Here is a 57671-nt window from a genome sequence, read left to right as displayed (position 1 = left end):
ATACCACTTTCCGTGGGGTTACTTTTGGCCCAATAAAAATTTTAACCAAATCACATGAATCGCTGCTCTAGCAACCCTACCAGGGGGTGAATTATTGGAGAATCCTAGGCAGCCCTTGCAATTTGTGTGGATTAACGATAGAATGATACCCGATTGTTATTTTAATTAAGCGAGGGTTTTTACAATGAGAAAAGCACATCCAAATGGCGTTCAAGGTCGTCGGAAGGTTAACCGTAAAAAGGACCGGAAGCGACGCGACGAAATTTCAGACTTACAACGTTGGTTAAAGAACAAAAAGTAAATCTGACGCCTTACCGTAAAACGCACTGACATTTATTGTCAGTGCGTTTTATTTTTGTCCAGTCTTTTTTAAGTGCCTCCGGGCTGGTGAAAATGGGCTGTGGCGCTGAGGGCGGACGCCTAAAGCCAAAGAACGGTCTTTAGGCTTGGGAGTAAGCCGCTTAAAACCGCGTCTTCCCCCCACCCAATTATCTAACCGGCATGACCCTCGCCGCTAAGATAATTCCCACAGCTGAGCCCATTTTCACCAGCCCTGCGGCTTTACATAGTGTTAGGGCAAACGCACTTGACAATTATGACACTACCCCTCTGCCCTTTACGAATACACGCCAACCTCCCTTCCCATCTAAAATTCCCACAAAATAAAAAGGACCTGACAGTCGCCAGATCCCTAAAACGTTATTAATTTACGACTAATACACTTGTCTTAGAATTGTGAACCACGTAGCTCGTGGTGGATCCCATGATGGCCCGCCCTAAACCGTGTGAGCCGGAACGGCCAATAACCGTCAAGTTCGTGTTGAGCTCTTCTGGCAAGGTTACGGCAATCGTTGGCTTGGGGAGTCCCGTCTTGAACCGTGTTTCAACGGGCACACCCGCCTGCTTCACTTCTTCAACAGCGGTATCCAAGAACTTGGAAGCTGCTTCCTTGAAGTGGGTCACAATTTCACTGCCGAATTCCGCGCCGTAGTGGGCATAGGTCTGATCACTAGCGACGGAAACGATGAACAACTTCGATCCAAGCTTTTGCGCCAATTTGGTCGCCTCCACCAGTGCTTTGTGGGCATTCTTGCTCCCATCCATTGGTACTAAGATCCGTTCATACATGATATCCCGTCCTTTCCATATTAAACCATCAATGTGGTATCGCTTTCAACACCTTTATCATAGCAATAATTACGCCTCGTGAAAAGGTAAATGCACAAATTTTCACGAGAATTTTAGGGTTCTGGGTAAATGTTTAGCTGATTCTCATTCTGGCATTCCTTACGGTTTGTGGTAAGATTAATCAAACGACTCAATAATAGAAGGATGGTTTCCAAAATAATGAAGAAGTTTTTGTTGGGTGCCCTGGGGTTGCTTGCCTTAACCCTAGCCGGCTGCTCGAATAATAAAGTCACCACGAAGAAGAACACTTACCGCCCAACTGCACTGACTGCCGTTGTTAAGGGGACGGCTGGTGCCAAACAGGTGAGCTATCAAATTGACAATGGCAAGAAACAAACGGTCAAGACCAGCGGTAGCGCTTATTTCTTTCAAGTCCCCGCTGCCACTAAGGATCAAACTGTGAAGATTACCGCCGGCAGCGCCAAGAAGACAATTACCGTCAAAAAGGTTAAGGATTTAGGTAATTACAAGAAGCTTGCCGCCAAGTACAACCAGATGGTTATCGGCACCTACTTACCAACCAAGGTGCAAAAACAACTCCAATCCGCCCAAAAGAATCAGGCCGCAACCAAGAAAAAAATGACAGCCTTAGCTAAGACCGACCCAATGGCCGCCGCGGCTGCCGCTCAAAAGCAACAAGCCGCCGCTAAGCAGTTACAAGCCGAAATGGCCACGGCCAAGAAGAAGGCCAAGGATAGCCTCCTGCCAACGACGACCAAAGACGGCGTGAAGAACCTCGTCAACACCAAGTACACCACGGTGCGGGCCAACGTTCAAGATGGCAAGCTGATGGGCTTAGCCATGATTACGCCAACCAAGCAGATGAAGACCAAGACGGGCCAAAAGAAATTCGGGACCACCTTCGCTCTGCTGGGAAGCACACTGAACGCCAAGCCAAAGTACGTCATCAATAAGTTTGAAAAAGTCTTGAAGGACGCTAAGAAGAACAGCTCTTCCACGACGACCAAGACTATCAAGTCCAATGGTATCCGCTTCAATACCGGCTTTTCAACGGATCACCTCTACATCTACATGACAAAATAACAATCAACGAAGCTCAGTGGATATTACCGCTGAGCTTTTTTTCATACGGTCGGTCGCCTGCAGCTGTCGAGGTTCCGCCTGCCATGGGGACCGCCTACAGCCAAAAAACGGGCTTTCGGCTTGGTTTGAAGCCTTGCAAAAGTCATGCAAGTCTTCAAACACATCCCACGGTGTAAGGCCGGGAAGAACCACCCGGTCTAACACCGCCGTCACGGCTGGCTACACCCCGACATCCTCCGGCGACGCTACCCTCAAATATATCGCAACCTCTACAACGACATCATTAGCTAATCTTCAACGACTAATTCATCGCATAATTGTCAGACAAACGCCAGCCACCTACATTCCAGTGACCGCCCGATGATTCATGTGAACGACGCGTTTAGCCGGAGGTAACTAAGGAGGTAACCAGCCATATCGATGGCGTTAGGACGGGCGCTCGCTTCTTCCCGCTCTTACGCCATGGGACGAGCTTGGAAACTCGTGGTCTTGATGAGGTTTCAAGTCGAGGTTCAAGATCGCCCTTTGGCTTGGACCGGTCCCACATCAGGTGGAATTCTTGGCTACCGCAGGCGACAGTTGCCCACAAGTCTCACGAACAATAGCTACTGGGATAAAGTTAGTTAGCGTATACCCTGAACCAGATAACAAACTGAATTGTCCTAACCCTTCCTCCCTAAGCGCAATCATTTTTATCCCTAGCAATCAGGCGGCATAATAACGGTATGCTGAGGTAGTGAATAGGTGCGGTTATTTTGCGCGTCAAAATTTACTAAACCGGCTAGATTCGTTTTCAAGGGGGAGTTATTATGCAAAACGAAGAAAGAGTATTTGAAAATTTTCTACGGCAGTATCGGGAAATTTTTCGGGTGTTGATCAATGCGGCGGAACAAATTACCGGTCAGTACTCGGTTAGTTTTGAACAGTATCTGTTGCTGAAACAAATTCATGAGCAACGTAATATTACGCTCAGTGAATTGGCAGATTCCACTCGCACCACCCGTTCGGCTGCGGCTCGCAAGTTACGGGCCCTGCTATTGGACGGATTCGTTGAACAGGAAGCCAAGATGGACGATCGCCGCGTGAAGTACCTGCGGTTGACCGACAAGGGGACCACCGTAGAGCATGACATTCGCCAGGCTTTCCTGCAAAGTGCCGAAACTTGGAATCAGATTCCAACCAGTCTGACTTCGGCAGATATCACCGACTTCTTCACCCAGTACCAACAAAACATTGCGGTTTGGGATCGAACTCGACCAAAGTTTCAACGGCCGATCCTGCACGCAAAGCGGAAGGCCCTCGGTGGTGAATAGATTCATCACCACCATCGTCTGCCAGTTAACGTGACAACCACCAACGCCCGATGGGGAAAGCGGCCCGTCACGTTAAGATCCACACAGTCTTTGAGCTACCACAAGCATACAGTTTCCGTCATCGGAATAGGGGATAACGGGGTCAGAACTATGCGTTCCGGCCCCGTTATTATTGTCTTTGTTGGGTTTATGAGAGATTCATGATAAAATCAATTCCCTTTTATCTGCAAATGGGTTAACCTGTCACTAATGACTATTTTTAAGGAGGATTTCCTATGCGTATTAATCGTTTTGCTTCTGATGCACCTTCCGCTGATGACTTTCCAGTGGACGAATCCTTATTGACCAAGGACTTCTACGACGCCGTTAACGGCAAGTGGGCCGCTCAGGCTACCATCCCCGGCGACCATGCGTTGACTGGGGGCTTCATGGACCTGGCTGACAACATCGAACACACTCTGATGCACGACTTCAGTGACCTCTTAGCGGGCAAATTAACGCCGGCAAATCCCGAAATGGCGGAGTTCAAGAAACTCTACGGCATGACCAGCGACTTTGCCCAACGTGAAGCCACCGGCACTGCCCCACTCAAGCCCTGGTTGGCTAAAATTGAAGCGCTCAAGGACTTCGATGACCTCAGCGCTCATTTAGCTGAATGGCATCGTTTGGGCTTACCCGTGCCAATTGGCGTGGGTGTGGAACCCGACATGAAGGACACCAGCCAGTACGCCCTGTACGTGGACGCACCGGACCTCTTCTTGCCCGACAAAACCTACTATAGTAAGGACAATCCAGCTGCTAAGCAGTTGATGCCAATCTTCACGCAAACGGCGACGAAGTTACTGGAAATGCTCGGCTATGACAGCGCTAAAGCTGCCGAAATTGTCGAACAAGCCAAGGCCTTCGATGCCCAAATCGCGCCACACGTGAAGTCCTCTGAAGAAGCTGCCGACTACGTGAAGATCTACAATCCACGTAAGTTAGCCGATGTTGATGCCAAGGTCAACGCGCTTGACCTGACTGCGGCCATTACTGACCTGCTGCACGACACCCCAGAAACGGTTATCTTGCCACAACCAAAGTTCTTCGATGCCGTTAACGATATCTTGACACCAGCGAACTTCGACGCCGTTAAGAGTTGGATGTTGGTCAACACCGCCTTTGACGCAACTGGTCTTCTGACCGAAGAGTATCGTCAAGTCGGTGGCACATACAGCCGCGCTCTTTCCGGGAAGAAGGAAGCCCGTTCTCAAGAAAAGGCTGCCTATTACCTGGCCATGGGAAGCTTCTCCCAAGTTGTTGGGGACTACTATGGTCGTAAATACTTTGGTGAAGCGGCGAAGCAAGACGTCCACGATATGGTCGTTAAGATGGCTGGCGTTTACCAGAACCGTCTGAAGACCAACGACTGGCTCAGCCAATCAACGCGTGAAAAAGCCGTGGTTAAGCTACAAAAGTTAACGATTAAGGTCGGCTATCCCGATAAGGTTGACCCACTCTACGCCAAATTCAAGGTCGACACCAGCAAGTCCCTCTTCGATAATTTACAAGGATTCAGCGAAATTGTCCTCGCCGACCACTTTGCTCACTGGGGCAAGCCTGTCGACCGTGACAAGTGGGAAATGAGTGCCAACACGGTCAACGCTTACTACTCCCCTACCAATAACGAAATCGTCTTCCCCGCTGCCATCCTGCAGAAACCATTCTACAGTCTGGAACAATCCAGCAGCGCTAATTATGGGGGAATCGGCGCCGTAATCGCTCACGAAATCTCCCACGCCTTTGATAACAACGGTGCCCAATTCGATGAATTCGGGAACCTGAACAACTGGTGGACGGATGCCGACCTCAGTCACTTCCAAGACTTGGCTAAATCTATGATCAACGAATTTGACGGGATCGACTTCGCTGGCCAGAAGGTCAACGGGAAGCTAACTGTTTCCGAAAACATTGCCGATGCTGGCGGCCTGAGTTGTGCGCTTGAAGCCGCTAAGTCCGAAGATGACGTTGACCTGCGGGCCTTCTTCATCAACTGGGGTAACGTTTGGCGGATGAAAGCCACGACCGAATACATGCAATTACTGTTATCGATTGACGTGCATGCGCCAGCCAAGTTGCGAGCCAACGTGCAACTCAAGAACCTCGCTGATTTCTACAGCACCTTCAACGTTCAACCAGGTGACGACATGTACTTGGCACCAGCCGACCGGGTAAAGATCTGGTAAGCTTTGAAATTAAATCAATTATTTGGTCTGTACCAATCACTATAGCATAGCTAGCGATAGCCGTGTGTAAAGTCTCTGTAAAGGTGACAGATACGCCAGCAAAATAGGGCTACGACAACCGTCGTGGCCCTATTTTGTTGCTCTGAAATTGTTTGACAGCTGAAGCTCCGCAACGACTCCCCTAAACCAGGGTTCAACTACCGCCCCACAATTTGCATTCGCTAGCATCATGCTTCTAGCCATCTAAGCCGGTCAAACACTGTCATATCAAGGATGCTTAGAATCTTTGCTAGGCAATTCCACCAAATTTTGCTATGCTAAAGTCACTTATCGGAGGGGGCACCACCATGAAATTCGGGGAACGTTTGAAACAAACACGGCAACAAGAACAACTGACTCAGGCAACAGTCGCAGACACACTCCACGTCTCGCGCCAGACGATTTCCAGCTGGGAGACCGGCCACAGCTATCCAGACATCGATAGCCTAATTGCACTCAGCGACCTGTACCAATTATCACTGGATACGCTACTCAAAGAGGATCACGGGATGGCGGACACCCTGCGCAAACCAGAGGTCTTTGAAGCCATTCGACAACCTCTGCGCAACTTAACCATCGTCAACGTTATTTCCATGACCGCTTTACTCTTTGCGGATCAACTTGCTTCCACTAATTTTCTATTTTTTATCGTCGCCATGTTCAACCTATTCGCCTTGAGACAATTGCGCGAGTTTTCCGACACCTTGAACCAGGAGAACGACAACTCTCGTCGGCTACGACGCCGCCCCTGGATTATCGTATTCGCCATTGTTGGAACGATTGGTGCGATTTGGGCCTGGTTGACCAACAATTCCAATCTCACTACCGACTTCATCGCCTTTGCAGTCACGTGTTGGTTTGCCCTTTTCTTTACGGTAGTTGACCATCATCAGGCCTCGGGATCAGCACAGCTCCACTAAGTTTCAGCTCACACCTAACCTATAAACGACTAAAATCCGCAAGAATGGCTAACTAGTCAATCTTACGGATTCTTTTAGTATTACACGATATCTTTTGACAATTTGATTGTTTTCGAAACACTCTACTACGAAGCGTTGCCAACTATCCCTGCTTAGGCGTGCCGTGGGTGCGCGCCATAATCCGTCGAACTGCCGGCATGATGAAGAGTTCCCGGATAAAGTAAGCTGAGGTCAGCGTCTCAAAGAAGCTGAGAATGAACTGCACCGCCGTCATGTGACCCAGCGTGCCATTCATGATCAAGGCGCGCGTGCTCATGGTAAAACACATTACCAATAGCATCGTCCAACTACGAATCGTCCCGGCTTTAAGGTGAATCGCGTCTGCGTTAGCCATCCCCCGTGTCCACCATTTAATCAGCAACGTACTCAGGGTACTGGCAATCAAGAGATTGAAGACAAAGGCAAAGATAATTGTAGGAACGATCGACAGCAAGTACACCCGCCACATCGTGAGATTAATGCCCGCGTTAGCTGCCATTCCTAACCAGCTCATACTGCCCGCCATACCGGTACATAATAATAAAGTAAAAAGCAATCGCTGTTTAAAAGTCATGTTAGATCCTCCATATAGTTGATAAAGCAACTATTACAGAATAGTCGCATTTAGTTTATTTGTCAACCATATTCTATGCTATACTGAATAAAAAAGGAGGCCGTTGTCTTGGACATCGTTAGAATTGGGAAATTTATTGGAGCACTCCACCGTCGCTTTCAGACAGCCATGAACCGCGAGATTACGCTGCCCGACATCAACGGTACTAATGCGAACTTTCTACTCTTCATCAGCGAACACGACCGGGTTACGGCCAAGCAGATTACGACCGAACTCGCCATCAATAAGGGACTGGTCAGTCGTGAAATGACCCGACTCGAAAAGGCCGGCTACACCACTAGAACCCCTGACGACACCGACCACCGCACGACTTGGGTCAGTATCACTCCCCAAGGCTTAGCTGCCTGCAAGACGATTCGTCAGGTCAAACAGTCTCTCTGGGATCAAGTCCTCGAGGACACTCCAGACGCTGACATTGAAACGGTCTTCACCGAACTGGAAGCCTGGAGCAACCGGGCCAAGAAATTCGATCAGTCGAAATAGAAGAACACCAACCTAAAACGCCTCGAATCTTAACGGATTCGGGGCGTCACTTATTTCATAATCAATTCAGTTTGAGAACAAGAGCTGACAGCAAAGTTTCCCTCGCAGGTATCTATGGGGTCAACTGCTAAGTAGCTAACTTGATTATAGAATTCGCAAAAAATAAATTTCAAAAAAAGATATAAAGATAATTGTAACCAAGCTTATGAATATCGTTTGACTTTTAGTCATAGTCAAATTCACTAAGATTATCAAGCCGGCATATACCATTAATCAGAAAGTCTGGTTTTAACTTTTTAAAGCAAACCCAAAATACACATATACCAGGGAGATTGTAAAATATAACCGAACACTTGTAGACAAAAAAGCCCATAGAGGCCTTTAATAGAATTACCACAACACTATCAAAGGAGAACCTCTATGAGTAAGTCTACTTTATCATTTCAAGAACGAGCTGTCATCCAAGATTGGCATGATTCCGCAAAATCACTGCGATCAATTGCGCGACACCTTAATCGGAGCGTCTCGACCATCTCTTATGAACTACATCGTTTACGGGACCAGCCATACTCTGCTACGGCGGCTCAGAATCAAACAACTTCGCGTCGCACTCAGCGGGGAAGAAAAACCAACTTGACCGCAAATCTCAATGATTTTATTACTGAGGGGATTCGTGTACGGCATCTCTCTTTTGCACAAATTGCACAATTAACCGGTGAGGCTAAGCGAAACTTCTATAATTGGTTAGCTCAGGGCCGCTTAGAAATCACCTCTGAGGAGTTGCCTGATAGAGCTATTCGTTACCAGCGTAGCCATGAAACTCGCGGTAAGGCTGCTTGTGGTCGATCAATTGAAGAGCGAACTAACAACGGTCGCAAGACGATTGGTCAGTTCGAGGCGGACACTGTTCTATCCGGGAAAAAGAAAGGTCAAGCTTTGGCCACAGTGGTTGACCGCGCCTCACGTTTAACCATCACTCGCCGTTTATCTGGACGCGATAGTGGTGCGATGAAAGCTGTATTAGTGGATATTGCTAGCTTGTTGGGAGATAACTTTAAAACCGTTACGGTCGATCATGGTAAGGAATTCGCCAAATATCAAGAATTCGAAGACGAAACGGGCAAGCTTATGTACTTTGCGCATGCCTATTCTCCTCATGAACGTGGAACTAATGAGCAACGAAACAAAATATTACGGCGTTTTGTTCCTAAAGGGCGGCCCATCGAAGATATTACTGATGAAGAACTGGTCGATATCAATTGGAAAATGAACACCATGCCATTAGAATGCTTGAATTGGCGTACACCATTAGAGGTCTTCTGGGAACAGATGAGGTTCTAATAAGTGTTCGGATAATTCTTGCAATCTCCCACCAATAAAAAAGTGTAAAAATAGATCAATGTTGCAGCATCCTATAAGTATACACTTTCTATATAAGTATACTTATAGGGCCCTCGGATTCAGTCGTTATGCCCTTTGCATGTCTAAATAACTTCTGTATAGTACGAGGTGCAGATGGTGTCCGGAATTCAGACAATGCTCACCAGATATAAATAATAGTCCTTGTCCCCGCACTATACATATAAACGCAAATCAATAATTAGATTGGAGGACGTCAGTTGTTAACCTTATGGCATCGGCTAAATAAGCGAACATTATCTTCTATATTTATTATCGCGCTACTTCTTCCAAGTATTCAAGCTTATCAAATACTGCAGCAATTTACCCAACAATCTAACCCGTTTCACTCTTCCCCATACACCTTATGGATGGGGATCGATAACTTTAACTTTTCCCCAATTGCTTATTACCTGCTCTTACCACTAATTGCTGCAATGCCGGCAGCCACTTTGCTAAAAAAAGACCTAACTAGTGGCTTTTTCATGCAGGTAAAGTTGAAAAACACGTTGAAGCAAGTGCTTCGAAATTACTACGTTTTATCTTTTCTACTAGGTGGATTAATCGTCACATTACCCCTACTATTCAACTTTACAGCAATTGCATTAAAGGTACCTAGCACTTTCCCAGATAATCTATTAAACCAAAAGAGTGTTTAAATAATTATGTGTAAATAGAAAAATAAGCAATTGAAAAGGGAAAGCCTCTCCCTTATGATAGTTAGCAACCACACTCACTTCATAGGACATAGGAGGCTTTCCCCATGACTCAGTTTAACAAAGAAATTATGGCAGCACTAGCACAAAAGCAAGATTTGGACGAAGTTTTTCGGCAACATTTGGAAACGGCCATCAATGATTTAATGCACGAGGAACTTTCATCGTTCCTCGGTTATGAACCCTACGACCGCCAAGGCTTTAACAGCGGCAATTCACGCAATGGGCATTATCTGCGAACCTTTAAAACTAAGTATGGGGAACTAAACTTGGAGGTTCCACGCGACCGAAATGGCGCCTTTAATACGCAAACTATTCCAAGCTATCAACGCCAAACGGATGGTTTAGAAGCGACGGTTGTCCAGCTCTACGAAAAAGGGATTACCACTAGTGAGATCGCGGATTTGATTGAGAAAATGTATGGTGCTCATTACACACCACAAACGGTTTCAAACCTCACGAAGGTCGTTGACCAACAGGTCAACGCCTTCAAGACGCGCCCTCTAGCGAGTCGTTACGCAGTCATTTATGTGGACGCAACATACTTACCTCTGCGCCGGGACTCAGTGGCTAAAGAAGCCGTGCATATCGCCATTGGCATTCGACCAAATGGTATGAAAGAGGTCCTAGCATACCAAGTCGCTCCAACTGAATCCAGTACCGTTTGGGAAGAGCTTCTCGTGGACATTCAGCAGCGTGGTGTAAAAGAAGTCCTCTTATTCGTGGCCGATGGCTTAGTCGGCCTTACCAACACAATTGGTGACCACTTCCCTAAGGCTAAGCTCCAGCAGTGCCTGATCCACGTCAGTCGGAACATTGAAGCTCACGTTCGAACTAAGGACCGACAAGAGGTCCTTAACGACTTCAAACTGATCCATCAAGCAGCTACCATGGACGACGCAAAACAGGCCTTAGCTGACTTCATAGACAAGTGGCAAAAGGCGTATCCAAAAGTAACGGGCAAGCTAGAAAATAATCCTCATCTCTTGACCTGTTTCACTTTTCCAGCTGCGATACGCAGTAGCATCTACAGCACAAATCTCATTGAATCATTCAACAAGAAGCTAAAACGGCAGACAAAGAAGAAAGAACAATTTCCAAATGAACCAGCACTAGAACGCGTTCTGGTCACAGTTATTCGTGACTACAACGGCCAAAATTTTGAGCGAACGCATCGAGGTTTCAAGCAAATTCAAGATACGTTAGAATCCATGTATTAGAAGCTAGCTAATGGGAGAGGACTTCCATTTACACAAAAAATTTGACACTCCCAACCAAAATATTTTAGTCATTAATCGAAATACCTTACTAGTATCACTGTATTACAACCATCCCTTTATTCACTACTTGCTGAACGTAACAATGGTCTTCCTTTGGGGAGGACTATACGCTCTGTTTACGACCGCTATATCATTAATACTGCGTAATCGTTTTTTCTCCCTCAGCATTGGACTGTTGCTACAAATGGCCTTACTGCTATTCCAAGGCTTGCAAGTTACAGCGTATAGCCTATCTCCTGCGGATTTTCTTAAACAAACCGCGATGTCAGACGTCAGTCTTGGTACAACCTTAGCCACAACAACTGTAACCATTGGGATCACAGCAGTGCTTCTGAAGTTAGGAAGGAAAAAACTCAGTGATTTATAACGTCTTTAAACAACAAGTACAATATATGCCCCTCTACTTCAAGGCATTTGGAATCGCCAATATCATAGTTCTCTTGATCGTAACGTCTAAATTTATAACCATTATTAGCGAGCCAACTGTATTCACCAGCGGTTCAATGATGTTTGCCACTGTATATACACAAATGTTTGGTAAGTTTGCAATCGGTCTTATCTATTTACTGGTTACCTCTTTGATTGCTGTATCACACATTAGCTATCGGTTCACTGACTATTTAACCATTGGAACACGACAAATATTATTTTATCAGATACTAGTTCAATCTCTTCTAGCACAGTTCCTCTTATGGGCGCCGTGGGCGATGTTAACAGCCACAAGCTTCGTAGGTCTAGGAACGATTACAAATCCTCAAACTTTAGCTATTCTCCTACTAGGCCTGGTCCAAGTCTACTTTACCCAACTTTTTCTGGTACTTATCGCCCTAATTGGACTCATGTTAACTGAAAAAAAAGCAATTGGCATCTTCGTTGCCATATCGCTCAACCTATTGCTCTTCAGTCTACATCAAATAGGAATTAGTATGCCATTGGGGAGATTCACGGAATTCGAGACACCATTAGCAAAATTGATTAATTGTCTTAGTTTGTTACCAATGCTATACATTATTTCTGCGATTCTAAACGCTATTGTAAAAGGTAGGGATTATTAAAGTGGCCAGATTGATGTACGTGCAATTCGAATACTTAGCGTCACATGTCCTTCAACGTTTTTTATGGCTTATTGGAATTTATGTCGCTACAATTATCATCTTAAAAATACGGTTTCATTCTGATACTTCCATTTTAGAAGCTACTACGAATGGTCCAAGTTTTGAAATGATTAAGGCAGGTCAACTCTACCTACCGATTTTCTGGATACTATTATTAGTGTTGCCCACATTTATTATAGGTGATAGTTTTAATCAGATTCACCAAAGGCTATTTTCACAAATTAAAAGTCAGAGATTCACCAAAAATCAGGTAGGATTAATTAACTTATCATTCTTAGTCTTATTAGTCTTAGGTTATATGGGGGTAGTCCAAATAACCATGATTTTAGTTGATCTCACTTCTCTAGGATTCACTGGCTTTTTAAAACATAATTTGATTGAATACTATTTGACCTTTAATTTTATATTGTTCATGTCACTATTATCTCTTCTCATACTTCAGCAACTGTGCGGCTGGATTGCTAAAATTCTTCTGCTACTTGTGCCAACACTTCTCGTTGTATATACAGTATTTTCAATAAACACACTAAATCCCTTGAATCTGACAATGGCTTCAAGAAGAATGGTAATGCCTCATACCTCAATTATTGAACTACTGATTGGCTCCCTACTGTTGAGCATTGCATATGTGTCAATCTATGGAAAATTAGAAATGAAATGAGAGAAAATAATGAACTTAATTGAATTGACTAATGTCAGTAAAGTCGTAAAGGGTAGAACCTTGCTGGACAATGTCTCCCTAACTGTTAAAAAAGGTAGCATTACAACCTTAGAAGGAATCAATGGTTCTGGAAAAACCTTGATTCTAAAATCCATCTTAGGGCTAATCAAAACAACTGGTGAAGTTAAGGTCAACGGTGAATTGGTGTCAGTAAGTAGTCGATTCCCAATTAGAGCCGGTGCATTGATTGAATCTCCCAGCATTATAGAAGAATTTTCAGCATTTAAGAATCTTGAGCTCATTGCTAGATTACAAGGGGCCGTCAATGAAGACAGTATTTTAAATTTGCTGAATAAATTCGACTTACCTACTGATAAAAAGAATCGGGTTAGAAAATTTTCGCTAGGCATGAAACAAAAGCTGGGTATCGCCCAGGCGATGTTAGGAAGCTGTGAATTAATTGTCTTAGATGAACCCACTAATGCGCTGGATGAAGAAAGCATCCAGAAATTAACAATCTATATTCGTGAAATGAATTTGACGGGATCAACATTTCTAATTACATCTCATGATCGTGAATTTTTAGAAAGCATAACCTCACAGCGAATAAAGGTAAAGGCTGGCAAAATAGATGAAGAAGCATAATTTAACACTATATGGCCTCGTAATCCTCGTATTTTTGAGCTTAATCGGTGCAGGCGTCTGGCAATACACAAGAATAAACAGTGGGTCTAAGCATCCCGTGAGTGAAAAAATATTTTCCCAGAACAAGTGGGTAAATGCCCCCCAAGTTAGATTCAAGGTTTTAAAGGTCGTGACGTCAACCGGTGCAGATAAAAAACGTGCCGCTGTCACAATGCGAATTAAGCAGCTAGCACCTGGAAATTATGGTGCCATTAAAGGAAACTCCAATATTCTCAACAGCATTTGGATTAATATTCCTTATGGTTTTAGTAATATGAGTCAGTGGATGAAAAATGCCAACGGAACTCGCTACACGATGAAAGAACTGAATGATGGAAAAAGTAAAATCGCAAAATTCTATTTTACGACGCCCTCTTTTAACTATAAATACAGAACTGCACCTGCTCGACTAAGTATTTTGATACCGGATAATGATAAATTTGAGCACTACACAAAGTATTCCATGTTTATAGATTTATAGGTTTCAAGTGCCGACTTTATTCTAGATTAATTCAGGTCTTTAAACATGCTGATCTCTCATCAGAGCTATAGCAGCTGCTATCAAGAGCTTGCATCAGCAATTGCAACATACGCAGATTATCGCAACTAACAAAATTGGCTGACACGTCCCCAGTAAAACATAGGGAACATGCCAGCCAATTAGTAGCCTAGAAGTTCACGTCAATTTATGGCGTTTACCTCGAGGCAACCTTTTCTAATTTGTTATTTTTTAACCACACGCATTACTATTTCAACGTGCTCTCGCGAACAATCAACTCAGTCCCAATCGTCACCCGTTGCGGCGTCCGTCGTCCCGTTTTCAGGCGGTCGGCCACCAAATCGGCAGCCTCCGCACCCAGCATCTCCGTATTCACGTGAACGCTACTTAATTCGGGAAAGACATACTTGGCAATCGTGGTGTCGTTGAAGCTGAAGAGGCTGACACGGTCCGGTACGGCAATTTCATTTTCGCGTAGTGCCTTCAGTGCCCCAGCGGCCATTGGGTCGTTGCTCACGAAGAAGGCGTGGGGTAAATTAGCCCCCAGCCGCGTCACCGCGGCCTGCATCTGCTCGTAGCCGGACTCCGAGGTGTAATCCCCGGTGAAGACCAGCTTGGGGTCAAATGCGCCTCGCTTCTGCAAGTCACGGCAATACGCCGTGTACCGCGGATCGAGCACATCCAGCTTGCCATCCGTCGTCGACTCACTCCCACAGATCAAGCCAATCTCATGCTGATCGTGTTGCCAGAAATAGTCGACGACTTGTTGAACGGCAACATCAAAGTCCGTAACCACACTGTCATAACCGTGACCCAACTGATCCTGATCGACGAAGACGAGGTTACCGGTCAATTGCGACAACGTCTGAACCTGTTCGTCACTGAATTTACCAATGGCAATGACGGCGTCTACGTCTGGATCAATGGCCTGCAGGTTGTTCTGAAAGGTCCGAGTGGCCAGCATATTGAGCTGTTCACAGCGTTTCTCTAGGCCCAATCGAATCGCCATATAGTACAGATCATCGAGTTCCTTAGACTTCGAATACCACTGAACGATGGCGACCCGCAGTTGCTTAATCGGCGCATTGGTCCGGCGTTTGGACTTGGTATAGTTCAAGTCCTCGGCGACCTCAAATATTTGTTTTCTGGTGGACTCGCTGACCGACAATGTCCGGTCGTAATTCAAGACCCGCGACACGGTCGCTAGTGAGACCCCGACTGATTTCGCAATATCTTTTAAGGTGGCTGCGATCATCATCACCTCCTGTCAGAATTAAACCTGTGCAATGAACTTGTCTAATGCGGCTTGACCCTGTGCGTCTCGCTTGAAGACCCCGGCGTCAGCCAGCACACGGGCAAAGGTATTCCCAATGGCCTGGTGGACGACTGCCGTCACGTTAGCCTCGGTAATCGTGTTGGCCTGCTTCAACCCATCGGCCCATGCTTGATGCATCGGCGCAATCTGGTTAGGCTGGTCCAACAAGTACTTGCTGACTTCGGCCATCTCGGCCTTCAGCCGTGCAGGTAAAATGGCGCGACCCATGACTTCGATCAGGCCAATATTTTCCCGTTTGATATGCTGAACGTCCTGGTGTGGATGGAAGATGCCATCCGGATACTGAGCCGACGTCTGGTTATCCCGCAAGACCAAGTCTAACACATAGTCCGTCCCATCCCGGTAGGCAATTGGCGTAATCGTGTGGTGACGGGTGCCATCGGTATAGGCGCGCACGTCCACGGACTCATCGGAGTAGTCGATCCAGCTCTTCAGGACCTTTGTCGCCGCCGTAATCAACGGTTCCGGTTGCGTCCCGCGTAGCCGAATATCGGTCATCGGCCACTGCACGATTCCTGCGGTAACATCTGCAACGCCCAGGTCAATGGCCCGGTCTACGGGTGCCAACATCATTGGGAAGGTATGCTTGCCCCCCTGATAATGGTCGTGTGTCAGCATGGAGCCCCCCACGATTGGCAAGTCGGCGTTACTCCCGACAAAGTAGGTCGGCAGTTGCCGGACGATTTCTAACAGGTTGGTAAAGGTATGCTGGTTGATCACCATCGGCCGGTGTTCCTTGGCCAAGAAGATGGCGTGTTCCGCGAAGTAGGCGTATGGCGAGTACTGGAAGCCCCAGGTCTCTCCGCCCAACATCATCCGAATAATCCGGTGATTGCTGCGGGCGGGATAGCCAAGACGCCCCAGATAGCCCTCGTTAGTCATACACAGTTGATCCAGCGGGTAACTGGCCTGCGTCTGCGTTTGCGCAGCCGCAATCGCCTTCGGGTCCTTTTCCGGCTTGGACAGGTTGATGGTAATTTCCAACTCACCGGCCGGTGTCTGAGCAGGGAAGACCACGTTGCGCGCGATATTTCTAGTCTTAATGTAGTTGTTAGCCTTGCTCAACTGGTAGAACCAGTCGGTCGCGGCACTCGGGCTCTGTTGATACCGGTCCCAGAAGCCGCGGTTGACGGCAGATGGCAACGGCGTCATGAAGTCCATTAACTGGGACTCCAGAATCTCACGGGGGCTTGGTGCATCCTCGATTTTGCCATTAGCGACGGCCGTTTCGACCATAGCCGCCACCAGATCAATGGGATCGGCACTGGTGGTCGTCTGAGCATCCCCATCACCAATCAAAGCAAAGATCCGGTTGGTCACATACTGCCGATCCAGTTCCGTGTAGGGTGCGGGTGATTGGACGACTCGATCAATAAACGTTTGAATTGTGTCTTGTGCCATTTACTTTGCCTCGTTCTGATCGTCGTAGCCGGCTGGATTCTTTTGCTTCCAGTTCCAAGCCGTCCGAATGATATCTTCCACGTTGTCAAACTGTGGTTGCCAGTTCAAGACTTTCCGCGCTTTGTCACTAGCCGCAATCAGCGTGCTAGGATCACCGGCACGGCGAGGGGCCATCTTGGCAGGAATTTCCTTACCCGTAACCTTCCGAGCGGCTTCCAACATTTCTTTGTTGGAGAAACCAGTCGATGAACCAAGGTTAAAGGCGTCGCTGTCGTGGCCAGCCTTCAGGTATTCCAACGCTAAGATGTGAGCATCGACCAGGTCAACCACCTGAACGTAGTCACGGACGTTGGTCCCATCCTTGGTTGGGTAGTCGCCACCAAAGATGGAGAGTTCTTTACGTTCTCCCGCAGCAACCTGCAAGATGATTGGAATCAGGTGAGTTTCGGGATGGTGGTCTTCACCAATGCTCCCGTCTTCCTTGGCCCCGGCCACGTTAAAGTACCGTAGCGCGATGAACTTGATGCCGTAAGCTTCGTCGGCCCACCGCATGATCTTTTCCATCATCAGTTTGCTTTCACCGTATGGGTTGGTTGGAATCTGTGGGTCCGTTTCCTTAATTGGAATCTGCTTAGGTTCGCCATAAGTGGCCGCCGTTGACGAGAAGATAATGCGTTTCACGTTATGCTTATTCATGACTTCCAGCAGGGAGACCATCCCGGTCGTGTTGTTGTCAAAGTACTTCAGCGGCTTTTCCATGGATTCTGGAACAATGGAGAAGGCGGCGAAATGCATGACCCCTTCGATATCTTCCTTATCGAAGACACCGTTCAAGAATTTCTGATCACGCACGTCCCCTTCGTAGAACCGAGCCTTATCGTTAACCGCGGCACGGTGTCCCGTTACTAAATTATCGACGACCGCAACGTCGTATCCCTTTTGAATTAACCGATCAACGGCATGTGAGCCAATGTAACCAGCACCACCTAAAACTAAAACTGTCATCATCAATTCCTCCTCAATTATGTCGTTTCTTGGTCAACCCACTGCAAACTTAGGCGTTAGCCAGGAAACTCTTTGACTGATTTTATCTTAAAACTAATTTATAACGCTGTTAAATTGTGTCGCGTTGGCACCGGAAGCTCAGCTCTACCTGCCGCCACCCGGCTCGACTCCAAACAACCGACTGCCGACTTATTTCTGCAATTCTTTAGGGCCGTCCGCAATCTCTGCAACGTAGAATTCTGCCTTGTGGCCAATCGTGTCTTCATAGACCTGACCGACCTTGGCTTCGAAGTCCTGCACATTGGCCTTCTTAACAATGGCAATGGCACAACCACCGAAGCCGGCACCGGTCATCCGGGCACCTAAGACACCAGGTTGTTGCCAAGCGGTTTCAACCAACGTGTCCAGTTCCTTCCCAGTGACGGCAAAGTCATAGTTCAAGGAAATGTGGGACGCATTAATCAAGTGGCCAAAGGATTCGAGGTCGTTATCTTGCAAAGCCTTGAAGGCCTTCAGTGTCCGCTGATTTTCGAAAATAGCGTGCCGCGCACGTTTGATCAAGGTGTCATCGTTGATCAGGTAGGCATTTTGGTCAAATTGGTCTTCGTCCAAATCCCCTAACGTCTTAATGTCCAACTTGGTCTGCAACCGGCGCAGAGCTTCTTCACATTGGGCCCGCCGTTCGTTGTATTTAGAATCGGTCAGTTCCCGCCGTTTCTTTGTGTTCATGATGACCACGACGTTGTCGCCCAAGTTGAGGGGCGCATACTCATAGTCCATGGTGTTCGTGTCCAGCAGCATGGCTTGGTCTTTCTTCCCCATGCCGATGGCAAATTGATCCATGATCCCGGTATTCAAGCCGAAGTAGTCGTTTTCAACCTGTTGGCCGACCTTAACCATTTCAACTTCATCCAACTTCATACCATAAGCGGCGTGAAGAATTTCCCCCATCAACATTTCCATGGAGGCAGATGAGGACAACCCGGAGGCGTCCGGCAAGTTTCCGTGAACAAAGAGGTCAAAACCGTGGTCGATCGTTAGGTCTTGCTTCGCCAGCTCGAACAACATCCCCTTCAGGTAGTTGGCCCAGTTATCAGCCTTATGAAAGGCCAAATCGTCCAGTGAGAACGTCAACATGCCCGCATCCGGGACGTTGGCCGAATAAACCCGGAACTGCCGATCATCTCGACTCATGTACGCGGCGTAAGTCCCCATGCTGATTGCGGCTGGGAAGACGTGCCCACCGTTGAAGTCAGTGTATTCACCGATCAAATTGATCCGACCGGGAGAAAAGAAGACCCGTTGTGGTGCAGCATCAAACTTTTCTTGATATTCAGTTGCTAAGCTGGCAAAGTCCATGGCGATTAACTCCTCAATAAATTTTTAGTAAACTTTTACTGTGATTATCATAAACGCTTTTGCGCCGATTGTCAATCTATTTATAAAGCGCTTTCTTCTTTAAGCTAGTAGCCACCGAGGCTCAGTACTTGCGACCTGCGCTGGGATTAACCACATCCATCCAGAGACACAAAGAGCCTGGACGATAAGGCCCAAGCTCTTTAGAATTCCGAATTAATTTTCAACTTTTGCTTCAATCTTTTTAGCTTTTCGAGTTCTTAACTTGCTTTCCAATTCCTTAACGATCTCGGCATGCTTCTTTTCAGATAAAGTAACCTTGAATTGGTAAATCAAAGCAGAGATGACTAACAAGACCATCGGCATGTAGAAAATGAAGGAGTGGAAGATAAACATCCCGTGTGCGGTAATGTCACTAGGCTGAGCGTTCCCCGTCATTCCGGAGTGGACAGCCGCAATAACTACGATCCCGGTTGAGAAAGCCCCAGCTAATTTATCAATCAGGGGACGGACTGACAAGGTCACGGATTCGTTACGCGTGCCGTTCTTCCATTGCCCGTATTCCACACTGTCGGTGATGGTCATTAAGGCCGCCAGGAAAATCATCGGGTATGGGAAGAAGAAGATGGCATCCGCGATATACATCATGATGGCACTGCTACCCGCAAAGTTGAAGAGCACGTAGCCGACTAACATCATGCAGATACCCCCGACGTAGACCCCACGCCGCGTAATCTTAGAAACAATGATTGGAAACAGTGGCACTGAGATGATCCCTAAGACCGCCGTAACTCCACCAATCACACTGTAGGCCTTCGCATTACCAATGACGTACTGGAAGTAGTAAATCAAGAGTGAGTTCGTCACCACGTAGCTCAAGGCAAATAACAGATAAGAAAGACCTAACCACATCAATTGGTCGTTTTCACCAATAACCTTGAAGACATCGCGGAAACGCGTCCGTTCAGTATCATTACGGATTAAGTTCTTGGTTTCCTTCGTCCCAAAGAAAGTGGCCAAAGCCCCTAACAGGGAAACGACCCCAATCACGATCGCAAATCCTAACCAGCCGGCCCGTGTTTCCGTGGAGCCGTGAGTCCCAGAGAACTTCTGGGAGAAGTAAATGACCAGAGGCATAATGACAATGATAACCCCTTGAGAACCCAAGGTAGACCCGAAACGACCAACCGTCCCGAACCGGTTCCGAACCTTGGTGTCCACACTCAAAGCTGGTAGCATGGACCAGAACGAAATGTCTTTGAATGAATAGAAAATATCCATAATGACGAAGACGATCCCAAAGACTAGGAAGTAAACGGACTTATTGGAATCTGCCAAGCCAAACAGACTGGAGAACATGAGAATCAGTCCAACTGAACTGACGATTGCCCCCGCTAACAGCCATGGCTTGAATTTCCCGATCTTGGTATCGGTGTTATCAACCATCCCACCGATCATCGGGTCAAAAGCGATTTCAATCAAACGAATGACCACGACCATCGTGGTGACGATTCCGGCTTCAGCGGCGGACCCCTTTCCCACGAACAAGGCACTGGTTACAAAGATTGCGAAATAAGTATTAAGTGTTGCGTAGAAGGCATCATGTCCGAATGCCCCTAGAGCATATGAGAGATATTGCTTAACCATTGTTCTTTCACGCCTTTCAACAAGCGACTGCGTTCTAATCCTTAACGATAACCACTAGTCTAGTGATACCGGTGTTCAATGATCTTTGAGAGCACATTCTCCCGTTGTTGCGCCTTAGCCATATCAAATTGGGACTCTTCCAACTTGTTAAAGTCTTGAGCAAGTAACGTTGCTTCCAAGTAGAGCGTCAGTTGTCGCTTGATGTACAACTTATTTTCCTCATCCGGATACTGCGCGTTTCCTCCCAAAACAGCTGCCGCAAACTTCGCGGGGTCCAACGTAATCTTGTCATTCTTAGCCATTTTGACCCACCTCTGATTTCTCAAATAGAATACCTACACCCAGAGTAAAATATAAATTTACTTTTAACTAAAATGTAAGCGCTTTACGGCTATTATTCTAGGGTTATCTCTGCTTAAATGCAACCACTTTTATTGTGAAAAATATTCGGTAATTCGTTGTACTATCTGGTAACAATCAGTTGCAACCGGTTGTCTTTTTATTGTAAAAACTTTAGTAAAGCGATCAGTAAAGTGACCGACTAAGGTGGATTCCTGGTGAAAGCCCCTAACTACTTAAAAATTCTGTGAAAGCAAGCCACCACACCATTAGCCGGCGTGGCAACCGTTTGCCTCTCCTGACACACTTGCCGCCACAAAAAAACAGTTAGCCACACCCCTGGAGGGAGCAACTAACTGTACTGAATTATTTTTTAATTGCGGTAGTTCTACTTCACTGAATCAACGTACTGCTTTAAAGCTGTTTCGTAACCCGCCAACCGCTTCTGGGCGGCCGCGTCGGTCTGATCACTCGTCCCGATGTAGAACTTGACCTTAGGTTCGGTCCCTGAAGGCCGAATACAGATCCAGGTGCCATCGCTCAACCAGTACTTCAAGACGTTTGACTGTGGCAGATCAATCTTGCTGGTCGTCCCGTCAACTTCGGTCTTGATGCTCGTCGAGAAGTCCTCGACCGTCTCAATGGCACTGTCACCAAAGGACTTTGGCGCATTTTCTCTGAACTCACTCATCAAGTGGGCCATCTGGTCGGCACCGTTAACGCCTGGGAATTCTTCAAACGTGGTCTTTTCGGCAAAGTAGCCGTAGGTCGCGTAGAGTTCCTCGATCCCGTCGTAGAGCGTCATGCCACGTTGCTTGTAGTCGGCAGCGACTTCCGCCAACAGCACCGTAGACTGGATGGCATCCTTGTCACGGACAAATGGCTTGATCAGGTAACCGTAACTTTCCTCGAAACCAAACAAGAAGGTGTGCTCGTTGGTCGTCTCGTACTGATGAATCTGTTCGGCAATAAACTTGAACCCAGTCAGCACGTTCTTCATTTCCACACCGTAAGCTGCCGCAATCTTGGTAGCCAGTTCGGTGGAAACGATAGACTTAACGACCCGGGAGTTGGCTGGCAATTGGCCGGCTTGCTTGCGGGCCTTTAGAATGTAGGCCAGCAGAATCGAAGCAATCTGGTTCCCAGTCAACAGTTGATAATCCCCGTTCGGTTGACGAACGGCGGCCCCTAATCGGTCGGCATCGGGATCGGTGGCGACTAACAGGTCGGCGCCCTCCTTCTTCCCCAACGCAATGGCCATATCGAAGGCCTGTGCAAATTCAGGGTTCGGGAACGGTACCGTTGGAAATTCTGGATCGGCGATTGCCTGTTCCGGCACCATGGTGAAGTTTTCGAAGCCAGCACCACGCAACGCCCGTTCGCCAATAACTTTCCCGGTTCCATGCAGTGGCGTGTAAATCAACTTCATGGTTTTACCCACCGTCTTGACCAGCTCGTGGTTGATCGTAACGCTCTCAACGTTTCGCAGGTAAGGTTGATCGACATTTTCCCCAATGATCTGGAGCGTCTTGTCAGCACGTAACTGCTGTTCGTCGGCCACCTTGATGGCAAAAACATCCTTGGCAGACCGTACAAAGTCGGTAATCATGTCGGACGCCTTGGGTGGCATTTGCCCACCATCTGGTCCGTAGATCTTGTAGCCGTTGTACTGCTTGGGGTTGTGGCTGGCCGTGATCATGATCCCCATGGCCGTATGTAAGTACCGGACCGCAAACGACAATTCTGGCGTAGGCCGTAAATCATCGAAAACGAAGCTAGGAATCCCGTGCGCACCCAAAACGTGGGCCGCTTCGTGAGCGAACTCTGTGGAATGGTAACGGGAGTCAAAACTAATGGCGACCCCGCGTTGCTTCGTGGCGTCATCCAACGTGTCCAGATAACGCGCAACCCCTTCGGTCGCTTGCCGCACGGTGTACACGTTCATTTGACCGATCCCGGGTCCCATGACGCCCCGCATCCCGGCAGTCCCAAAGCTCATGGGACCACTAAAAGCTGCTTTTAACGCCTCTGGATCATCCGCAATAGCATCTAATTCCTGCTTGATTGTGGGAATCATCGTGGGTTGTTGTTGCCAAACTTGATAGTTTTCTTGCCAACTCATCTAAATCGCTCCTTTTCGATTATCACTTAACATTTTGTCTGGGGTCGATCCCGTGTACTTCGCCTTGCCGGGCGGTGCAAAGCAGCTGTGACGCTGTGGGCGGATGTCTGGAGCCAAAGAACGGTCTCCAGACTTGAGTTTGAACCTCACAGACCGAGTTTCAAACTCACCAATTACCTTAGTGGCCAGCCACTAAAGTAATTCCCACGGCTGAGCTGATTTGCACCACCCTCACGGCTTACACGGATCTTGCCCAGACAATGAGTTAACCCTGCACGCCATCCTTTTATTTCTCCCCTGACGGTACTGGTTAACTAAATTCAATAACACTACTATACCAGCAACGCTTGTGATTTGACACGTTGCTGGTAAAAGTTTAACCAAGTTACTAGGTAAACTTAGCGCTTTCTTTAGGGTTCTTGCGACCTTTAATCCCATATAAACCGACCAATACATACGATGGATTGAGGGAAGTCAAAGAGATGTCGTTAGCCGGAGGTGGCTTGGGACGGAACCAGCCGTGACGACGGTGTTAGGCCGGGCGCTCGTTTCTTCCCGGTCTTACAGCGTGGGACGTGTTTGGAAACTCGCACGACTTTCGCGAGGTTTCAAACCGAGCCGGAAGCCCGCTCTTGGGCTGCAGGCGGTCCCCACAGCGGTGGAGTCCCAAGCCACCGTAGGCGATGCTTCTTTGACTACCCCTTGCCGCCAGCCAAGTATTGGTACGCAATCTTGTGGGTAACGGTTTGGTTAGCTGGCAATACGATATCGCCGAAGTCGGCGTGATGAATCGCGTCCGGTAGCGCCTGCGCCTCTAGTGCCAGCGCATTGTAGTCACGCGCGGCTGCTCGCTTTTTATCCGTTGGATTAGCCGTGAAGACCACGAGACCGTTCCGGTCGGAATAGAGGGCCACCCGACGATGCCCCGTGACATCCCCGATAGCCGCGATTGGCGTGGTTGCACTGGGCACTACTTCAAAAGCATCATCGTATTCGACTTTACCCGCTTGCTTGAGTTGGGTCAAACCATCTGCAATCGTTCGTGGTTGGCTGAAATCGTATCCAGTCCCGGCCGTGGGGAGTTTTTTGCCCGTAGGAATTTTCTCAGCATTCAGCTCAAGCCGATGGTCGCCACTCAACAGGAGCCACTGTTTGTCGATACTCTGCTGGTCATCGGTTACGTTGAAGTAGGTGTGAATCGTCGGGTTGAAGAGCGTTGCGGCATCACTGGTCCCCGTAAAGCTAATTTCTAGACGATTGTCGGCCGTCAGGGTATACGTGATTGTCGTGGTCAACGTCCCCGGATAGCGGTCATCGGCGGGTGTTGCCGTGTGGGTCAACGCCACGCTGGCCGACTCATCGGTGGTGCTGGTTGTCCCCGTCCAGTTCACATTCTTGAAGCCATGGGGGCCACCATGGATGGCGTTGCGCCCGTTGTTGGCGTCCAGCTGAACCGTATGTCCCTCGAGGTCAAATTGGGCACCGGCAATCCGGCCAGCCACCCGGCCCAACGCCTGGCATAAACAGTAGCCATTCTGATTGTAAGCCGTCAGGTCGGGTTCACTGACGACCAACTGTTGCCGACGGTCACCCTCGACCACACTAAATTCTTGAAGCGTGGCGCCCCAGGTCAACACGGCGACCCGTGTGCCTTGTTTATTGGTTAACAGGTACTTAGTCACAGTCTGGTCTGCGATGGTGCCAGCCACTTCTTGCGTAATATTCATCAGTTATTTTCTCCAATTTAGAATCCGGTTTCATTGTATACTAACCGGTTGGTCAGCACCAATTTATTTATAACAAGGAATTGGGATTACCCACAATCATTTACTGGCAAAATAATCACGTTTTTATTGGACTTATCGTTTGATTATTCGCTATACTTACCTCGAATCGTGCACATTTACACAATAAATATATTGTTTGATTAAGGAGGAACTATCTATGCCAGCTACAACTGCTGCCGCTGAAAAGCTGCTGCTCCAAATGGTCGACGACTATACCGCTCGGGAAATCAGTCCAGAGGATATGCCTATGGACGCCGCGGGTGACTTTCCAGCCGGCTTTATGCAAAAATTGACGGATACTGGTTTTCTCGGCATCATGCTACCCCAAGAATTCGGTGGTGCCGGCTTCGGCCCCGAAGTCACTGCCGCAGCCCTGAACCACATTGCTCGGGGCAACGCCAGCACGGCGGTCACCCTCGAAGGCCACTTCAAGACCATCGATCAGATTCTCAAGTTTGGGACGCCAGCTCTGCAAAAGCAGCTCCTGCCATCCGCTAACGACCGGATTTTCGCCTTTTCCATGACCGAAGCTTCCGGAGGCTCTAATCCCATGGGTATCAGCTCAACGGCCACCCGCGAAGGCGACCACTGGGTCATTACCGGCGACAAGATCATGATCACGAACGGGGGCCTCGCTCAGGTCTACTGCGTGTTGGTCAAGACCGCACCGAAGGAACTCTCCGTGTTCGTCGTTGATCAGGACATGCCTGGTTTCTCATTTGGAAAACGCGAAGACTTCATCGGTCTCCGTGGCACACCAGTCGGTGAAATCGTGATGGACCACATCGTTGTCGACAACGACCATCTGCTGGGTAAGCTCGGCGATGGTGGGATTATCGGGGATTCCGCCCACGATGACGCCCGCATCTTAATGGGTGCCGTCCTCACCGGGATCATGGAACACGAATTAAAGATTGCTACCGATTATGCCAAGGAACGTAAGGCCGGCGACAAACCGCTAACTGAACTGCAAGTGACCCATCGTAAGGTCGCTGACATTGCCATGCGTAAAGAGACCACCAAGCTCCTGTACCAACGCGCTGCACAATTAAAGGCTGCCGGTCAGCCATACAGTGAAGAAGCCGCTATGGCTAAGGCTCACGGCTCACGGGCCGCTGTCAGCGCCGGTGACGACACCTTGCAGATCTTGGCTGGCTACGGTTACAGTCGCGAATATCCGGTCGAGCACCTGATTCGGGATGCCCGGGCAATGGAAATCGCCGAAGGAACCGTTGAAAAGATGCGGTCCGCCATTGCCACCGCCGAATTTAACAAATAGGAGGCTCCCCATGAAAATTGTCGTATGTATCAAGCAAGTTCCCGAAACCAACGACGTCACCATCGACCCGGTCACCCATAACTTGGACCGCCGCGGTCTGGCCGGCGTCATGAATCCATTTGATAAAAACGCCATCGAACTGGCATTGCACTTAAAGGACACCGCCACCGACGACGTTCAGGTCGCCCTGCTCACCATGGGTCCGGACGACTACGCCGAATCCCTGCGCGAAGGGATGGCTATGGGGGCCGATGAAGGTTACCTACTCTCTGACCGGGCCTTCGCTGGGGCCGATACCTTGGCCACCGGCTACGTCATCACTCAAGCCTTGAAGAAGGTCGGTGACGCCGATCTCATTCTCTTCGGTCGTCAAGCCGTCGATGCTGATACCGGTCAAGTCGGCCCCATTGTCGCTGAATTTCTCCATCAACCACAGATTACCTACGCTGCTAGCTTGCGCCTGAGCGGCAAGAATGAAGTAACCGCCGAACGCCTGCTGGAGGATACGAAGCAGACCTTGGTTGCCCAACTCCCAGCCGTTGTCAGTGTTCGTAGCGAGCTGAACACGCCGCGTTACCCAACGCCACGGAACATCCAACTCAGCTTTGAAAAGCCTCTGACCATTTGGCACCATGATGACCTCGACTTGGACGACTCTCGTCTCGGCCAAGCGGGCTCACCAACGATTGTAACCAAAGTCTACGCACCAAAACCCGTCAAACGGGAACTGACACCACTGACCGGGACGCCAAGCGAAGCCGCCAGTCAGCTGATCAAGGCCTTAAAGGGCCGTCAATTAATCTAAGGAGGAATCTGCTATGTCAAAACCAGAATTATGGGTCATCGCGGAACGCCGCTTAGACCACATTGAACCCACGACTCAGCAACTGATCACCAAGGCCAAGCACCTCGCTGGCGATCAATTTCATACCGTGGCAATCTTATTTGAAGCCACCACTGACCATCTGGAAAACGAGTTAACAGCTTATGGTCCCGACGAAATCCGGGTCGTGCGCGATGACCGTTTTCCAACTGCCACCGACGCCGAACATGCCGACGCTCTGGAACAGTTGGTCAAGAAGTACCAACCCAACTCGATTCTCTTCGGCGCTACCATTACCGGCCGGTCCATTGCACCACGGCTCCAAGCCAAGCTGCAAACGGGGCTGACCGCCGATTGCTTGGACCTGCGTTTCGATGATGAAACCTTAGTCGCCACCAAGCCATCCTACGGGGACAACATCATGTGTGAAATCATCTGCCCTGACCACCGGCCACAAATGGCAACGGTGCGGCCCAACACCTTCGTGGCTGAAGCTGCGGATGGTGCCGCTGAAGTCACGACCGATACGATCACCTTCCACCCCGTCGACCGCCTGCAGGTCAAGACGGCTGTCCCCGTTGTCAACACGGCAACAACCGTGGGCGATGCCAGTCGCGTGGTTGCCCTAGGCCGGGGCGCGGCCAGCGAAGCCACCATCGATACCGCTACCAAATTAGCTGAAAAGCTTGGTGGCCGGATTGGGGTCTCGCGGCCATTGACCGACCAGGAACGCTTCACGCACGACGACCAAATTGGACAAAGTGGAAACACGATTCATCCCGAACTGATCTTAAACTTCGGGATCAGCGGGGCCGTGCAATACCTCGTAGGGATGCAAGACTCCCAGACGATTGTGGCGATCAACTCCGACAAGGACGCACCAATCTTCGATGTGGCCGATTACGGCTACGTTGGGGACGCACCGGCGTTCATGTCCGCCCTCTTGGCGCAATTCGTCTAGCTCTTAGATTTGTTTAGTGCTGGGATTGCTGAAATAGGCCGCCTGCGGCTGCCAGGGATTCCGCCTGCCATGGGGACCACCTGCAGCCTGAGAACCTGGCTTCCGGCTCGGTTTGAAACCTCGCGAAGTTCATGCGAGTTTCCAAACGCGTCCCACGCTGTAAACCCGGGAAGGACCTAACGCCCGGGCTAACACCGTCGTCACGGCCGGCTCCATCCCTGACCTCCTCCGGCTTAGGTTTGTTTTTGCTGGTAGCACTAAGCAAATCATGGACTCATTAGCCCAATTGAACCAATCCAGCATGGCTAACTCCGAGGACCATTAATCGCGAATATTAGTTGTGCCGCTTCATTATCAAAAGCAAATTCACCTTGCGAAAACAACAAAAGTCCTGGAACATCAACCATTTGACGTGGTCGGTGTTCCGGGACTTTTTCTTTGTCTGGGAAATAATTAAAATTATTTCACCAAAACATGAGACTGTTTCTGTAATTTTTACATTAGTAGTAAGTGTAGGGCTAATTCTGAAACTACGGTATGACTATACCCCGCTGCACTCCCAACCCTCGAGCTATAGTCCATTTGCCGACAGTGTTTAGCCGGAGGCGGCCAGAATGTAGCCAGCCGTGACGATGGCCTTAGCTGACGATTTTTGTCAGTTTAGGTCATGGGACGAGCTTGGAGACGTCCGAATTTTGACGGCTTCAAGTCGAGGTCCAAGACCGCTTCTCAGACTTGGACCGGTCCCCCACAGCAGGCGGAATTCTGGCAGCCGCAGGTGATGGTGACATGCCAAACTAACTATAGCCGAAACGTGTTACAGCAAACGGTCTAACTAACCGCCTGCTTCCACACTCTTTAACTACAATTTCAACAGTTCGTCCAACAATTGTCGGGCCGACTCGTTGAGCTTGTCCTGCGACTTGTCGTTGCCCAGATGGGTGTAGATTTCACCCACATAGACGTTGTCCGTGAACAGCCGATCGAAGACGGCATCGATAATTGGTTGCGTAGCCGCCTGTTCCTGCACTGGCCCGAATGGGTTGGCGAAGAACGTCGTGCTCATCCCCACTTCATCAGTGGTGCCCAATGCCTTTCGTTTGCCGGCGATGAAGGTTGCCTTAGCCGTCTCTTGGTCGGTAAAGCGGTGAACACCTACAGCATCGTCGTAGTTGTTGGCGTAAACCCACATGTCAATGTGGTGATGCGCCACCACGCGTGGCCAGGTATTCGCTGGAATAATCACCCGGGCGTTCTTCTGCTCAGGGTTCATATAGATCCCACGGTCCATGTTGTTGAAGGCCACTTCACTGCTCAGGTCATCGAGCCGGACAAACGCCCCGGTTTCGGTCCCCTGGGCGTAGAGTTCCTTGCCCTTCAGTGTGAAACTCCCCATGTCATCGAAGATGGTCTCCATGCTGACAATCTTGTCATCGGCAATCTGTTGCAAGGCCTCGATGGACTCGGATTTGCCGGCACCGGAATCGCCAAAGAAGACAACGGTCTTGGTCTGCCCGTTGGCAAAGGTAATCCGCATCATTGACCCGTGAATCGGCAGGCGTTTCTGCGCAATCATGTGCAGATTATGCAGTGTCAGGCACATCTTCTTCATGTAGCCAAAGTACGTGGTCTGGTCGTTGTAAGGCACCTGACCCACGTAAATATCATTGGCTTGGTCGTAGAAGTAGTGGCCATTTTCAGGATCAGTATCGCTCGCAACTCCCGGCGTCCCAAATAACAGAACCAGGTCTGGCTTGTGACCGGCAACCCGCTTCACGTCGGCAAGCTGGAACAAGTTCGCCAACGCCAAACCTGACGCCATGTAGTCACGGTGGAAGTAGATGTAAGCCAAACTCTCACCAATCATGGCAGGGTAACAGTAGTAATCGTCTTCCGTCCCCTTGAAGTTCGTCAACGGATTGACCTTGGTCGCCGTGAACGTCCCTTTACGCTTGTTACTCTTGGTGTGTAGCATCATCGGCGGCCGCAACATTAAGCGGTCAATGAAGCGAATGTCCTGCAACTTTTCGTAACCCGCGGGCATCGGCCACTTGAGTTGTTGCAACAACATGCAGGCGCTAGAACCCGCGCTCACTTGACGATAAACGTGGTTGGCATGCCCCTGGAGCTTTTCTTCGATGGTCCGGTACAAGCGAATTACCAGATCATTGAAACGTTGGTCGATGGTCATAAATTCACTGGCGACCACGTCATTTTGCTTGATGGTCATCGTTGCGACCCGCAAGTACGTCCGGTAATACGAATAGAGGTCTTCGATGCTGGCCAGAATTTCTGACTTTTGGTACTGTGCGAAAGCGTCCGGCTGATCGGTCAGAATCGCCTTGATCGTTGCGAGATAAACCTGTGGCGTAACCAGATTAAACGTGGTGCTTGGATCAGCAACTTCGGGTGTGTGTTCGCGCTGTTCATCGAGGAACAAGCGCACAAAATCGGCCAGTTCGTCACTGTTAACGAGGTCAAAAATGCTGGTAATGAAACGCGTGTTGTAGTCCAAGACCGCCACATTGCGGTCGGGATTTGCATAAAATGAAGCCAAATCAATTGATGCTGGTGTCTGCATGGTGAAGCCCCTTTCATAAATGTCTTAACCATCAGTTTAGCCTAAAAGTTGGACGGAGGGAAGCAACTTTACAAGACATTAAGTGCATTCGCTTCATGTCTGTCTTACCATAAAAGGTATAAAGCGCTGCCATTGTTTGATTGGTGCCGATTTATGCAACTACCTATCCGTCACTGGACACGATGTGGGAACCAAAAGCAGTTAAATCTGACCACACTAAAATGGCAATACACGCCTTACATAAACTCGCGAATTCCACCAATTTGGCAACGTAAAAGATACGCAAATCAGTTGTGAACTAACACTATGTCAGCCGTGAGGGCGGCGCAAATAAGCTCAGCCTTGGGAATTCTCTTAGTGGCAAGGGCTAGGCCACTTAGAAAATTGGTGGTGGCAAGACGCGTTTCCCAGCGGCTTGTCACCAAGCCTAAAGACCGCTCCTTGGCTTTAGGCGTCCGCCCTCAGCGCCACGGCCCATTTTCACCGCCCCGGAGGCGCCAATCAAGCTCAGTGCCAACTGAATGATTTTGAAAGGAAGCTTGAACTATGGAAATTGATGGTCACACCAAGTTAATCGCCCTAATTGCCCATCCGGCTGGACACTCCCAGTCGCCAGCAATGTACAACTTTGCCTTTGAACACGAACACATGAATGACCGGTTCTTAGCCCTCGACGTTGAGCCAGAGGACCTCCCTCAAGCCATTGCCGCTGTTCGGACCTTTAAGATGCCCGGAGTCAGCGTCTCGATGCCCTTTAAACAGCAGGTGATTCCCCTGCTCGATCACCTTGATGACGCCGCCAAGATGATCGGTGCGGTCAACACGGTGGTTAATCACGACGGCGTGCTGACCGGGTACACGACCGATGGGATCGGCTTCGTCAACGCTCTGAAGGATAACGGCGTTGCACTTGCCGGTCAGACCATGACCTTGGCGGGTGTCGGTGGTGCCGGCACCCCGATTGCGATTCAGTCGGCCCTGTCCGGATTGAAGACGCTGAACGTCTTTAACATCAATGATTCATCCGTCACCAACGCCAAACGCGTGGTTCAGGTCATCAACGACCAGACCGACTGTCACGCCACCTTCTATCCTCTGGAGGACCGTGAGCAGTTCCGTCAAGCCATTGCCGCCAGCAACCTGTACACCGACGCCACCGGCTTGGGAATGGGCAAGTTGGTCGACAAGACGCTGGTCGATGACCCTACCTGGTTTCACCCTGACATGACGGTCTTCGATACCGTCTATGCGCCGGCTGAGACCAAGCTGATGCGGGTCGCCAAACAGGCCCAAGTCGCACACGTTATCAATGGTCAAGGTATGCTGTTGAATCAAGGAGTGGCGACATTTAAGCTCTGGACTGGTCACGAGATGCCAGTCGCCGCTGTCCGTCACGAAATTTTTAAGGAGGATTAGATGATGTCAGATAAATGGTTAAATTTAACGGATAAAGTTTGTGTCGTTACGGGGGCCATCGGCGGAATGGGGACTAAAATTTGCGAAGCCCTCGCCGACCAAGGCGCTAAAGTAGTGGCCTTGGATATGAAACGGGACGCTGTGACCGCCTTTGCAACGAAACTCGCCGCCGATCATGGAACGGAAACGCTCGCCGTAGCCGCCAACGTCACGGATGAATCCAGTGTCAAGGCAGCGGTCCAGCAGGTCCAAGCTAAGTTTGGTCGCGTCGATGTGGTCATCAATACGGCTGGGATTTTAAAGTTTGACCCGCTGGAGGATCTCGACTACGCGACCTGGAAACAGGTCCTCGATGTGAACCTAAATGGTTACTACCTGGTTACCCACGAATTTGGCAAGCTGATGATCAAGCAACGGCACGGGACCTTCGTGCACATCTCAACGGTCGCCAGTGACATCCCCGAAACTTACAGCGGCGCGTACAGCACCAGTAAAGCCGGCGTAAACATGTTGTCCAAACAGGTCGCGGCCGAATGGGGCATGTTTGGCATTCGGAGCAATGTTTTGGAACCCTGCCTGGTCAAGACGCCGATGTCTGCGGCCTTCTACGCGGACCCGAAAGTCGAAAATGGCCGGAAAGAATTGACTGCTAGCAAGCGGATCGGGACGACCGACGATATCGCCAACGCCATCCTGTTCCTGGCTAGCGACCGTTCCAGCTACATCAACGCTGCCGGCCTTGCCATCGACGGCGGCTTCAGCGTCATGATGCAGAATCAGATTCCAAAGCCCGGTGGCCGACGCGGCATTGCGGAAACCCACTAATATTTAGCCAGGCTAAAAGCACCGCTTCATCCCCACAAATTGGTGACGAAACGGTGCTTTCTCTGCTTTAATTTGATTGATTAATGACTCGAGGTACGTGAACGTAAGTGTTGGACCCACGGACTAACTGGCCGCGGACTGCTCGCCTTGACGGGTTGATTTAATAAAATCACGCCAATGATAATAGCCACAAACCCCACGACTTTAAATCCGGTCAAGATTTCACCAAAGGTCCAGACGCCGATCAGGCCAGTAATGGCCGTGCCGACGCCGGCCCAGACCGCATAGCCCACGCTTAGGGGGAGCTGCCGTAAGGCTAACGAGAAACTAAAGATTGCTAGTCCGTAGAGGAACATCCCCGCAATCCCAATCCACCGATGAGTAAACCCATCTGAGAATTTCAACAAGCTTGTCCCGACAATTTCGACACCGATTGCGAATACCAACTGTAACCATGCCCGCATCGTGCAGACCCCCTTTTAGCTATTTAATAGAATCACGCCAACAACAATGGCCAATAAGCCACTGATTCGGCTGAGACTGAGCCGTTCCCGGTACACCACAACGGCCAAAACAACCGTTGCCACCGTGCCGAGACCTGCCCACATGGCATACGTCACTCCTAACGGGAGCTTTTGCATGGCGAGTGTCACCAAAATCAATGAACTAAAGTACCCCACTAACACCATGATCGAGGGTATTAAATTTCGAAACCCGTTTGCTTGCTTCAAGAAAAAGCTCCCAACAACTTCCATAAAAATACCACCGAACAATAATACGTATGCCATATCTATCACCTCGCTAAAATTTTCGCTGTGCTCCTATTCTAAAGAAACATTTGTCAAAAGGCAATCAAAAGATACGCCTGGCTGATTACAGTTTTGTGACAAAAAGATAGCGGTCTCTAGCCATTTAGCGAAGCACCGCGCCGTCAACTTAACTTCAAAGATGGCCACTTTAAGATTCGGCTAGGCCATCCACCATTTTGCCGTCATCATTAACCAAGGCTGCCTAGACTAACTGAGCCAGATGGCGTACAGTAATCCCAATACTTATTTAGGAGGCTTCCCATGGACGTTGAAACTTTTTGGCAACACTTCAAAGCTGCTCACCCCGAAATTACCACGACGCACCACGATACCTATGCCTTTGGCGCAACCGACGAATCCGCTGACCTCCTGGCGCACCTGGTCAAAATTGGCCAGAAGACCGCCACAACCTCAGCGCTCGACCTCTATGAAGTTGACGAACCCCTCCCCTTTGTGGGCGAGTACAACGTCATTTTAGACGCCCATGATCAACCCGTCTGTATCACGCAGACCAAGGTCACCGAGGTCGTCCCCTTTGACCAAGTCACCCAGGAACACGCCTACCACGAAGGCGAAGACGACCGCACACTGACCACATGGCGCCGGGAACACCGCGCCTTCTTCACCGCTGCCTACCACGAGATGGGTCGCACCTTTAACGAGCAGATTCCGTGTTTCTGCGAAGTCTTTGAACGCGTGGATTGACACTGAAAAAAGCTGCACCGAACCAGCCGTGATGACCGATTTGATGCAGCTTTTATATCTCATTTATTTAACACTCTGACGCTTCCGACCATCCCGCAACATCGCCGCAAAGATCCAGCCAACGACCGCGACCACGCAGAACGTCACGAAGACGGCGTGATAACCCGCCAATGTGGCCGCCGCGTGCGTCGTGACCTTGACGTGACTCGCAGTCACCATGGCCAAAATCAGTGTGGCCACGGCAACCCCGGTCGACCCAAGGATCTGACGAACGGTCGTAATAACCGCCGTTCCGTGTGAGATCAACTGGTCAGGCAACGAATTGGCGCCCAACGTTACCGCGGGCATCATGACAAAGGCATTGCCGCCTTCAATCAAGGCCGCAATCAGAATCATGGCCACCAAGGACTGTTGACGCGTAACAACTGCCAGCCACAGCCAACCGAGCACAATCATCGACATCCCCGTCAACATGGTCGCCTTGAACCCAATGTGATCGGCCAATTTCCCGGTCAATGGATTCAACAGGCTCAACACGACTGCCCCGGGTACCAGTGCCATCCCGGACGCAAATGGTGAAATGCCCAACACTTCCTGATAATATAACGGAAAGACGATTGTGACGACGATCAAGGCAATGTACGACGTCCCGGTCAACAGGACCGCCAAGTCGAAATTAAACGTCTTCAACACACGCAGGTCCAGCAAGGGTTCTGTCGTCTGAAATTGCCGCCACACGAAGAATGCCACGGCGAGCAGACTCACAACCAATAAACCGCCCATCAGGCCCCAGTTGACGCCAGCCTTACCAATTTGGTTGACCACGTACAGGATACCAATGAAACCAACACTGCTGATCACGGACCAGTAGTCCAGGTGTGACTCGTGTTGTGGCATCACATCCTTGATGGTCTTCAACGCCACCAGAAAGACGATGGTGATAATGACCATGAAGACCACGAACAGCCCCTGCCAGGTCGTGTAACGCAACACGATTCCGGAGATAATCGGACCGACCGCTAACGCCGACCCCATGACCAGGCCGGCCATTCCCATGACGCCACCCCGCTGTTTCTCCGGCGTGATCCGCAACATCACGGTCTGATACGATGGGAACATGATGCCGACCGCCATGGCCTCCATCACCCGCCCCAACATCATCAGCCCGAAGCTCGGTGCTAAGTAGATAATAAACGTCCCAATGTCGAATAACGCTAAGACACTCACGAATAAGACTGGGAAGCGGATGTTATTTAAGAGCCAGGGACTCACGGGCATCATGACCACCATCACCAGCATGAAACCAGTCGTCAGCCACTGTACGGTCGAGGCTTGTACCCCGAAGTAACGCATCAACGTCGGGTACGCCGTCGACAGCGATGACTGGCTGATGGACATGGTAAACGTCCCAGCCAATAACGTCCAGATAAACGCTAAGTGATTGTAGCGTTTCCCCTGTAAATCAATCGGTTGTTCCATAGAATTCTTCCTCTCCTACGCCTACTTTAGAAGCATTATCAACTGGTTATTATCCTAGTCCTTTTCCGATGACCTGTAAACTCAGGCGTCCCGGCGACCACTACCCAATAAAGTTACTTATCCCCTAATCTTTGGTACAATGAAACTAATTGAGGTTGAGGTAACTCAGCCGTCGCGGACTACGCAAGGAATGAGGGTAAAATATGGACTTAGTGGCATACTTACACGACGAGATTAATTTCTTAACGGAACAAATGAACCGGGCTAAAGAGGAAAAAGACAATGCAATGAACTTCTTGTGCGATGCCCGCATCACCGAAGCAAAACGAATTCTGGAACAGATTGACAACGGCACCATCGACCGGCTAAAAGCCGAATAGTAACGCGACAATCTCCGTTAAATAAAAGACAGCACCGCCTCACAGCGAGTTTGGGATAAATTCCCAGACTCGTTTGTGCCGAGAACGTCATTTTAACGGGCTTGTCACCTGGGGAGGAACGCCTGATGAAGACGCGGATCATTGTTGAAAGTTTGACTTTACTAGTCATTGTTAGCCTGTTTGCTTTTTTGATCTTCAGGTTCGTTACGGACTTCAAGACAACACTATTGGTTGTCCTCGCCTTGGCAACCGTTGGCTTTATCAAAAGCCATTTTTTCAAGAGGAAGTCATCCCACTGACCGGTCCAGATTTTTCAAGTGGTCGGTTCGCCTAAATCTCAATTTAGGTGTAGATTAGTAATGTATGGAAACGTTTGGGATTGCCCACAATTGGCCAGTCGCAAACGAAATTTTGAGGAGGTAACACGTTGATAACCATTAAATCAGATCGTGAAATTAAAAAGATGGCCGAATCCGGTGCCGTACTTGCAGGTGTTCATAAAGGTCTGCGCGACATCATCAAGCCAGGAATTTCAAGTTGGGAAATCGAACGGTTTGCCAACAAATATATCGCGGAACACGGTGCCACCCCTTCCGAAAAGGGCTTTGAAGGTTACAAGTACGCTACCTGTGTCAGCGTCAACGACGAAGTGGCCCACGCCATTCCCCGCAAGGACTTACTGTTAAAGGAAGGCGACATCGTGGCGGTCGACATGACCGTTAACTTGGACGGCTTCGAAAGTGACTCTTGCTGGACGTACGCCGTTGGTAAGATCAGTCCAGAAGCACAACACCTGATGGACGTCACTAAGAAGTCCCTCTACTTAGGGATCGACCAAGCCGTTGTCGGTAACCGGATCGGTGACATTGGTCACGCCATCCAAGCCTACACGGAAGGTGAAGAACACATGGGCGATGTCCGTGAGCTGATTGGCCACGGGATTCAACCAACCATGCACGAACAACCTAACGTGCCTAACTATGGTGAAGCTGGCAAGGGTCTGCGGTTACGCGCCGGCATGACGATTACCATCGAACCCATGATCAACTTGGGGACCTGGGAAATTGCTTCCCGCGAAACGGACGATAAGTCTTGGGAATACTACGTTACAGCTGACGGTTCCCTGTCCGCCCAATACGAACACACCTTGGTCATCACTGATGATGGTCCTAAGATCCTAACGTCTCAAGATGACGCTATCGACGAAAAGTACCGACTCAAGTAAAGGAGACCGCCCATGGCACTGACCAACCACACGCCGGAGCAATCCGTTCAAGCTATTTTTGATAAAATTGCCCCGCAATACGATCAGATGAATAGTGTCATCAGTCTGGGGACCCACCGTGTCTGGCGCAAACGCGTCATGACCATGATGGCCGTCCGCGCTGGTGACTTTGCGTTGGACCTGTGTTGTGGGACTGGCGATTGGACGTTGGCTTTGGCCCATGCGGTCGGCCCTGCTGGTCGCGTAGTTGGGTTGGACTTCAGCCCGGTCATGTTACAAGAGGCCACGGCGAAGGTTCGTACCGCTAAGCTAAACGATCGGATCACGTTGCGGCAGGGGGATGCCATGCACCTACCCTACCCTGACAATAGTTTCAACGTGGTCACGATTGGTTTTGGCCTACGGAACGTGCCGGATGCCAATCAGGTCTTAAGGGAAATGGCCCGCGTGGTCAAGCCCGGCGGTCAGGTGGTCTGTCTGGAAACGTCGCAACCGACGAATCCGGTGATTCACGCCGGTTGGCAGGTCTACTTCGGCCACCTGGTGCCTCTGATGGGCAGTGTGGTGGCGCACCACTATCAGGCCTATAACTACCTCCAGCGCTCGACCCACGACTTCGTATCGGTCGACCAACTCGCCGCCATGTTTACGGCGGCTGGCCTGACCCGCGTGAGCTATACCGCGTTCAATTTGGGCGCGGCGGCCGTGCACTTTGGGTATAAGCCTTATTAAACATACCGCAATTCATTTCTACTCTAAAACAAAACAAATCCCCTTGAGCTTCATGACTTTTTGCCAGCCGACTCAAGGGGATTTTTTCTTAAATTTTTAAGTTGTCTTTCTAGTTTTGCCAGCCATGATTCTCACGATCCCAGTCGCGCTTGCGGCTCCCGGACACAAAGGGATTGCCCGCTACCGTGAAACGCAGGGGACGATCCTGCCAACTTCCAGCGGAAACGCCGACCCGCGATGTGGCAGCAACTTCTTTCGGCCGTCGTGTCACTTCAGGAGTAATCGTCAGATTCTGGGCACCCAGCATCGTTCGGTTCAGATCCTTAGACTGAATACCTAACGCCGCCATCAGTTTTCCGGGACCGTTCGTCACGTCTGGCACCGGCTTGTCTCGATTCTGCTGCATCAGGTCTAAACCCTCGTGTGGTTCAATCCCGCGAATCAAGATTCCTTGAGGCGTGCCCTCGGCCTGCGTAGCAACGTCAAACATGTAGTAGCCCCGCAGAATATAAATGTAAATTGTCCCCGGGGCATCGTACAACGCGGCGTTGGCAGCCGTATAGCGGCCATTGAATGCGTGTGCCGCCGTGTCCTGTTCACCTAAGTAGGCTTCAGCCTCAACGATCCAGCCACTCATTTTTCCAGCTGGGCTATCGTAGACCAACTCGTGACCCAGCAACTCCTGCGCAATCTGTGACGTGGAGCGCCCAGTAAAGAATTCTGATAAGGAATCTGACATTAACTTCTCCTCCAATTTACTATGTTAGAATGGAGCCATGGAGATGATACGTGATGGCAATTAAATGTGAACGAATCTATACAAAGCCCGCTGACCTCAAGGGTTACCGGGTTCTCGTCGACCGTCTGTGGCCACGAGGAATTTCCAAGGTCAACGCGCAACTGGCGTCCTGGGAAAAGGAAATGGGCCCCACGACCGACCTGCGGAAGTGGTTTAACCACGAACCCGAAAAGTTCCCAGAATTCAAAAAACGCTACGTCACTGAACTCGAAGCTAACGAAGCGTTACCCGCCTTCTTGGACCTGGTCGCTGAACAACTCAACGACCAAGATGTCATTCTATTATACGGCGCCAAGGATGAAGAACACAACCAAGCGATTATTTTGAAGGAATTTTTGCTCAAACGCTTAGCTGGCCGAGTGCCTGCTGAACGGCTGACAGACTAAGTTCTCGGGTACTAGCAAGCATGGCATCGGCTTGCGGGAGATTTTTAACGTTGATGCCTACCGTGAAACACCCAGCCGCCTTGGCCGACCGCACGCCGGTCACGGTATCCTCAAAGGCTACACAGTCCTCCGGATGCTGATGGATCAATGCGGCAGCTGCTAAATAAACGTCCGGTGCTGGCTTGCTGGCCCTGAGGCTTTCTGCCGGTACGATCCGCGGAAAGTACTTGGTCAACCCCAAGTGCGCAATCTCCGCTGGGGCGTTGGCTGAAGCGGATGCCAAGGCCATCGGATATTCTGCCGCCACGAGTTCATCTAGGAACGCCGTGACACCGGGGAGACAGTTAGCCGGCGTCAGAGCCGCCACATACTGCCGATACAGGTCATTTTCGCGATTTGTGAGCCGTAGTCGCTGATTGGATGTAAACTCGCTCTGACGGCCCACAGAAGCCAATATGGCCGTCAGTGAATCTTCCCGGCTCATTCCCGGTAAGATCGCCGCGAGCTGGTCGGTCCACGGAATGTGTAATTCCTGCGCAATCGTTTGCCAAGACGCCAAATGGTATTGCCAGGAATCGGCCAACACCCCGTGTAAATCAAACAGAAAGCCGCGTAATTGTCGTGTTTGCATGAGAACTCCCCCTCGTGAAAGCGTTTCAATTTTACGACTATTATACACCAAAACAAAATGGTTCACCGCTTTAAACTATGCGGTGAACCATTGTTAATTTAGCGAATTACGATAACTGAAACATCCGACTTCTTAGCGAGCCGCAACCCGATAGCACCGGGATGGCCATGACTAGCGAAATCAACGTCCGCGCCACAAACAACCAAGTCCGGTTCGAATTCCGGAATGACTTTTTGGAGCACGACATCATCGACATCGCCCCCTTCAGCCACGATGGACCGCACGTCATTTACACCAAACGCAGTTGCTTTGTCGGCGTACTCCTTGACGATGGCTTTTAGCTCATCGCGTTTTGCGTTAAGCTTGTCCGGCATCAGTGACTCATAGATGCTGATGTCATTGCTTTCCAGCACAGAGGCAATGCCCAGATGTGCTTGGTAATCACGCGCCATCGTCATCGCGAATCGGAATGCGCGGCTGGTCGAGGGCCGGTCGTCCTCGTCGATCGTGATTAAAATTCGCCGGAAAAATAGTGGATTATTACTTTCGTCTGCCATAAAAACCCTCCTGCAATCAATGGTGACACGGCCTTATTGTATCATACCTGGTGAGTGCGGTACACGTTACTCTCTAGCCACTGAATTTAGAAGTAACTCTTTCCACTAGTACGCTGAGATAACCTTGCCCCATGAAAATTTTCTAAAGACATTCTAGACCTAATAGCCACGAAAAAACGCCCTCTGAATTTTAGAAGGCGTTTCGTGTTTGATTTTATAGTTGTTTGGTGCCGTTGAATTCTCTCTAGTAAAACCAGCGGCCTCCGAAACGTGTTCCTTCGGGCAGGTCCCTGCGCTTAACCCAGCTAAGCACCGACTCGGTTCCACCGAGTGGGCACTTACCCACGTTAATGCTCAGAGTCTAATCGGCTGGCTCCACACTCTTACCTTGCATGGTCCGGCGACAAAATCATCGGGCCCCGCACCGCTCGTGGTAATTCGACGGTAATCCGCCGTACAACGACTGGTTGTGGAACCACCACTGGTGCTGGCTTTGGCTTGGCTGCCAACATGTGCCAGATTGAATGCAACAACAAGATGCAGACAAACATCAGTGGGAAACCAGCAATCGTCGATACCGTTTGAACGGTCTTGAACCCACCGACCATCACGATCCCGAAGGAGAAGATGATGAAGACGATGACCCAGATCATCCGGTTCCAACGACTTGGTTCTTCACCGTCATCCAAGTGAAGACTGGTGAAGGATGACACGATGAAGGCTGACGATGAGATCGTCGTAGCCAAGAAGATGAAGCAAGAGATACAATACAGTGCCAAGATAATCATCTTAAATGGCAACGTTGCAATAACCGTGGCAACCACGGCAGCTTGACCTTGCGTATTTAAAATGTGGACCAAGTTGACGGCACCAGTTTGTTGGAGCCACAGGGAGTAACCCCCGAAGATAGCATAAAAACTCATGCACCCTAAGGCACCGTAAGTTAACATCCCAACTAAGACCTGACGAATCGTCCGGCCTTTGGAGATCCGGGCAATGAACAGACCCATGACGGGCATGTAGGATAACCACCAGCCCCAGTAGAAAATGGTTTCCTGCTGAGCGGTACTATCCCCACCGTTAGGCATGGTGTTCGTTGACATTGAGATAAACTTTTGGGCCATTAACCCAATACTGTTGGTTTCAGAATTTAAAATATAAACAGTGGGTCCAATAATTAAAATAATAGCTAACAGACCCAGCGCCGTCCAAATGTGGGCGGAACTCAAGCGGTTGATTCCCCCGTTTAACCCATGGAAAACGGTAACCGCAAACAGAATAAACAAAATGATAAAGAGTTCAATTTTAAGCATGAGGTTATCTTGAACCCCAGTCAACCGGCTGAGAACTTTGGAAATAATCGGAATTTCCATCCCGACGGATGAACCGATCCCGCCCATAATCCCAAAGACAACTAAGAAATCGACGACGTGTCGGGCAATAACTTTCCCCGTACTGTCACCTTGAAGACTGGTGATAGCGGCACTGACCCGTTGAACCTTGGCGTGCTTCACATACAAGACGTAAGCAATCGCAATCGTTGCTGGTGCAAACATCATCCAAGCCATTGGGCCCCAGTTGAACTGTCCCATCATGTGGGCAGCGCTGTAGGCGTTACTTGAGAATGGCTTAAACCCGAAGGCTGGGTGTTGCAGGTACCGCAGTGGATCAACGATAGACAGCATCAAAATGCTGGCATCGATCGCCGTGGCGAAGACCATTGACCCCCACTGAAAATTACTGTAATGGGGTTTGTCATTGGCATCACCCAACTTAATTTTACCAAACTTACCAAATGCTAAATACATAAAAAATAAGAAGTTGATCACGTACACCATCATATAAGCCCATGACATGCGAGTATCAATCCAGTTCAATAGAGAACTCAGAGTGGTTTGTAATTGGTTACCACCTAAGATAAATAGCAATGACGCGAGAATAAATAAAACGATGGTTGGTACGAATACTAACTTATCAATATTTTTACGCGCTAAAATAAATAATCCTCCTCATTTGTTTCCTGGGAGCGAACTCCCAGCGGTCATGTTCAGAAGAGATTGTACGAAAAAAGCGCTAAACAGGGTCGTTACACGAGCCACCTGTACAGCGCCATTACGGTTGAATACAAATTGCCTACGCAAATCTCTTTGAATCAATATCCAAAGTCTATTATACGCGGACACTAGGATTAGTAAAATCTTGCTTAAGAATAAGTTTTTTCTGCGGAAATTAAAGCGTTTACATAGCCAATGCCTACTGCATTCTAAGAATTTGATTAGAATTTAGGCGATAGCTTAACCCTTTGTCTTAGTCAAGCTTTTCTGGCCACTGTGCCTTAGCCGCGGCATTTCCAGTGGGACCGTTATCAATTTCCTTGATGACGTGGGCTGGATTACCAACTAAGACCACGTCATCCCCAAAGGACTTCGTGACTACGGCACCGGCACCAACAACGACGTTATTCCCTAGTGTGACACCAGGTAGAATCGTCACATTGCCACCAAACCAGGCGTTATCGCCGATGGTGATGGGCGCGCCCATTTCAACATCGTTGACCCGCGCCATCGCATTCAGTGGGTGAACTGGCGTATAGAGCCCAACGTTGGGGCCAAAGTAGCAATGCTCGCCAATGGTGATGGGACAGGTATCCAGCAGGGTCATATTGTAATTACCATAGAAGTGGTCGCCGATGTGGATGTTCCAGCCGTAATCGTATTCGAGTCCGGCTTCAATGAAGAAGTCATCCCCACTATCCGCGATCAACTTCCGGTAACCATCGTTTCGTTCAGCGTTGTCGTCCAATTGGTTAACGGCCCGCAGTTGCTTTCGTGCGGCGACTCGCCGGTCGATCAGTTCTGGATCAAACTGATTGTAAGGCTGCCCCGCCGTCATTTTTTCCCGTTCTGTTGCCATTACATAAATCACTCCTCTTGGCTCTCATGATACCACTTGCTGGACGTTTTCTCTAAACGGGGGCCATCACATCGCCTCCGGCTGTCAGGGATTCCACCTGCTGTGAAGACCGGTGAAAGCCTGAGGTGCTGTCTTTCACCTCGGTTTGAAACCTCGCCAGGCTCAGGCGAGTTTCCAAACACGTCTCGCGCTGTAAAACCGGGAAATACCGCCCGGTCTAACACCGCCGCCACGGCCGGCCCCATCCCTGACCTCCTGCGGCTAGGTACGTTGTCCCCCATAGGAAATGCCTATCATGTCTTATCACGCTTAGAATTTCTCTCGATCTTTACAATATCTCATAGCAAAGGTTTCACTAGTGTTTAGCTCTAATCAACGTGCCAATCCAGATTTTTAGACTCTCAACAATTAACGTCAAAATGAATAAAACCACGTATATCGTGCAGAAAACTTCGATCCAGAATGATAACGACAGTGGCAACAAAAAACAGATAAGATCCAACGTGGCAACTGGTCCTGTGCCCCATGCAAAAACTTTGAACCATTTTGGATACTTGGAAAATACGTTCACCCACGTGAATAAGTTTGAAAATGTCTTCTTCAAAAAAGTCCTCCTCGTTAGGCCTGAATCTTCAAGCCTAAATTCCCCTGAAACGTCTTAATTATAGAGCTCTTGGGGATGTTCTCAGTTCAGCGTCGGTGGATTTTCAACGAACCTTAACAATTTCGATTTGGCCACAAAAAAAGAATGAGCCACTAACACTCATTCCTACAAAATTACTTATTTATTGGCCCACCACAACACCTAAGCGTTGTCGTCTACCGTTTCTCCTGGCATGGTCTGTTCACGTAGAATCCACGTAATGCCGTATGCATCGACGACCTGGCCCATCTTGCCTCCAGAGCTTTGTTCACCGAAAGGACTGATGACCTTCACGTCGAACTTAAGGAGTCGTTGGTACAAGCCTGTCAATTCCTTGACGCTGGCGGAATCGTCCGCATCGACGTCGATCATTAGTGAAATCAACGTGGAGGACGTGGGCTGACCCATCAAGGCGTCGGCACACTGAATATCCAAACCTAGAATCTTAAAACCACCACTCATGGTCATTTCATCCAAATCAACGGTAGGCGCTAATCCAAACTGTTCAACTTCCTCGGCAGTCGGGCTGACCCGGTAGGCGTTGGTTGCTCCAAAGACGCTCTGATAATACGCTATGGCCTCTTTGGCATTTTCAAATTCCAAATATGGAATTAACTTTGCTTGCATCGTCGGTACCCCATTCATGACATAGTTTAGAAACAAATCGACTGTCTAGTCACCGCTAGTCCGGTGCTAGTCTCTTCGATTAGATGAACCGCATTTTATCTCTAGCTGGTATTATACCCTTAATGACTTTAAAACGGTAGGTCGCGTAGCCCTTTCGCGATGTCAGCGAGTGACTGCTCCGCCGTCGTATGCTTCAACGGTGCCTGTGAGGCCGCCGCTTTGGGCCGTTCATCAGCTGTCGGATTGACTGGCGCTGCTGGGCGTGAAGTTGTCGCCTTTGCCGGTTGCTTCACCGCTGGTTTGACCGCGGCGTGATGGCGCTCCTGCCCCATCCCATCCATCGTTTCGTTCAGCAGATGGTCCACGAACACGTTCCCCTGGTTGGTGGCGTGCCCCTTGGTCCACTGGTAGCTCAACTGTGTAAACTGAGGTAATAGGCGATCAACATCCTGCCACAGTTCGGCGTTAGCTAACGGTCCCGCACTACGCTTCCAGCCGCGGCGTTTCCAGCCAGCTAGCCAGCCTTCTGTAACGGCATTCAACACGTACCGCGAGTCTAAGATAAATTCAATACTGGTCTGATTCTGGTTCAAGTCAGCTAACTTCTGAAGCGCATTGCGAAAGGCCATGATCTCCATCCGATTATTGCTGGCCCCAAACTCACCATCGGACCCGGTCACGACATCATCCGGCAACTCGATACGGTAAGCCCAAGCGGCCTTATCACCGGTTCTCACGTGCCCACCAGCGACATTCCCAGTATTCCGGGAACCACCATCCGTATAGACGGTAATCGCCGCAGAACCACTCTGGGGGGCCGCTGCTGTCGTCCGTTGTACTTTGTGGTGTGCCTTGGGTGTGCTCGACGTTGCCTGACCTTGCATGAAGGCGTCTGCGGCACTCGCCGACGTAAAGCTCTTGTATTGGGCCCCGGAATAACCGGTGACCTGCGCCTGTGTTTCCGCCCAGGTTCGGTAGACGCCGGGCTTACGGCCACGGCGGACTGCATAGTATTTCTGTGCCAAATTCATTCCTCGCTTTCGACCTAATCTAAATTAGTTTACCATAGATTTTCTCAATGTGACCAAATCCGCTATTACAGGACTTATGAAGCCGTTGCCAACATCATAAGGACCGGGAAAACTTTTTTCTCGAATTGCTCAGCCGCAAACCTTAAAAAACAATAATTTCAAAGTGTAAATTGTTTCCATAACTTTTAGATTATGCTAACCTAGTAGGTGTGAGTATTGGTCGGAGACTGTCCTAATTTACTCATTTTCCCAAATTTTTAAGGGGGTTTTTGATGAAGAATCCAATTCATGCGTCCATTATTACCGTCGACCAAGCCCGCGCGATGCTTAAGGACCAGCGAGAACAACGTGACGAACGTTTTCCCCAGCTGGCCACCTCCGGCCAATATATCTTACCAGACTATCGGTTAACCCGTAAGCGTGAGGCCTTTAAGATTCGGCGGCATACTTTTTTAAAGAAACATTTCCGTTCCTACGTCGCCTTCGATTCCGACAACGGCCAGACCTTGTGGATTCACAACTTCCCAAGTCTGTCCGAGGCCTGCTTCTGGCTAAACACCGGATTGAAGCCCAACGACACGGACTCCGCCGGCACCTACCAAGGCTGGAAGGAAGAACACGTCGCTGAGATTGAAGTGTTGAAGGATCAGCTCCGCGCCCAACACAAAGAAAAGAAGAAGCCCGTTGCGACGCCAAAACCGGCAACCGTAACGACCGTAAAAAAAGTAAAGCACGCTAAAGCTAAGAAATAGCGGCATTACATAAAACACCAACGAAAGTCATTTTGCGACTATCGTTGGTGTTTTTTTATTTTTCTTGTTATTTCTTGCATCGCCTGCGACTGCTAGCGACGCCACTGAGAACCAGAAGCGCCAACAGGCACCACTTCAAGCCCCTAAAGGTCTAAGTGCACCTGCTTGGGGTCCGTCTTAACAATGATCTTACCATGGTGAATCGAGTACAGGACCTCTGAGCGCTTGTTCAGCGCGTTATAGAAGTTGTCATTGTTCATGATGACCAAGTTGGCGGGCTTCCCCTCGGCAATACCGTAATGGTCGCCGACGTGCATAGCCTTGGCACCGTTCGTCGTGACGAACTTGTAGGAACCGTTAATGTCGTCGTAACCCATCATCTGGGTGACGTGGATTCCCATGTGAAGGGCATCCAGCATGTTCCCATCGCCCATTGGGTACCAAGGATCTTTGATATCATCTTCACCGAAGGCCACATTGACCCCAGCTGCATTGAGTTCCTTGACCCGCGTCAAGCCACGACGCTTAGGATAAGTATCAAACCGACCGCCCAAGTGGGTATTGATCAGGGGGTTAGAAATCATGTTGATGTGAGACATCTGCAGTAAGCGCATCAGCTTGTAAGCATAAGCGTTGTTGTAAGAACCCATCGCCGTGGTGTGGCTGGCCGTCACTTGGTCACCCAAGCCGGTTTCCAAAGCCAAGGTGGCTAACGTTTCCAAGCCACGGGAAGCGGGGTCATCGATCTCGTCACAGTGCGCATCGACCAGCTTGCCATACTTTTGCGCTAATTCAACGGCAAAATGGAGGGATTCTACACTGTATTCACGCGTGAATTCAAAGTGTGGAATTGCCCCGATAACGTCGACGCCCAGCTTGGCAGCCTGTTCCATCAGTTCTTTACCGTGTGGGAATGACAGAATACCTTCTTGAGGGAAGGCTACCAGCTGCAGTTCGATAAAGTCTTTCACTTCGTCACGCACCTGGATCAAGGCCTTCAGCGCAGTCAGATTCGGGTCAGTTACATCCACGTGGGACCGAACAAACTGAACCCCATGGCTCGCCTGCAATTCCAACGCTTGCCGAGAACGACTCTTAACATCAGCAATGCTCAACGTCTTCTTCCGTTCGGACCAGATCCGAATACCATCAAACAGCGTCCCGGACTGATTCCATTCGGGATCTCCTGCCGTCATGGTGCTGTCCAAATGGACGTGTGGATCAACAAACGGTGGCAAAATTAATTTGCCCCGTGCATCGATCACCTGTTCATTATCCTTAGCCGTTAAATGATCGGCAATCGCAGTAAATTTACCGTCCTCAATCCGAATATCCTGTGGTTGCGTTGCGTTTTCGATGAGACCTTGTTGAATTAACATGCGCGTTAACCTACCTCCTACACTTTTTCATCTTTAATTTAATAAAAACCGGGAATAGTTAGTCCGAGCAAAAGAATCGTACTATCGGCAACCAACCCCAAAGCTACGGCAATGACGCTCACCGTAGCGGGAACCAGGCACCACCAGGGACCCTTTTTAGCGGACCGAACCAACCCTACTAAGCTTATCACAGTTAAGACGAATCCGAACAATAAAGTCGCGGGTTCGTGGGGAAACCAGCGGTAAACCGTTTGAACGGCGCCAATTAGTGCATACCAGCTCACGATAAAGCCAATCAAACTCCACCCCAACACAACCCATCGTTCACGTCTCATTAGATGTCATCCCCTTGTCCACTGTTTTTCTCAACATCCTTGTCGTTAACTTTAACTTACGCGGTCATCCTCAGACTAGCGAGCAAACCAACCTCGTTCGCGGGGTCAACGAACATTGCGACAACTGCTCTCTAGCCACTATAAGTTGCCGTTGCGCTAACAAATATATTTATCAAACTTCCCGGTCGTCTTTTCACTATGGTCTGTGCTATGCTGGAAGCTATAATACTGACAGCGGAGGTTACTTAATCATGGTAAATTCATACCCACAAGCCCTCACCATCGCGGGTTCCGATAGCGATGGTAGTGCCGGCATGCAGGCTGATCTGCACACCTTCTTTGCCCGGCGCGTCTACGGTGCATCCGTCATGACCGCCTGTGTGGCCGGAAACTCTTACGGCATTCACGCTAGTGTTCCGATGCCCACCGACTTCATCGACCAAGAATTCAAGGATTTAGCGGACGATTATCACATCCGAGCATCTAAAACTGGGATGCTTGCCGACTCAGCGTTAATCAACGATGTCGTCAAAAACTACCAAGCCGCCGATTTCGGTCCGCTGGTGGTCGATCCAGTCATCATGACCAAACATGGCAACCAGCTGCTGGAAGAGAGTGCCTTCAACACGCTACGCACCGCACTTATCCCACTGGCAACGGTGTTGACGCCGAACTTCTTCGAGGTCGAAAAGCTTGCCGAAATGTCAATTACGACCGATACGGATATGGAAACGGCCGCGCACAAGCTTCAGGAAATGGGCGCCAAAAATGTGATTGCCAAGGGCAGTCACGCCGACCCCACCCAGAAGGTCGTGAAGGACTTTGTCTTGCTGGAATCCGGCGAGAGCTTCTGGTTGAGCGAACCCTACCACGAGACTGACCGAGTCAACGGGACCGGCGACTCCCTCTCCGCCTGCATCACCGCGGAACTAGCCAAGGGGACGCCAATGAAGCGGGCCATCGAAATTGCTAAGCAGTTCGTCAACGCTGCGATTGGCTCACCAATTGAAGTCGGCCACAAGTTTGGTCCAGTTAACCACTGGGCAGCAATGGATCGCGATTTTAAGTAAGAAATAATGAAAGCAGCTAGGCAGTTCTCAAAACGAGAACGCCTAGCTGCTTTTTAACTTCGCTTACTTCACACGGTAGTAATAATGAACGATTGGCTTCTCACCAAAGGATTTATATTCCCAGCCGTCATCGCGCAGGGATACTTTTTTCTTGTGTGTCACACGCTTCAGGTGCCACAACTGTCCACGACGTTTGACACCAATGAAGGTATACCCCTTCTTGGCCTTATGTACGTAAAGTGGCACTCCGTTGAATGGGTTCTTAGAGTGCTTCCGCTTCTTGTTGCCCACGGTCCAAGAACCTTCCTCTTTTTTACCATTCTTGTACTGGCTCACGCTAAAGGAATATTTTGTGATCTTGACCTTTTGAACCTCTTTTTTGCTAATCCGTGCTTGCCACGTTCCACGAAAGTTCGCTGGCGTAACCGTCCGTTTAGCCGAAGCACTAGCAGTTGGCAAGACTGCTGTTGTGCCAGCAACTGCCAGCACTGTTAGTGCACCTAGCAACACCTGTTTAATCGACATTCCTCTCTGTCCCTTCGATTCAATATATACCGGTAGTTTCGCCGACTTATGATTTGACATATTCTATATTAAGTCTGAGAAGAATCAATTGCTAACGTGGACTGCACTAGAAAATTCCGAAAAAAAGATACTGCCTTCTCCGTATCCTCGCTTCTTGCTATCGACTGCCACTTACCACCGATCCGGTCGCCACGTCCGACCATCGACCTCACCGCCGAGTTGTTCGCTGCGTCGGTCCTGTTCGGCAACGACCTGCTTCAACGCTAACCAAAATGCCCGGTCGGTAAACTTAGATTGTTGGTTAGCCAATTGGTCGATCTGTTGGCGTAACCACGCTGATTGTTCAGTCATCTTCCTGCTCCTTAATCATGGCTAAAGTGTCCGTCAACTGGTCGAGATGCGCCCGATTCTGATCGAAAACACTGGCAATCAATTTGCCAGCCGTCTGCTGTTCCGCCGGCAATTGCGCCACCATAGCTAACAGCCGGTGAGCAAACCACTCCTGCCGATTGGTTAAACTGTCTGGTTGCTTCTGGATTAGGTACCGCTGGTAGTCGATGACCAGCCGCAACTTTTCCGGTTCCTCAAGGTAGCCGAATTGATAAATGGGAAACGTCGGCAGCCAGGTCATCTTGGCTCGGTGGGCTAACGCCGCTAACGGGGCCATAACGGCATCTAACGTCACGTTCTCGGCGCCTCCTCGCTGGAAGGCTTGTTCTGGCATGCCGGTAGTCACCACGATACCCAACTCCTTACCGGCCAACGGATAGCGATGATCACCGTAGACAAACGTCCGCGTCAGCACCGTGTCTTCCCATTGCTTCAATCCCGCCGGTGCCGCGTACCAGTACAGCGGAAACTGTAAAATAATTCGGTCAGCATGCCGCAATTGATCCTGCTCTTTGGTAACATCCAGGGTGGATTGCCCCTCGATATGCTCCCAGATAACATCATCACTGGGCAGACTTTCCTTTAAAAATTGTTGACTGGTTGAATCCGCCAACTGGGGATGCGAGACCAAGACGAGCGTAGTCATCGTACCATCAACTCCTTTACGTTTTTTCACTAAAACCACTTTAGCACAGTTTTACAGAATTTTTGCGTCCCATGCCTTGCTAAATCAGGGTAAAAGAAAAGGCCTTTAGCAGCAGCGCTAACGACCAGTTGACTTGAATTAACTTAAGCGGCGATCAGAATCATCGTGGAATTTATTTTCCCGGGTAGCCAGATGCTTGCTGTTCTTCCGGAAGGTTTCCCGGTTGTTCAAATACAGCTGACCTACCGCGGCCAAAATGATAATGAATAAAATAATAACTAGTGCAGACATAGCAATTCCCCCCGTCAACTTTAGATTACAGTTATATTATCTAAATGTTACAGGAATATTGCAAGCATGTTGTTATGAAAATAAGAAAATCTTGATATTTTTACCCTATGCTTAGATTGTTCACTTATTAGTCGTACCGGTAGACGATTGCTGGACGGACTCTTTTTGCCGAGATTCGCGCTGTGACTGGTGTTTCTTCTGAACCTTGCGAACTTGATTGAAGACCTGATCAGTTGGGCTCACATTCTTTTGCCGTGACAGGTTAGCCGCCGGGGCCGCCAGTAATAGAACAATGATGGCTGATAAACAGTACACCAAATTGCGATGGCGATCCCCCTGTGCCTGCGTAATCTGAAAAAAATAATAAATAATACAGATAGCGGAAAAGAAAACCGCAATCTCTGCAACGATGTGAACTACTAGCATAATTTCCGCCCCCTCTAAACACCTTCCACTCTACTGGAGGCACCGGGTAACTGTCAACTGGCGACTACCAGTTAATCCACAATTGACACGGCGCGACGGCTTCTCTATAATTAAGAAGTTGTTGGTCGCCAGACCCATTAGGTCGCAATAGCTCAGCTGGATAGAGCAACGGTCTTCTAAACCGTAGGTCGAGGGTTCGAATCTCTCTTGCGACATCAAAATACAAAGAAGTTCTCACAACGCTGTGAGAACTTCTTTTTTGGTTTTATCAGCTTTTGACTATCAGGTTACAACCTAGTCGTGATACTGGCCCACAACGGGGAGCTTATTCAAAACCTTCCGACCGTGTGGTGACTGACCATCGATTACGCTGGTCAATTCCTGACCAGCTAGGTTGCCATGATGCTTGCCACCAGCCCAAGCTTCCACATCAGAAACGTCATAAACAACGCCATCTACCGCCACGTAGGCCGGTTGCCCGTTTTGACCGTCAAATTTGGCCAATTCCGTGCGATCAAATACTTTTTCACTCACGTAAAACCACCACCTTAATTAGTTACTCCCATCATAAACTGACCGTCCTAACAACTCAAGTAATTCGCCTTTCGGGTGATAACTAAAGCGCAATAAAAAAACACCAACCGAAGTTGGTGTTTTTTGCGACTCAGTTTAGGCTAATAAATTAGTCGACAACTGATACGTTAGCAGCTTGTGGGCCACGGTCGCCTTGTTCTACATCAAGGGAAACGTGTTGGCCTTCTTCAAGCGTCTTGAAGCCTTCGCTGTTGATAGCGGAGAAGTGAACGAAAACGTCTGAGCCGTTTTCCAAAGTGATGAAGCCGTAACCTTTATCAGCGTTGAACCATTTAACAGTACCTTGTTCCATAAGAATGAAACCTCCATGCGCATAGCGCAATAATATTTGCATTTGAAAGCTGGGGTAAAAAGGAGCCATTCTTATAAGAACGTCGAGCCTTTAAAACTTCCGAACCATAAATACATTAACCATAGGATAACAGGTATTTCCCAGAATAGCAAATGCAAACTCCGATATTTTTAAACTATTTTGCAATAAGCCCCTAATTATTTTCCGATAACCATTCTTTCGCGGCCAAAACCTCTTGGGGGGTCAGCATGTGACTCCCCCCGGTTTGGTAAACGGTCGTCGTCGCCCCACTTTTGCGGCAATCCGCCGCAACTTGTTCAACGGTTGCAACCGACACTAACGGGTCGCGCTGCCCGGCAGAGAGCCATATTTGGTAGTCCGTAAGCTGCTTATTTTGTGGCACGGCCAACCACAGTGGATGGAACAACAGGGCCCGTTTCCCGGGTAAAATTCCGGTTCGAATCGCGTAGGCAGCCATCGCCGCACCGTTAGAATACCCCACCGTAATCAGCTGATTCACATCCCAATGATGGTGCGCACAAATTATTTTTATTTTTTCGCATAGCCACGTTGATTCGGTCATAAGTTGCTGTGGATCGACCGGACCCGCAGCCGTCTGCTGAAAATATTGGCGTTGCGCACCGACACCACTACGACCGGCAATCGTAATTAGTGGACTCTGCGGGGCTAATCGGCGACCAAAGTTCAACATTTCCGTATTTGTGCCCCCGGTCCCTTGCAGCAACAACACCGGCGGCTCAGTATTGGCCCCCGGTGCCGTTTCAATTAAATCATCAGTCAAGACTCCGCCTCCTAGCGCCGAACAATCAGCTCAATCTGACCCTTCTGCGGGGCAAAATTAAGCCCATCACACGGTTCGCTTAGAATCTTACCGTACTCGGCTAAAACGTCGTCAGGCAGCGGTGTGTGCGTCTTCAACTGGGTAATTAAGTTTGCGGCCGAGTTAATGTCCGCTAACGAAACAAACAATAAGGCATTATCAATTAAGTCTCGCAACAAGTCCGTCAATAAGCTATTGGGCTTACCCTGAGCGTTGGTTACCACAACCTGGTGGCTCTCTACTTCCTGGTGATTTACTGAAACTGTTTTTAAGACATCAAAAATTGTTGACACGACCAGTCACTCCCTCGCGAATCCGTTTTCAGTTTAACTAGATGATACAGCAAATTACGGCCGACGGAAACTAATTCTCATTCAAATAACGGTAAATCTTGCTGCTTGGCAAAGCGTGCCATCATTTTTTCCTGAACCTTAGGCAAAGGTAGCGCCGTGATCTCCGCCGCCGGTACCCATTTTCCAGGCAGAAACTCGAGCGACGGCACGGTTGGTAAGTCTGCCGTCAAAAGTTTCACGTGCCAGCGTTGGTGCGTATAGGTGTGACTGACTGGTTGCCCACCAACTACAGCCAGATCGATTGGAATCTGATAGTCATTGGCCCACCGCCGCGTAATCTCGGCCACGTCATCTGCGAGCGTTGCGTCCGGATTTTCCGGATGCAGATCTGCCTGCAACACCAGTGGAAAGCTCCAGTATCCGGTCAACATTTCCTGTGCGCCACGCTGAACCATCAGATAACCCGCTGGTGAATGGATCACGAGACCATAGTACGGCATCAATTTGGGCCGTGGGGTCTTGGTCTTCACTGGAAAGTCCAACACCCGTCCCGCACGATAAGAAGCATCGAACGCCTTGACCGGTGAGTGTTCCGGGTCAGGATTTTTAGCCGTCATGTAGCTCGACCCCAGATCCATAATGGCTTGATTAAAGGCTCCCGGGCGCTGCGGATCGACAATGGGTTGAATGATCTCTGTAAAACGCTGCCGGGTCTTGGGTTTGGCAATATCGTCATCGATCATGAGTAGCCGAGCAAACACCCGAAAGGCGTTACCATCCACCGCCGGTACGACCTGATCAAAGGCGATGCTGGCAATCGCGCTGGCCGTGTAGGGACCGATTCCCGCCAAGTCTTCCAACTCGGCGGCCGTCTGGGGCCATTGCCCGTGGTAGTCATCGACCAGCTGCCGGGCCGCTCGCTGTAAGTTTCGAGCACGTGAATAGTAACCCAAACCTTGCCAGGCCTTCAGTAGCGTGGCTTCCTCGGCAGTCGCCAAATCTTCAATTGTTGGAAAGGTCGCTAGAAAGTTCTGATAGTAGGGAATCACCGTATTGACCTGCGTCTGTTGGAGCATAACCTCGCTAATCCAGGTGTGGTACGGATTGCGACCGTGTCGCCAGGGCAAGTCCCGCCCCTCATCGTCATACCAGGCCAATAATGTTTTTCGAAAGTCGCGGATCGTTGCCGCTGACCATTTTTCCATAGTGTCCCTCCGTCCTCGTTTTCCCTATTCTAGCGAATCCCTCGCCTCCTCACAAGCCTTCCCCACAACTAAGTCTTGACGTGCCAGTCTTGCTCCCCTATTATCAGGGAAGAATATTGGTTAGGCTTTGATTCGTCAGCGGTGGTCAGGAACTCTGTGGGCCCTCACCTTCATAGGTCTTAGACCATTACCAATAGTCACTACATATAAAGAAACCAAATCGGTTAACAATCGGAGGAAACATCGTGAAACGTTGGGGAATACTTCTTATTATAGCGATCTGCAGCGTCCTAAGTGGCTGCACAATCAGTCACGAGACGGACACGCCCAGTGACAGCAAGGGGGTCATGTCCCAGAATCAGGTCTTAAACCTCGCTTCCCACCATCCCCTAACCACCCTGGACACAGATAAACTTACCCAGTTTGGGCGGCTCAACAATACGATTGAAGGGCTTTACCAAGCGACTGGCAATAACGACACTGAACTCGCTCTTGCAAAAAAGGTCAAGATCAGCAACGATAAAACGACCTATACCTTTACCCTCTGGAAAGATTCCTACTGGAGCAACGGCGATGTTATCACCGCCCCTGACTTCGTCTTTTCCTGGCGGCGAGCTCTGACGCCAACAACTAAGGCACCCGAAGCCGATCTCTTCGATGGGATTAAGAACGCCCGCCAGATTCTCGACGGCGAGTTACCCGCAAGCCGACTGGGCGTCACGGCTCCCAGCAGATTCAAGCTAGTCGTGCACCTCGATCATCCCATGGCAGAGCTGCCACAGCGGCTAGCCTACCCCCTCTTCGGCCCACAGAATCAGCGTATCGCCAAAAAGTACGGTAAACTTTATGCCACGAAGCCGCGCTACCAAGTCTACGCGGGGCCCTTCATGGTCGCCAATCACGGTAGCTCAATTCAACGTTGGCACATGATTCCCAATCCCCATTATTGGGATCGCAAGCACGTCTACCTCACCCGGATCAACGTGGTAACCTACAAGTCAGAAGCGGCGGCTTGGGACGCCTACGATCACGGTCGCTTAGACGAGATGCGTATCCTTGGAAAGTCCGATGTTAAATACTACGAAAAACAGGCCGACTATACTGCCCGGCCCTACTCAAAAATGGTGCTCCTCAACTATCGTCAAACTGGAAGAGATTCCAAGGTCAATCGCCTGCTCCAACAAAAGCTTGCCCGATTGGCTATTTCACACGCCGTCAACCGCAAGCACCTGGTCAAGCAGGCTTATGGTAATACCTCACTGACCGCTCAGGGGGTCGTCCCGGCCGGCCTGAGTCGTGGCCTCAAGGGCACCGCCGACTTTGCCGCGGCACAACCCGAACAAGAGACACTTGCTTACAGCCCTAAGACCGCCAAGGCGGAGTGGCAGACGGCCAGTAAACGAGCCGGCGTGACTCACATGAACCTATCGCTCGGCTACCTGGCCGACACCAATAGCCCCGCAGTAGCTAAGGCTCTCAAACACCAGCTGGAGGCCACCTTGCCCGGTCTCACAATTACCCTTAAGAAACGCGTGCCAGCGCTTAATGCGCGTGCAGTCCCCGTGACGTCTGATCTCACCTTAACGACGCAACGGGCCCAGTACGCCGATCCATTAGCGATTCTATCCCTGTTCACCAGCAGCAACAGCGCCAACGTGGGTCACTGGTCCAGCAGGGCCTACGACCAACTGATCGACCAAGCCAGCAACGCCCCTACCTTCAATTCTAAGCGGTGGCAGACACTACTGGATGCCGAGGGCTTGCTGATGCGCGACCAGGGGATTACGCCACTCCTACAGCCTGCTAGCACCTACTTGGTTGCTCCCAAGCTCAACGGGGTCCTCTACAACACGATTGGCACGCAGTCCAATTTTAAGAGTGCTTACTTTGTAAAATAGTCTAAGAAAAAATGCGACCTATTTGGCCGCATTTTTTACGCTTTCAATTGTTCCTGAGCAGTTGCCAACACGTCTTCCCCGACAAATTCACTGGTCAGCCGCGCCATCGGGGTGTAGCCATGCCGCTCCTTATATGGAACGGGATAGGCCGCCACCACGGCAACTTTCAAGTTGTTCTCTGTTAAAAATATCTGACCCACACCGCGGTACTTGCCCTTACTGTGTCGGCCCGTACGCCACGAATGGAGCTTGAAGTCCCCATCGGGTTCGCGCTTGATTTCATACTTGCCGGAAGCGTTGGCCGCCACCGGGACCCCGACGTATTGATTCACTTCGTACTTTGCCTTCATGCTATGCCTCTTCTACTAGAATTTTGGTCAACGGCGCGACCGCATCCGCCCCTAATACAGCGGTCACAGCCGGTTGCTGCAAGATTGCCTGAATTGCCGCGGTCGTTGCTGGCTGCCCCGTCAGTTGATCTGCAATGGCCAGCAATTCTGCTGGCGTGCCAACCGTGCCAAATAACGCGACTGAGCGGAGTTCACCGGCATGGCGCGTATAGTTCACGTGCAGTTGCCCCGCGGCGAGCGTCAGTCGGTGATAGGCCCGTAAACCCGGATTAGCCCCATAATTCCAGGCGTCCGTTTGATACTTCTCCGCTAGCCGTTGATCGATAATCTCCCAATCGTGCGCGGATAGGT

60 protein-coding genes and 1 tRNA gene (1 of these 61 only partly in view) are annotated in these 57671 nt (G+C 49.6%); 26 read left to right on the top strand and 35 right to left on the bottom strand.

Annotated elements, in window-relative coordinates; all coding sequences use genetic code 11:
- Window positions 1-702 precede the first annotated feature (702 nt).
- Complete coding sequence (locus ACEPSU_RS03625; RefSeq protein WP_260339532.1) at window positions 703-1128, bottom strand: universal stress protein; 426 nt, start codon at window positions 1126-1128, stop codon at window positions 703-705.
- 219 nt (window positions 1129-1347) lie between these two features.
- Between ACEPSU_RS03625 and ACEPSU_RS03620 the strand changes: the two genes are divergently transcribed.
- The 4 genes from ACEPSU_RS03620 to ACEPSU_RS03605 all read left to right on the top strand — a co-directional run bounded on the left by ACEPSU_RS03620 (window position 1348) and on the right by ACEPSU_RS03605 (window position 6729).
- Complete coding sequence (locus ACEPSU_RS03620) at window positions 1348-2232, top strand: hypothetical protein (RefSeq protein WP_395322851.1); 885 nt, start codon at window positions 1348-1350, stop codon at window positions 2230-2232.
- An 809-nt stretch (window positions 2233-3041) separates the two neighbouring features.
- A complete protein-coding gene (locus ACEPSU_RS03615) occupies window positions 3042-3545 on the top strand; it encodes a MarR family transcriptional regulator (protein ID WP_020090022.1) in 504 nt (167 codons plus the stop codon).
- A 275-nt stretch (window positions 3546-3820) separates the two neighbouring features.
- Window positions 3821-5770 carry a M13 family metallopeptidase gene (locus ACEPSU_RS03610; protein WP_395361598.1) on the top strand — a complete coding sequence of 650 codons (1950 nt, stop codon included), beginning with the start codon at window positions 3821-3823 and terminating at the stop codon, window positions 5768-5770.
- Between the two features lie 347 nt (window positions 5771-6117).
- Entirely contained in the window at window positions 6118-6729 is a 612-nt protein-coding gene (locus ACEPSU_RS03605) for a helix-turn-helix domain-containing protein (RefSeq protein ID WP_395361596.1), read from the top strand.
- 142 nt (window positions 6730-6871) lie between these two features.
- Here ACEPSU_RS03605 and ACEPSU_RS03600 read toward each other — a convergent pair whose 3' ends face one another.
- Window positions 6872-7342: a hypothetical protein gene (locus tag ACEPSU_RS03600; RefSeq protein ID WP_395322848.1), complete on the bottom strand. Its 471-nt coding sequence runs from the start codon at window positions 7340-7342 to the stop codon at window positions 6872-6874.
- Between the two features lie 108 nt (window positions 7343-7450).
- Between ACEPSU_RS03600 and ACEPSU_RS03595 the strand changes: the two genes are divergently transcribed.
- The 8 genes from ACEPSU_RS03595 (at window position 7451) to ACEPSU_RS03560 (ending at window position 14220) form a co-directional block, all read left to right on the top strand.
- A complete protein-coding gene (locus tag ACEPSU_RS03595; protein WP_395322847.1) occupies window positions 7451-7885 on the top strand; it encodes a MarR family winged helix-turn-helix transcriptional regulator in 435 nt (144 codons plus the stop codon).
- A gap of 420 nt (window positions 7886-8305) precedes the next feature.
- Window positions 8306-9226: an IS30 family transposase gene (locus ACEPSU_RS03590; RefSeq protein WP_056944246.1), complete on the top strand. Its 921-nt coding sequence runs from the start codon at window positions 8306-8308 to the stop codon at window positions 9224-9226.
- A 278-nt stretch (window positions 9227-9504) separates the two neighbouring features.
- A complete protein-coding gene (locus ACEPSU_RS03585) occupies window positions 9505-9942 on the top strand; it encodes a hypothetical protein (protein ID WP_395322846.1) in 438 nt (145 codons plus the stop codon).
- Window positions 9943-10046: 104 nt separating this feature from the next.
- Window positions 10047-11219, top strand: a complete 1173-nt coding sequence (locus tag ACEPSU_RS03580) for an IS256 family transposase (protein ID WP_057879063.1) — start codon at window positions 10047-10049, stop codon at window positions 11217-11219.
- A gap of 416 nt (window positions 11220-11635) precedes the next feature.
- Complete coding sequence (locus ACEPSU_RS03575; protein WP_395322845.1) at window positions 11636-12334, top strand: hypothetical protein; 699 nt, start codon at window positions 11636-11638, stop codon at window positions 12332-12334.
- Window positions 12335-12353: 19 nt separating this feature from the next.
- A complete protein-coding gene (locus tag ACEPSU_RS03570; RefSeq protein ID WP_395361594.1) occupies window positions 12354-13055 on the top strand; it encodes a hypothetical protein in 702 nt (233 codons plus the stop codon).
- A 9-nt stretch (window positions 13056-13064) separates the two neighbouring features.
- Complete coding sequence (locus ACEPSU_RS03565; protein ID WP_260340156.1) at window positions 13065-13700, top strand: ATP-binding cassette domain-containing protein; 636 nt, start codon at window positions 13065-13067, stop codon at window positions 13698-13700.
- Window positions 13687-14220: a hypothetical protein gene (locus tag ACEPSU_RS03560; RefSeq protein ID WP_395322844.1), complete on the top strand. Its 534-nt coding sequence runs from the start codon at window positions 13687-13689 to the stop codon at window positions 14218-14220. The genes ACEPSU_RS03565 and ACEPSU_RS03560 overlap by 14 nt, the downstream gene beginning before the upstream one ends.
- A gap of 265 nt (window positions 14221-14485) precedes the next feature.
- On the opposite strand, the gene ACEPSU_RS03555 is transcribed toward ACEPSU_RS03560, so the two are convergent.
- From ACEPSU_RS03555 to ACEPSU_RS03520, 8 genes are all read right to left on the bottom strand, one after another.
- Complete coding sequence (locus tag ACEPSU_RS03555) at window positions 14486-15490, bottom strand: LacI family DNA-binding transcriptional regulator (protein WP_395323623.1); 1005 nt, start codon at window positions 15488-15490, stop codon at window positions 14486-14488.
- Between the two features lie 21 nt (window positions 15491-15511).
- Window positions 15512-16975, bottom strand: a complete 1464-nt coding sequence (locus tag ACEPSU_RS03550) for a UDP-glucose--hexose-1-phosphate uridylyltransferase (protein ID WP_395322843.1) — start codon at window positions 16973-16975, stop codon at window positions 15512-15514.
- Window positions 16976-17980 carry a UDP-glucose 4-epimerase GalE gene (gene galE, locus ACEPSU_RS03545; protein WP_020089751.1) on the bottom strand — a complete coding sequence of 335 codons (1005 nt, stop codon included), beginning with the start codon at window positions 17978-17980 and terminating at the stop codon, window positions 16976-16978.
- A gap of 189 nt (window positions 17981-18169) precedes the next feature.
- Window positions 18170-19339: a galactokinase gene (locus ACEPSU_RS03540; RefSeq protein WP_395322842.1), complete on the bottom strand. Its 1170-nt coding sequence runs from the start codon at window positions 19337-19339 to the stop codon at window positions 18170-18172.
- A 213-nt stretch (window positions 19340-19552) separates the two neighbouring features.
- Window positions 19553-20983 (bottom strand): glycoside-pentoside-hexuronide (GPH):cation symporter, encoded by a 1431-nt coding sequence (locus ACEPSU_RS03535; protein ID WP_020089753.1) that lies wholly within the window; start codon window positions 20981-20983, stop codon window positions 19553-19555.
- A gap of 59 nt (window positions 20984-21042) precedes the next feature.
- Entirely contained in the window at window positions 21043-21285 is a 243-nt protein-coding gene (locus ACEPSU_RS03530; RefSeq protein WP_260340149.1) for a hypothetical protein, read from the bottom strand.
- A gap of 425 nt (window positions 21286-21710) precedes the next feature.
- On the bottom strand, window positions 21711-23444 hold the full coding sequence (locus tag ACEPSU_RS03525; protein WP_395322841.1) for a phospho-sugar mutase: 1734 nt from the start codon (window positions 23442-23444) through the stop codon (window positions 21711-21713).
- Between the two features lie 695 nt (window positions 23445-24139).
- Window positions 24140-25171: an aldose epimerase family protein gene (locus tag ACEPSU_RS03520; RefSeq protein WP_395323541.1), complete on the bottom strand. Its 1032-nt coding sequence runs from the start codon at window positions 25169-25171 to the stop codon at window positions 24140-24142.
- Between the two features lie 217 nt (window positions 25172-25388).
- Between ACEPSU_RS03520 and ACEPSU_RS03515 the strand changes: the two genes are divergently transcribed.
- From ACEPSU_RS03515 to ACEPSU_RS03505, 3 genes are read left to right on the top strand one after another with little or no spacing between them, the layout of a single operon-like run.
- The gene (locus ACEPSU_RS03515) at window positions 25389-26510 is read left to right on the top strand and encodes an acyl-CoA dehydrogenase family protein (RefSeq protein WP_395322839.1); all 1122 of its coding nucleotides are present in this window, start codon (window positions 25389-25391) and stop codon (window positions 26508-26510) included.
- Between the two features lie 10 nt (window positions 26511-26520).
- Window positions 26521-27315, top strand: a complete 795-nt coding sequence (locus ACEPSU_RS03510; RefSeq protein ID WP_395322838.1) for an electron transfer flavoprotein subunit beta/FixA family protein — start codon at window positions 26521-26523, stop codon at window positions 27313-27315.
- A 13-nt stretch (window positions 27316-27328) separates the two neighbouring features.
- On the top strand, window positions 27329-28294 hold the full coding sequence (locus tag ACEPSU_RS03505) for an electron transfer flavoprotein subunit alpha/FixB family protein (protein ID WP_395322837.1): 966 nt from the start codon (window positions 27329-27331) through the stop codon (window positions 28292-28294).
- 862 nt (window positions 28295-29156) lie between these two features.
- Here ACEPSU_RS03505 and ACEPSU_RS03500 read toward each other — a convergent pair.
- Complete coding sequence (locus ACEPSU_RS03500; protein ID WP_395323540.1) at window positions 29157-30875, bottom strand: phosphoenolpyruvate carboxykinase (ATP); 1719 nt, start codon at window positions 30873-30875, stop codon at window positions 29157-29159.
- A gap of 546 nt (window positions 30876-31421) precedes the next feature.
- On the opposite strand from ACEPSU_RS03500, the gene ACEPSU_RS03495 reads away from it, so the two are divergent.
- Window positions 31422-32291: a quinate/shikimate dehydrogenase gene (locus tag ACEPSU_RS03495; RefSeq protein WP_395322835.1), complete on the top strand. Its 870-nt coding sequence runs from the start codon at window positions 31422-31424 to the stop codon at window positions 32289-32291.
- 3 nt (window positions 32292-32294) lie between these two features.
- Window positions 32295-33116 (top strand): SDR family NAD(P)-dependent oxidoreductase, encoded by an 822-nt coding sequence (locus ACEPSU_RS03490; protein WP_395322834.1) that lies wholly within the window; start codon window positions 32295-32297, stop codon window positions 33114-33116.
- 80 nt (window positions 33117-33196) lie between these two features.
- Here the strand turns inward: ACEPSU_RS03490 and ACEPSU_RS03485 are convergent, their stop codons facing one another.
- A complete protein-coding gene (locus tag ACEPSU_RS03485) occupies window positions 33197-33580 on the bottom strand; it encodes a multidrug efflux SMR transporter (protein ID WP_020089765.1) in 384 nt (127 codons plus the stop codon).
- 15 nt (window positions 33581-33595) lie between these two features.
- Window positions 33596-33904, bottom strand: coding sequence for a DMT family transporter (locus ACEPSU_RS03480; protein ID WP_395322833.1), 309 nt, complete (start codon window positions 33902-33904; stop codon window positions 33596-33598).
- A gap of 282 nt (window positions 33905-34186) precedes the next feature.
- Between ACEPSU_RS03480 and ACEPSU_RS03475 the strand changes: the two genes are divergently transcribed.
- Window positions 34187-34630, top strand: coding sequence for an ASCH domain-containing protein (locus ACEPSU_RS03475; RefSeq protein WP_395322832.1), 444 nt, complete (start codon window positions 34187-34189; stop codon window positions 34628-34630).
- A gap of 63 nt (window positions 34631-34693) precedes the next feature.
- Here the strand turns inward: ACEPSU_RS03475 and ACEPSU_RS03470 are convergent, their stop codons facing one another.
- Window positions 34694-36109 carry an MFS transporter gene (locus ACEPSU_RS03470; RefSeq protein ID WP_260340139.1) on the bottom strand — a complete coding sequence of 472 codons (1416 nt, stop codon included), beginning with the start codon at window positions 36107-36109 and terminating at the stop codon, window positions 34694-34696.
- Between the two features lie 203 nt (window positions 36110-36312).
- Here ACEPSU_RS03470 and ACEPSU_RS03465 point away from each other — a divergent pair, with 203 nt between their 5' ends.
- The 3 genes from ACEPSU_RS03465 (at window position 36313) to ACEPSU_RS03455 (ending at window position 38446) form a co-directional block, all read left to right on the top strand.
- On the top strand, window positions 36313-36489 hold the full coding sequence (locus ACEPSU_RS03465; RefSeq protein ID WP_020089769.1) for a hypothetical protein: 177 nt from the start codon (window positions 36313-36315) through the stop codon (window positions 36487-36489).
- Window positions 36490-36916: 427 nt separating this feature from the next.
- Entirely contained in the window at window positions 36917-37714 is a 798-nt protein-coding gene (gene map / locus ACEPSU_RS03460; RefSeq protein ID WP_020089771.1) for a type I methionyl aminopeptidase, read from the top strand.
- 12 nt (window positions 37715-37726) lie between these two features.
- Window positions 37727-38446, top strand: a complete 720-nt coding sequence (locus ACEPSU_RS03455) for a demethylmenaquinone methyltransferase (protein WP_395322830.1) — start codon at window positions 37727-37729, stop codon at window positions 38444-38446.
- A gap of 109 nt (window positions 38447-38555) precedes the next feature.
- On the opposite strand, the gene ACEPSU_RS03450 is transcribed toward ACEPSU_RS03455, so the two are convergent.
- Complete coding sequence (locus ACEPSU_RS03450; RefSeq protein WP_395322829.1) at window positions 38556-39185, bottom strand: DNA-3-methyladenine glycosylase; 630 nt, start codon at window positions 39183-39185, stop codon at window positions 38556-38558.
- Window positions 39186-39238: 53 nt separating this feature from the next.
- On the opposite strand from ACEPSU_RS03450, the gene ACEPSU_RS03445 reads away from it, so the two are divergent.
- The gene (locus ACEPSU_RS03445) at window positions 39239-39631 is read left to right on the top strand and encodes a DUF488 domain-containing protein (protein ID WP_020089774.1); all 393 of its coding nucleotides are present in this window, start codon (window positions 39239-39241) and stop codon (window positions 39629-39631) included.
- Here ACEPSU_RS03445 and ACEPSU_RS03440 read toward each other — a convergent pair.
- The 6 genes from ACEPSU_RS03440 to ACEPSU_RS03415 form a co-directional block, all read right to left on the bottom strand.
- The gene (locus tag ACEPSU_RS03440; RefSeq protein ID WP_395322828.1) at window positions 39585-40262 is read right to left on the bottom strand and encodes a beta-phosphoglucomutase family hydrolase; all 678 of its coding nucleotides are present in this window, start codon (window positions 40260-40262) and stop codon (window positions 39585-39587) included. The genes ACEPSU_RS03445 and ACEPSU_RS03440 overlap by 47 nt on opposite strands.
- Before the next feature lie 98 nt (window positions 40263-40360).
- On the bottom strand, window positions 40361-40819 hold the full coding sequence (locus ACEPSU_RS03435; RefSeq protein WP_395322827.1) for a universal stress protein: 459 nt from the start codon (window positions 40817-40819) through the stop codon (window positions 40361-40363).
- A 383-nt stretch (window positions 40820-41202) separates the two neighbouring features.
- A complete protein-coding gene (locus tag ACEPSU_RS03430) occupies window positions 41203-42816 on the bottom strand; it encodes a BCCT family transporter (protein WP_395323130.1) in 1614 nt (537 codons plus the stop codon).
- 310 nt (window positions 42817-43126) lie between these two features.
- Window positions 43127-43732 (bottom strand): sugar O-acetyltransferase, encoded by a 606-nt coding sequence (locus ACEPSU_RS03425; protein ID WP_020089778.1) that lies wholly within the window; start codon window positions 43730-43732, stop codon window positions 43127-43129.
- Window positions 43733-44537: 805 nt separating this feature from the next.
- Window positions 44538-45002, bottom strand: a complete 465-nt coding sequence (locus ACEPSU_RS03420) for a VOC family protein (RefSeq protein ID WP_020089780.1) — start codon at window positions 45000-45002, stop codon at window positions 44538-44540.
- A 128-nt stretch (window positions 45003-45130) separates the two neighbouring features.
- Window positions 45131-46027, bottom strand: a complete 897-nt coding sequence (locus ACEPSU_RS03415) for a ribonuclease H family protein (protein ID WP_395322826.1) — start codon at window positions 46025-46027, stop codon at window positions 45131-45133.
- Window positions 46028-46305: 278 nt separating this feature from the next.
- Between ACEPSU_RS03415 and ACEPSU_RS03410 the strand changes: the two genes are divergently transcribed.
- Entirely contained in the window at window positions 46306-46785 is a 480-nt protein-coding gene (locus ACEPSU_RS03410) for a hypothetical protein (RefSeq protein WP_020089782.1), read from the top strand.
- 143 nt (window positions 46786-46928) lie between these two features.
- On the opposite strand, the gene codA is transcribed toward ACEPSU_RS03410, so the two are convergent.
- Both codA and ACEPSU_RS03400 read right to left on the bottom strand, forming a co-directional pair.
- On the bottom strand, window positions 46929-48164 hold the full coding sequence (gene codA, locus ACEPSU_RS03405; RefSeq protein ID WP_020089783.1) for a cytosine deaminase: 1236 nt from the start codon (window positions 48162-48164) through the stop codon (window positions 46929-46931).
- Between the two features lie 38 nt (window positions 48165-48202).
- Window positions 48203-48499 carry a hypothetical protein gene (locus ACEPSU_RS03400; RefSeq protein ID WP_395322825.1) on the bottom strand — a complete coding sequence of 99 codons (297 nt, stop codon included), beginning with the start codon at window positions 48497-48499 and terminating at the stop codon, window positions 48203-48205.
- Window positions 48500-48750: 251 nt separating this feature from the next.
- On the opposite strand from ACEPSU_RS03400, the gene thiD reads away from it, so the two are divergent.
- A complete protein-coding gene (gene thiD, locus ACEPSU_RS03395; protein WP_395322824.1) occupies window positions 48751-49569 on the top strand; it encodes a bifunctional hydroxymethylpyrimidine kinase/phosphomethylpyrimidine kinase in 819 nt (272 codons plus the stop codon).
- A gap of 63 nt (window positions 49570-49632) precedes the next feature.
- Here thiD and ACEPSU_RS03390 read toward each other — a convergent pair whose 3' ends face one another.
- From ACEPSU_RS03390 to ACEPSU_RS03370, 5 genes are all read right to left on the bottom strand, one after another.
- Window positions 49633-50094 carry a hypothetical protein gene (locus ACEPSU_RS03390; protein ID WP_395322823.1) on the bottom strand — a complete coding sequence of 154 codons (462 nt, stop codon included), beginning with the start codon at window positions 50092-50094 and terminating at the stop codon, window positions 49633-49635.
- 171 nt (window positions 50095-50265) lie between these two features.
- Window positions 50266-50445, bottom strand: coding sequence for a hypothetical protein (locus ACEPSU_RS03385; RefSeq protein ID WP_020089787.1), 180 nt, complete (start codon window positions 50443-50445; stop codon window positions 50266-50268).
- Window positions 50438-51160, bottom strand: a complete 723-nt coding sequence (locus ACEPSU_RS03380) for an NAD(P)H-dependent oxidoreductase (RefSeq protein ID WP_395361593.1) — start codon at window positions 51158-51160, stop codon at window positions 50438-50440. Before ACEPSU_RS03380 ends, ACEPSU_RS03385 begins: the two co-directional genes overlap by 8 nt.
- A gap of 108 nt (window positions 51161-51268) precedes the next feature.
- Window positions 51269-51421 (bottom strand): hypothetical protein, encoded by a 153-nt coding sequence (locus tag ACEPSU_RS03375; protein WP_020089789.1) that lies wholly within the window; start codon window positions 51419-51421, stop codon window positions 51269-51271.
- A 120-nt stretch (window positions 51422-51541) separates the two neighbouring features.
- A complete protein-coding gene (locus tag ACEPSU_RS03370) occupies window positions 51542-51847 on the bottom strand; it encodes a hypothetical protein (RefSeq protein ID WP_395322821.1) in 306 nt (101 codons plus the stop codon).
- Between the two features lie 141 nt (window positions 51848-51988).
- On the opposite strand from ACEPSU_RS03370, the gene ACEPSU_RS03365 reads away from it, so the two are divergent.
- Window positions 51989-52062, top strand: a tRNA-Arg gene (locus ACEPSU_RS03365).
- A gap of 79 nt (window positions 52063-52141) precedes the next feature.
- Here the strand turns inward: ACEPSU_RS03365 and ACEPSU_RS03360 are convergent.
- The 5 genes from ACEPSU_RS03360 to mutY form a co-directional block, all read right to left on the bottom strand.
- Window positions 52142-52381: a cytochrome b5 domain-containing protein gene (locus ACEPSU_RS03360; protein WP_395322820.1), complete on the bottom strand. Its 240-nt coding sequence runs from the start codon at window positions 52379-52381 to the stop codon at window positions 52142-52144.
- Between the two features lie 148 nt (window positions 52382-52529).
- Window positions 52530-52733 (bottom strand): cold-shock protein, encoded by a 204-nt coding sequence (locus tag ACEPSU_RS03355; protein WP_011668621.1) that lies wholly within the window; start codon window positions 52731-52733, stop codon window positions 52530-52532.
- 193 nt (window positions 52734-52926) lie between these two features.
- On the bottom strand, window positions 52927-53535 hold the full coding sequence (locus tag ACEPSU_RS03350; RefSeq protein ID WP_395322819.1) for an alpha/beta hydrolase: 609 nt from the start codon (window positions 53533-53535) through the stop codon (window positions 52927-52929).
- 11 nt (window positions 53536-53546) lie between these two features.
- Entirely contained in the window at window positions 53547-53867 is a 321-nt protein-coding gene (locus ACEPSU_RS03345) for a hypothetical protein (RefSeq protein ID WP_395322818.1), read from the bottom strand.
- A 77-nt stretch (window positions 53868-53944) separates the two neighbouring features.
- Window positions 53945-55072 carry an A/G-specific adenine glycosylase gene (gene mutY, locus ACEPSU_RS03340; RefSeq protein ID WP_395322817.1) on the bottom strand — a complete coding sequence of 376 codons (1128 nt, stop codon included), beginning with the start codon at window positions 55070-55072 and terminating at the stop codon, window positions 53945-53947.
- A gap of 347 nt (window positions 55073-55419) precedes the next feature.
- On the opposite strand from mutY, the gene ACEPSU_RS03335 reads away from it, so the two are divergent.
- The gene (locus ACEPSU_RS03335; protein WP_395322816.1) at window positions 55420-56970 is read left to right on the top strand and encodes a peptide ABC transporter substrate-binding protein; all 1551 of its coding nucleotides are present in this window, start codon (window positions 55420-55422) and stop codon (window positions 56968-56970) included.
- A 35-nt stretch (window positions 56971-57005) separates the two neighbouring features.
- Here the strand turns inward: ACEPSU_RS03335 and ACEPSU_RS03330 are convergent, their stop codons facing one another.
- Together ACEPSU_RS03330 and ACEPSU_RS03325 are read right to left on the bottom strand one after the other, a co-directional pair.
- Complete coding sequence (locus tag ACEPSU_RS03330) at window positions 57006-57320, bottom strand: hypothetical protein (RefSeq protein ID WP_020089384.1); 315 nt, start codon at window positions 57318-57320, stop codon at window positions 57006-57008.
- A gap of 1 nt (window position 57321) precedes the next feature.
- Window positions 57322-57671 carry the final stretch of a biotin/lipoate A/B protein ligase family protein gene (locus ACEPSU_RS03325; protein ID WP_395323538.1) on the bottom strand. It continues 685 nt past the right edge of the window, so only the last 350 of its 1035 coding nucleotides appear in the window; its start codon lies beyond the right edge, outside the window; its stop codon occupies window positions 57322-57324.

Source organism: Levilactobacillus parabrevis (assembly GCF_044051715.1).
In the GTDB taxonomy this organism is placed as follows: Bacteria; Bacillota; Bacilli; order Lactobacillales; family Lactobacillaceae; genus Levilactobacillus; species Levilactobacillus parabrevis.
The sequence above is the reverse complement of the archived record's forward strand: the minus strand, read 5'-3'. Positions and strand labels throughout refer to the sequence as shown.

Bases quoted from the DNA above. Each gene is read 5' to 3' on its own strand.
- ACEPSU_RS03560 (WP_395322844.1), top strand. From the start codon at position 13,687: ATGAAGAAGCATAATTTAACACTATATGGCCTCGTAATCCTCGTATTT.
- ACEPSU_RS03505 (WP_395322837.1), top strand. From the start codon at position 27,329: ATGTCAAAACCAGAATTATGGGTCATCGCGGAACGCCGCTTAGACCAC.
- ACEPSU_RS03590 (WP_056944246.1), top strand. From the start codon at position 8,306: ATGAGTAAGTCTACTTTATCATTTCAAGAACGAGCTGTCATCCAAGAT.
- ACEPSU_RS03500 (WP_395323540.1), bottom strand. From the start codon at position 30,875: ATGCAGACACCAGCATCAATTGATTTGGCTTCATTTTATGCAAATCCC.
- codA (WP_020089783.1), bottom strand. From the start codon at position 48,164: ATGTTAATTCAACAAGGTCTCATCGAAAACGCAACGCAACCACAGGAT.
- ACEPSU_RS03410 (WP_020089782.1), top strand. From the start codon at position 46,306: ATGAAGAATCCAATTCATGCGTCCATTATTACCGTCGACCAAGCCCGC.
- ACEPSU_RS03445 (WP_020089774.1), top strand. From the start codon at position 39,239: ATGGCAATTAAATGTGAACGAATCTATACAAAGCCCGCTGACCTCAAG.
- ACEPSU_RS03330 (WP_020089384.1), bottom strand. From the start codon at position 57,320: ATGAAGGCAAAGTACGAAGTGAATCAATACGTCGGGGTCCCGGTGGCG.
- ACEPSU_RS03610 (WP_395361598.1), top strand. From the start codon at position 3,821: ATGCGTATTAATCGTTTTGCTTCTGATGCACCTTCCGCTGATGACTTT.
- ACEPSU_RS03440 (WP_395322828.1), bottom strand. From the start codon at position 40,262: ATGCAAACACGACAATTACGCGGCTTTCTGTTTGATTTACACGGGGTG.
- ACEPSU_RS03525 (WP_395322841.1), bottom strand. From the start codon at position 23,444: ATGAGTTGGCAAGAAAACTATCAAGTTTGGCAACAACAACCCACGATG.
- ACEPSU_RS03480 (WP_395322833.1), bottom strand. From the start codon at position 33,904: ATGGCATACGTATTATTGTTCGGTGGTATTTTTATGGAAGTTGTTGGG.
- ACEPSU_RS03390 (WP_395322823.1), bottom strand. From the start codon at position 50,094: ATGTCGATTAAACAGGTGTTGCTAGGTGCACTAACAGTGCTGGCAGTT.
- ACEPSU_RS03495 (WP_395322835.1), top strand. From the start codon at position 31,422: ATGGAAATTGATGGTCACACCAAGTTAATCGCCCTAATTGCCCATCCG.
- ACEPSU_RS03435 (WP_395322827.1), bottom strand. From the start codon at position 40,819: ATGGCAGACGAAAGTAATAATCCACTATTTTTCCGGCGAATTTTAATC.
- ACEPSU_RS03580 (WP_057879063.1), top strand. From the start codon at position 10,047: ATGACTCAGTTTAACAAAGAAATTATGGCAGCACTAGCACAAAAGCAA.
- ACEPSU_RS03510 (WP_395322838.1), top strand. From the start codon at position 26,521: ATGAAAATTGTCGTATGTATCAAGCAAGTTCCCGAAACCAACGACGTC.
- ACEPSU_RS03470 (WP_260340139.1), bottom strand. From the start codon at position 36,109: ATGGAACAACCGATTGATTTACAGGGGAAACGCTACAATCACTTAGCG.
- ACEPSU_RS03370 (WP_395322821.1), bottom strand. From the start codon at position 51,847: ATGCTAGTAGTTCACATCGTTGCAGAGATTGCGGTTTTCTTTTCCGCT.
- galE (WP_020089751.1), bottom strand. From the start codon at position 17,980: ATGACAGTTTTAGTTTTAGGTGGTGCTGGTTACATTGGCTCACATGCC.
- ACEPSU_RS03605 (WP_395361596.1), top strand. From the start codon at position 6,118: ATGAAATTCGGGGAACGTTTGAAACAAACACGGCAACAAGAACAACTG.
- ACEPSU_RS03455 (WP_395322830.1), top strand. From the start codon at position 37,727: ATGGCACTGACCAACCACACGCCGGAGCAATCCGTTCAAGCTATTTTT.
- ACEPSU_RS03450 (WP_395322829.1), bottom strand. From the start codon at position 39,185: ATGTCAGATTCCTTATCAGAATTCTTTACTGGGCGCTCCACGTCACAG.
- ACEPSU_RS03375 (WP_020089789.1), bottom strand. From the start codon at position 51,421: ATGTCTGCACTAGTTATTATTTTATTCATTATCATTTTGGCCGCGGTA.
- ACEPSU_RS03520 (WP_395323541.1), bottom strand. From the start codon at position 25,171: ATGAATATTACGCAAGAAGTGGCTGGCACCATCGCAGACCAGACTGTG.
- ACEPSU_RS03515 (WP_395322839.1), top strand. From the start codon at position 25,389: ATGCCAGCTACAACTGCTGCCGCTGAAAAGCTGCTGCTCCAAATGGTC.
- ACEPSU_RS03620 (WP_395322851.1), top strand. From the start codon at position 1,348: ATGAAGAAGTTTTTGTTGGGTGCCCTGGGGTTGCTTGCCTTAACCCTA.
- ACEPSU_RS03475 (WP_395322832.1), top strand. From the start codon at position 34,187: ATGGACGTTGAAACTTTTTGGCAACACTTCAAAGCTGCTCACCCCGAA.
- ACEPSU_RS03465 (WP_020089769.1), top strand. From the start codon at position 36,313: ATGGACTTAGTGGCATACTTACACGACGAGATTAATTTCTTAACGGAA.
- ACEPSU_RS03355 (WP_011668621.1), bottom strand. From the start codon at position 52,733: ATGGAACAAGGTACTGTTAAATGGTTCAACGCTGATAAAGGTTACGGC.
- ACEPSU_RS03540 (WP_395322842.1), bottom strand. From the start codon at position 19,339: ATGGACTTTGCCAGCTTAGCAACTGAATATCAAGAAAAGTTTGATGCT.
- ACEPSU_RS03425 (WP_020089778.1), bottom strand. From the start codon at position 43,732: ATGGCAACAGAACGGGAAAAAATGACGGCGGGGCAGCCTTACAATCAG.
- ACEPSU_RS03335 (WP_395322816.1), top strand. From the start codon at position 55,420: ATGTCCCAGAATCAGGTCTTAAACCTCGCTTCCCACCATCCCCTAACC.
- thiD (WP_395322824.1), top strand. From the start codon at position 48,751: ATGGTAAATTCATACCCACAAGCCCTCACCATCGCGGGTTCCGATAGC.
- ACEPSU_RS03600 (WP_395322848.1), bottom strand. From the start codon at position 7,342: ATGACTTTTAAACAGCGATTGCTTTTTACTTTATTATTATGTACCGGT.
- ACEPSU_RS03385 (WP_020089787.1), bottom strand. From the start codon at position 50,445: ATGACTGAACAATCAGCGTGGTTACGCCAACAGATCGACCAATTGGCT.
- ACEPSU_RS03420 (WP_020089780.1), bottom strand. From the start codon at position 45,002: ATGCAAGCAAAGTTAATTCCATATTTGGAATTTGAAAATGCCAAAGAG.
- ACEPSU_RS03625 (WP_260339532.1), bottom strand. From the start codon at position 1,128: ATGTATGAACGGATCTTAGTACCAATGGATGGGAGCAAGAATGCCCAC.
- ACEPSU_RS03530 (WP_260340149.1), bottom strand. From the start codon at position 21,285: ATGGCTAAGAATGACAAGATTACGTTGGACCCCGCGAAGTTTGCGGCA.
- mutY (WP_395322817.1), bottom strand. From the start codon at position 55,072: ATGGAAAAATGGTCAGCGGCAACGATCCGCGACTTTCGAAAAACATTA.
- ACEPSU_RS03485 (WP_020089765.1), bottom strand. From the start codon at position 33,580: ATGCGGGCATGGTTACAGTTGGTATTCGCAATCGGTGTCGAAATTGTC.
- ACEPSU_RS03615 (WP_020090022.1), top strand. From the start codon at position 3,042: ATGCAAAACGAAGAAAGAGTATTTGAAAATTTTCTACGGCAGTATCGG.
- ACEPSU_RS03490 (WP_395322834.1), top strand. From the start codon at position 32,295: ATGTCAGATAAATGGTTAAATTTAACGGATAAAGTTTGTGTCGTTACG.
- ACEPSU_RS03535 (WP_020089753.1), bottom strand. From the start codon at position 20,983: ATGGTTAAGCAATATCTCTCATATGCTCTAGGGGCATTCGGACATGAT.
- ACEPSU_RS03565 (WP_260340156.1), top strand. From the start codon at position 13,065: ATGAACTTAATTGAATTGACTAATGTCAGTAAAGTCGTAAAGGGTAGA.
- ACEPSU_RS03550 (WP_395322843.1), bottom strand. From the start codon at position 16,975: ATGGCACAAGACACAATTCAAACGTTTATTGATCGAGTCGTCCAATCA.
- ACEPSU_RS03400 (WP_395322825.1), bottom strand. From the start codon at position 48,499: ATGAGACGTGAACGATGGGTTGTGTTGGGGTGGAGTTTGATTGGCTTT.